The organism is Bacteroides sp. HPS0048, assembly GCF_964240755.1.
Taxonomy (GTDB): domain Bacteria; phylum Bacteroidota; class Bacteroidia; order Bacteroidales; family Bacteroidaceae; genus Bacteroides; species Bacteroides nordii.
Genome location: NZ_CAXSVC010000002.1, coordinates 288,358 through 346,028 on the forward strand (window position 1 = coordinate 288,358; position 57,671 = coordinate 346,028).

Here is a 57,671-nt window from a genome sequence, read left to right on the forward strand (position 1 = left end):
CGATACTGTAGAAGTGGTAAATAGAATGGCTCAAAATGATCCTCGTATAAAATTAATAGCTCGTAAGAAAAGAGTGGGTATGAGAGATAATTTTGAGATGGCGCTGGATCTTATTAAACCTGGTTACGTAATTGCATTGGGTGGAGATGATGGACTAATTCCAGATGGTATTATGTCCATGTATAAAATAATGAAAGATACCAATACTGAATTATTAACTTGGTGTCCTCCAGTATATGAATATCCATCCGAACGTAATCCTAAAGGGCAATTTTCTATATACAGACATAAGGGAATACGAGTGGTTCAATCAAATACATTTTTAGATAGACAAACTAAAAAATTTAATTATGTAAATGATATTGAATGTCCAATGTTTTATGTAAAAGGAGTAGTTTCGACCCGACTGATCGATAGGGTTAAGTCTCGTTCTAGAGATGGACGTTTCTATTCATGTCCTACTCCGGATGGATATTCGGGTATCGTATTAGCTGGCGAAGTGGAGAATTACATCTTTTCTGGAGAGGCATTTTCTATCTACGGAGTCTCATCTTCATCGCAGGGACTTGTATATTTATCGAATGAAAAAGAAGCTAAAGCTAATTCTGATGAGTTTTTTAATTTTACAAAAGAAATTACAATGCACTCAGAATTAGCCAATCAACCTTATTCTCCACTTCTTTCATTAATGACGGTTGATTATTTATTGACAGCCCGTGATTTACCAGGTTGGCCAGGAAAATTTTCCAAAATAAATTATAGAAAAATGCTTGATAAGGCTATACGTGAATTATCATCCTGCAGATATGGAGAAGAACGTATTGAGAGAGAAATTCATATCCTTTATGAAATTGCCAAAAAACATGAACTCGAAGACTATTTTAAACAACAAATTAAACAGTCTAAAAGATACGGTTCTTCAATAATAAATATAGAATCAGCTATAAGTCCTAATATGCTATATATAAATCCCGAAGAATTCCAAATATGTAATATTTATGATGCTGCGTATGCATCAAAATATATATATAAAATGGTTCTAAGATTAAACACTAAATCGATTTTTAAAATATTAAAAAATTCATATAAGATATTTTCTGCAAAAAAGAAAATTATGGGTGATTTTCCTGATGTAAATCTTTAATATTTATATGCTTGTATATATATTTGTTCTATTTTCTTTGCTGTGTTTTAATGTTTTATATAATTACAAACCTCATCAATATTATGCATATTGGGGAGCGACCGTTATATTTATAATTGCTGCATTTCGTTCTGGAGAAGTTGGGAATGACTTAGAACGTTATATATCCATGTTTATGTCTGAAATAAACCGTGAAAGTGCTAAAGCGGACATGGAATGGGGATATAATTTTCTGAATGAGTTTTTACGTTTTTTTTCGAATGATGCCCAATGGTTCATTTTTTCAACATCACTTTTAATATTATTGCCGTTATTTATTTTGATCATAAAGAAATCATCTAATCCGGTCTTTTCAATGATGATCTTCTTTATTATTATCAATGGCTTTGGTTTTTTTTTAACGGCTATTAGACAGGCTTTGGCTGTTGTTATCTGTTTGTGGGCTTTCAATTTTGCTAATAATAAGAAAATCGCCTTACCAATATTATTAATAGTAATAGCTGCTGGTATTCATGCTAGTGCATTATTTTGTATCGTATTTTTGTTATTGGCGTATAAAGAATTCAACCAGAAAATATATTTAACTTTATTGTTTATAAGCGTACTTATAGGTTTCGGATTTAGAATAAACGTTTTTGATGTATTACCTCTTCTTGGTGCGCTTCCTATTTTTAGTGAGCATGTAGAGATATATAGTGGTTATTCTGACTATTTTACAGAAGCTTCTCCTAATTTTAATGGACTTTTTCTTACTATCGTTCCGACTTCAATTTTTGCTTATTATGCAATAAAAAAGAATAGTATATCGATCTATTCAAGATTGTTATGCGTAGGAACCATATTGACCAATATTTTTGCTTCAACTCCAATGATACCAAGATACTTTATGTATTGTACTATCTGCCAAGTAGTAATCATACCAGCTGTATACTCGACATTGACTAAATGTGGAAAAATAGTTATGTGTGGAACGATAATACTTCTGATGTTATATTTTCTTTTGTTTTCATTAAAAATAAATGGAATAGATAATTATAATTTTTACAATTAACAATATAAACTATGTCGATTTTTAAAGATAAAACCTTATTGATTACAGGTGGTACAGGGTCTTTTGGAAATGCTGTTTTAAAAAGATTCCTTGATTCTGATATTAAGGAAATTCGGATTTTTTCCAGAGATGAAAAAAAGCAAGATGATATGAGACATCAGTTGCAGAATCCTAAAGTGAAATTTTATATAGGAGATGTTAGGAATCGGCAATCAGTTGATGGAGTAATGTGCGGTGTAGACTACGTTTTTTCTGCAGCTGCATTAAAGCAAGTTCCTTCTTGTGAGTTTTTTCCAATGCAAGCAGTGCAGACTAATGTTGTAGGGACAGATAATGTGTTGGAATCAGCTATCAATTATGGTGTAAAAAATGTAGTTGTTTTATCTACGGATAAAGCTGCGTATCCTATTAATGCAATGGGAATAAGTAAAGCAATGATGGAAAAAGTCGCTATAGCTAAAGGACGTTCGTTGGGTAGAAATGCTACAACGACGATTTGTTGTACTCGCTATGGTAATGTCATGGCTTCGCGTGGTTCTGTCATACCATTGTGGGTTGATCAAATTAAAAATGATAAACCCATTACAATTACAGATCCCAATATGACACGTTTTATGATGACTTTAGATGATGCAGTTGATTTAGTAATATATGCTTGGCAACATGGGGAGAATGGCGATCTTTTTGTTCAAAAAGCTCCAGCGGCAACATTAGCTGTATTGGCGGAATCTCTTAGGCAATTGTATAATTCGAATGTTGAAATAAAAGTTATTGGCACTAGACATGGGGAAAAACTCTATGAAACGTTAGTTACAAGAGAAGAAATGGCAAAAGCTATTGACATGAATGATTACTATCGTATACCTTGTGATACTCGGGATCTAAATTATGATAAATATTTTATTGAAGGCAATGAGGCTGTTGCTAAGTATGAAGATTACGATTCTCATAATACCGCAAGATTGACAATAGATACAATGAAAAATTTATTGCTGAAGTTAGAGTTTATAAGGAACGATTTACAAATGACCGAATAACAATGAAAGTTTTGATTTTAGGTGCCACTGGGATGGCTGGACATCTCATTTCATTATATTTTTCTGGGAAAGGGTATGATGTCGTTGCATTTTCACGACGTCCTTTTTCATTTTGTCACAATATAAATGGTGATGTGACAGATTTTGATTTTTTGAAAAATACAATTGCGTCTGGCTCTTTTGATGTTATAATTAACTGTGTGGGGATTCTTAACAAAAATGCAGAGGAAAATAAAAGCTTGGCAGTTTGTTTGAATAGCTTATTGCCACATGTTATAGTTGACTGGACAAAAAAAACAAAAACAAAATTAATACATATGAGTACAGATTGTGTGTTTTCCGGAAACACAGGTCCATATTATGAAGATTCTAGTCCCAATGGTATTTCTTTTTATGATCGTTCCAAAGCTTTAGGGGAAATTAATGATAATAAAAATCTAACATTTAGGAATTCAATTATTGGTCCCGATATAAATTCAGAAGGTATAGGACTATTTAATTGGTTTATGAAGCAGTCTGGTACTATTTGGGGATACTCAAGTGCTATTTGGACTGGAGTTACTACATTAACTTTAGCACAAGCAATGGAGGAAGCAATAAAAGTTGACTTGACAGGAGTATATAATTTAGTAAATAATGAGTCTATTAATAAATACGAGTTGTTGGGCTTATTTAATAAATACTTCAGAAATGGTTCTATAGAGATTAAAGACTCAAATCAACTTCAATTGGATAAATCATTGAGAAATACACGGAGCGATTTTAATTTTAAAGTTCCATCGTATGAACAAATGATAGAAGAAATGAAAGTCTGGATTCAAAAACATGCAGATATATATCCTATTTATTATAGATAATTATGAAAACTAAATTGAAAGTAATGACAATTGTAGGCACTCGTCCAGAAATAATAAAATTGTCAGAAGTTATAAAGAAATGTGATATTTATTTTAATCATTTATTGGTACATACGGGACAAAATTATGCATATACCTTAAATGAAATATTTTTTAAAGATTTAGGCCTTCGTAATCCAGATATTTTTCTTGAAGTTGTTGGAGGTAATTTGGGTCAGACCATAGGTAATGTAATAGCTAAATCTTATGATTTGATGGTAAAAGAAAGGCCTGATGCTATTTTAATACTTGGAGATACTAATTCTGCTTTAGCTGCAATTAGTGCAAAGCGATTAAAAATACCTATTTTTCATATGGAGGCAGGAAATAGATGCTTTGATGAGAACCTTCCCGAAGAAATTAACCGTAGAATTGTAGATCATATATCTGACATTAATTTACCTTATTCAGAACATGCTAGGCGTTATTTGTTTTCAGAAGGTGTTCAAAAAGAGCATATTTATGTTACAGGCTCTCCTATGGCTGAGGTCATAAATACACATAAAGAAAAGATCAAAAAAAGTGATATTGTTTCAGCGTTAAACCTTAAAAAAGAACAATATATTCTGTTATCAGCCCATCGCGAAGAGAATATTGATAATCAGACTAATTTTATTGAATTAATGAATTCAATAAATGACCTAGCAGACAATTATAATATTCCTATAATATATAGTGTTCACCCCCGAAGTGCTAAATTTATCGAAGAACGTAATTTTAAATTTCATCCATTAGTTAAAACAATGAATCCTTTTGGATTTTCTGATTACATATGTTTACAACAACATGCATTATGTGTTGTTTCAGATAGCGGTACATTAGCTGAAGAATCGGCTATTTTACATTTCCCGGCTGTCTCTATTAGAACTTCGACAGAACGACCAGAAGCATTAGATAAAGGCTGTTTTGTCATTGGATCTATTTCATCTGATTCTATATTACAAGCAGTTCAAATGTCTATTTCGATGTTTGAAAATAATGAATTATTTCAAAATGTATCTGATTATTCTGATATGAACGTTTCAACTAAAATTGTTAAACTCATCCAAAGTTATGTTGATATTATTAATAAAAAAGTTTGGAATAAATTATAATGCAACCAATTTTATACATAAAAGGTAGTTCTTCTCGAGATGTGAGATTAAGAAAGTTTCTTTATTATTTTATTAATAATAATATGAAGGTTTCATTTTGGGGATGGGATAGGAACTGTGAAAACCAAATGATAGATGGAGTATCGACAAAATATATACATCATGGAGGAAGCCGATCGAAGAAACAGACAATGATAAATTATCTGATTTGGATGATTAAACTTTTTTTTAAGTTATTATTTACAAAAAACTTGAAGAAGTATAATATAATCGCTATTAATTTCGATTCATGTTTTCCTATTTATGTTATTTCTAAGATTAGAAAAATAAAGTTCTTTTATGAAGTATATGATGAATTTGCTTTGAGTTATAATTTTTCTTCAAGAATAAAAAATGTAATTCGTAAATTGGATCATAAAATTATGGATCAGGCTACTAAAGTAATTCATGTCGATTCAAATCGATGTTTATATGACAAGAAATATATCATCATAGAAAATACTCCATACGATTTCTTAAATGGTGTCGAAAGAGATTACTCACAATTGGAACGAACCTTTGCAATTATTGGATATTTTTCTCCAACACGAGGTTTAGATCAAATTTATAAATTTGCTAAAAATAATCCTCAACTGAATTTCTTACTTGTTGGTGTATTTGCAAATAATGAGGAGTATAAGGAGAAATTTAGTAATTTAAATAATGTCATAAGGCATGATTTTATGCCTCAAGAAAAGCTATTTGAATTAATGCTTTCATGTTGCGCTATTTTTTCTTTGTATAATCCAGCAATTGAAATCAATAAGTTAGCTGCGTCTAATAAAGTATATGATGCGATGATGTTGGGTATTCCAGTTATTACAAACAAAGAAGTTATCAATTCCAAGTTTATTTTAGAAAATAAAATAGGTTTTGTCATTAACTATGAATGTGATGCTACATGGGATATATTGATTAATGATAATTTTTTGGACATGTGTAAAACATTGGGTAAAAATGGTAGAAAATTATATCTCAAAGATTATTTGTTTGGCAATTTAGTGAAAAATAGATTACTTCCAGAATTGAATTAACATTAAAAATATGAAAGCATGTTTTATGGGGTTAGGCTATATAGGCCTACCAACGGCTATTATTGCCGCAAAACACGGTATTGAAATTGTTGGAGTTGATATAAACTCTAAAGTTGTAGAGAAAACTAATCGTGGTGAATTACATATAATTGAACCAGGAATGCAAAAGTTATTGCAAGAGGTTGTAAACAACGGTCAGTTGAAGGCTTCAACAACTCCAGAAATTGCAGATGCTTATTTTATAGTAGTTCCTACACCTTTCAAAGAAGATCATCAACCAGATATATCCTACGTTGAAGCAGCAACAAAAGCTATAATTCCTCTACTAAAAGAGGGAGATCTATATGTAATTGAATCTACATCTCCTGTAGGAACAACTGATATTATGACTAAATTAATCTTTTTGGAACGTCCGGAATTGATTGGTAAAATATATATGGCTTATTGTCCTGAACGTGTATTACCAGGAAATGTAATTTATGAATTAGTTCACAATGATCGAGTTATTGGAGGTATGGATGAAGCGTCAACTGAGCAAGCAATTAAATTTTATAGTCAATTCGTGAAAGGTAATTTACATAAAACTAATAGCAAAACTGCGGAAATGTGTAAGTTGACAGAGAATTCATCTCGTGATGTGCAAATTGCATTTGCGAATGAATTATCTTTTATTTGCGATAAAGCAGGTGTTAATGTTTGGGAATTAATTAGTTTAGCTAATAAACATCCACGAGTCAATATACTTCAACCGGGATGTGGGGTTGGAGGGCATTGTATTGCTGTTGATCCTTATTTTATTACCGCGGATTTTCCGATGGAATCTCGTCTGATTGCACAGGCGCGCATGACAAATAATTACAAATCTTTTTGGTGTGCAGAGAAAGTTGAGAATGCAATGCTTAAGTTTGAATTGGAGTATAAAAGAAAACCTAAAGTTGCTATGATGGGACTTTCATTTAAACCAGATATTGATGATTTAAGAGAGTCACCAGCCAAACATATTGTTGCTAAGATAATGCAAGGATGTAATAATGCGGAAATAATGGTAGTTGAACCTAATGTAAAATGTCACAATATTTACAAGCTTACTGATTATAAAACAGCTTATGAAAATGCTGATATTATAGTCTTCTTAGTTGCCCATTCTGTATTTAAAGAACTACCTAAAGTAGAAGATAAGATTGTTTTAGATTTTTGTGGTATTTACAAATAATTATTTAACTATAAATTGACGTGATGAAAAAAATTATGTTAGTTTTTGGGACACGTCCTGAAGCTATTAAAATGGCTCCTCTTGTAAAAGAGTTTGAAAAGTATTCTGATAAGTTGCAAACAATAGTCTGTGTAACCGGACAGCATCGTGAGATGCTTGATCAAGTTTTGGAACTATTTGAAATAAAGCCTGATTATGATCTTAATATAATGAAGCAAGGTCAGGATTTATATGATGTAACAGCGCGTGTTTTGACAGGTATGCGTGATATTTTGAAAGAAGTTCAACCAGATGTTGTTTTAGTTCATGGAGACACAACGACTTCTACAGCGTCAGCTTTAGCTGCATTTTATCAACAGGTACCTGTCGGACATGTAGAAGCTGGCCTACGTACACATAACATTTATAGCCCTTGGCCAGAAGAGATGAACCGTCTGATTACAGGGCGAATAGCCACATATCATTTTTCACCAACTCCATTAAGCAAGAATAATCTTTTATCTGAAAATGTTAGTGAATCTCAAATAGCAGTAACAGGTAATACTGTAATTGATGCTTTATATATGGTTGTTGATAAAATCAAAAATAATAAAGATTTAGCAACTAAACTGGATGAAATTCTAAAAAATGCAGGATTTGATATTGAATGTTTGTCAAAAGGACGGAAATTAGTTTTGATAACAGGACATCGACGTGAAAATTTTGGTGATGGTTTTATAAACATATGTAATGCTATCAAAACATTAACGATGAAATATCCAGAAGTTGATTTTGTTTATCCAATGCATTTAAATCCGAATGTTAGAAAACCGATTCACGAGGTATTTGGCGACGATTTATCTAATCTTGGTAATATGTTTTTTATAGAACCATTAGAGTACTTATCATTTGTTTATTTAATGGAAAAATCAACAATAGTGTTAACTGATAGTGGGGGTATTCAGGAAGAGGCGCCAGGTTTAGGAAAACCAGTGTTAGTAATGCGGAATACAACAGAACGTCCGGAAGCATTAGATGCAGGAACAGTTAAACTTGTGGGTACAGACTATGATATGATTGTAGATGAGGTATCAAAATTGCTAGATAACCAAGAGTATTATGAAAATATGAGTAAAGCTGTTAATCCATATGGAGACGGTTTTGCTTGTAGCAGAATATGTAAAATATTAAGGTAGAATGATTTTTTGTGGAGATATTGCATTACCTTTTATTAATAGTATAAATTTAGATATTCCAGAATATTTGAGAAATAAAAGGTGGATAGTTAATCTTGAGGGAAGTTTAGTTGATTCTAGTGAAGAAAATCTACAAAAAAGTGTAGTATTTAATGATTTTAATGCAATAAAGCAGCTAACATCATCATTAAAAATATCAGGTTTTAGTATTGCAAATAATCATACATTTGATATTGGTGATTTAAATAGGTCTAATTTTTATTTTCATCAAATAGGTATACCATATTTCGGTAGTGGTTTGACTATAGCTGACGCAAAAAAAGAATTCGTTTGTGAAGATGAGAATAGTATTGAATATGAAATATTATCTTTTGGTTGGTCAGCCATAGAGTGTAAATATGCGACTGCAACAGAAAGTGGAGTTAATCCATATACAAAAGAAAATGTACTTCATGTAGTCAAGAAGGCTATAGCTGGAAATACTTTAAAAAGAATCATTTGCTTCTTCCACTGGAATTATGAATTAGAATTATATCCTCAACCATTAGATAGAGAACTTGCAAAAAAAATTATAGATTTAGGAGTGTATGCAGTCATTGGTTGTCATGCTCATAGAGTACAAGGGTATGAAATATATAATGGAAGACCTATTATTTATGGATTGGGTAATTTTTTATTTCCACAAGGAATTTATATGAATAAAAGATTGGCATTTCCTGCGTTTTCTTCTAAAGAAATTGCTGTTGAAATTACATCAATGGGACAATTTCTGATTCATTGGTTTCAATATGATAGTGATAGAAATATAGTTTCTTACATTAAAACGGAAGAATTAGAAAAATCAAAGGAATTAGAATTATTGTCACCATTTGCTAATCTTTCTAACAAACAATATAAAAAATGGTTGAAGCAAAATAGATTTCATAAAAATAAATTACTTCCATTATTCTACTACAGTGACTCTTTATTGTCGTCTCAACTTAAGATTAAATATATTAAGATTAGACATCAATTAATTCTTCAGTTAAAAGGATTAAAATGAGATTATTATTAAAGTCTATAGTTGAAAATATACCCTATTCAATAGGGCATATTGTGAAATACATTCCGTTCAGATATCGTTTGGGAAAAGAATATTCCTCTTTTATGTCGTTACAACAGGAAAGTCATACATGGGATAATGTTCAAAAAGAGAGATATGCTGTTACAAACTTCTCTCAAATATTTGAATATTCAAAAGTGAATTTTCCTTTTTATCAAAACTTATATAAAAAGGCGGGTGTATTTGACTTAAAAATAAAACGTTTATCAGATATAAATAGAATACCGGTAATATCAAAAGCTGATATAAGGAATCATATCTCAGAATTTTCTGGAAACATGTTATTAAATACGGGTGGGACAAGTGGTGAACCGTTCCAATTTTATGTAGATAAAAATGCTTTTGCTAGAGAATGGGCACATATGCATTCTATTTGGTTTAAAAAGGGATATACACCGACAGATTTGAAGATTACTTTAAGAGGTAAAAATTTAAGAAATAAATCATATGTTTATAATCCTGTACATAATGAATTTGTAGTAAATAGTTATATGCGGGTGAGTGATTATAAAAAAGACCTTCTAAATCTGTTTAATAAACATAAGATTCAATATATTCATGGCTATCCATCTGCAATTTATGGTTTTTTAAAAGAGATAGATGAATGCACTAATCGACAAGAAAAATCAATAATAGCACAAAATCTTAAGGTTTGTTTTTTAAGTTCTGAATTTCCAGCTACTTATATGATGGAATATATTAAGAATAATTGGAATTTAGATTATATTTCTTGGTATGGACATAGTGAGATGTGTATACTGGCGTATGATGAAAATAAAAATAATAATTATTTTCCGTTTATCACTTATGGGTTTGCGGAAAATGTACAAGGACATTTAATCGGGACATCATTTCATAATTTTGATATGCCACTTATTAGATATGATACAGGAGATTTGATTACTTCTAATAATAGAGAAAATGAATTGATGACATCTTTTCAGATAACTCAAGGACGTGAAGCGGATTATATTATTGATAAAAAAGGAAAACAAATACCTCTGACAGCATTGATTTTTGGAAGACATCATAAAATCTTTGGTATGGTTGACTATGTTCAGGTTAGTCAGAAAAACAGAAGTGGTATTGTGACTTTTTATGTGACAACTAGTAAGCGATATTCGACACAAGAGATGAGGAATGCGATGGATCTCACTAATATTGAAGCCGATTTTGATTTTAAAATTATTAATCTACCTATTAGAACAAAGGCAGGAAAGATAAAACTTAAGATATAACTTATGAAGCAAATCATTCAAGACCTACAATCTGGTCAAACCATATTAGAGGAAGTACCTGTACCTCAGGTCAAGTCAGGTTCTGTATTAATCCAAACAACAAGAACATTAGTGTCATTAGGAACTGAAAGAATGCTTGTTGAGTTTGGTAAGGCCAATTTGATAGATAAAGCTAGACAACAACCAGATAAAGTAAAACAAGTACTTGATAAAATTAAAACGGATGGTCTACAGCCGACACTTGAAGCTGTTTTTAATAAATTGGGGCAACCATTACCATTGGGTTATTGTAATGTTGGAAAAGTTGTAGCAATAGGTAAAGGTGTTACAGACTTCGTAATCGGTGATAGAGTCGCCTCAAATGGTAATCATGCAGAATTTGTATGTGTACCTAAGAATTTAGTAGCAAAGATCCCGGATAATGTAAGTGATGACGAAGCCACATTTACCGTGATTGGTTCTATTGGTTTACAAGGAATTCGTTTACTCAATCCACAATTGGGTGAAACAATTGTAGTGATAGGACTGGGTTTGATAGGGTTGGTTTCTGCTGAAATATTGAAAGCTAATGGATGTCGAGTGATAGGAGTTGACTTTGATCAACAAAAAGTAGATATTGCAAGACAAAAAGGTATAATAGCTATTAATCCTTCAAAAGGACTTGATATAGTAAAGTATGTTACAGAACTTACAGAATCGGTTGGTGCTGATGGTGTGTTAATTACAGCTTCAGCTAAAAGTAATGATGTGATTCATCAGGCATGTGAAATGTCTCGTAAACGAGGACGAATAGTACTCGTTGGAGTTATAGGATTGGATATGCGGCGTGATGATTTTTATAAAAAGGAATTATCTTTCCAAGTTTCATGTTCGTATGGTCCAGGACGGTATGATGAGAATTATGAATATAAAGGCCAAGATTATCCTCTACCTTATGTTCGTTGGACCGAAAAACGAAATTTTGAAACAATTCTCCAGATTATTTCATCCGGTGCTTTGGATGTTAAATCATTGATTACAGAAAAGGTGTCACTGGAGCATTATCTATATATCTATGGGGATATGCGTAAACAAGGTTCCATTGCTTCTATTATTCAGTTTCCCACTGATACTAAGATAGAAACAGTTATTTCTATAAACACGAGAGATTTTGTAAATACAAAGGGGAAAATGGGCATTATTGGTGCGGGAAACTTTACGTCGGCAACTGTTTTACCTTCGTTAGCAAAAGCGAAGGCGAATATAAAATATATAGCGAGTGCCCAAGGACTTTCTGCAAAAGTTCTAGCTAAGAAAGTAAATGCAACATATGCAACATCTGATTATAGAGAAATATTAAAAGATAATGATGTCGATTTAGTTATTATAACTACTCGTCATAATTTGCATGCTTCAATGGTTCTTGAAACTTTACAAGCTGGAAAAAGTGTATTTGTAGAGAAACCTCTTTGTTTGAATGAGCAACAATTAAATGAAATAATAAGAGCATATCAAAATTCTTCTGAAAAAATAACATTGACTGTCGGATTTAATCGAAGGTTTTCTCCTTTTGCCATGAAGATGAAGCAATTGATGGGAAATGCTCCAAAGAATATTGTAGCAACTATGAATGCTGGTTTCATACCAGTGGATGTTTGGGTACATGATCTTGAAATAGGAGGTGGACGTATCATAGGGGAAGCTTGCCACTTTATAGATTTATGTTCATATTTGGCTGATAGTAAAGTCATTTCAGTTTGTATGAATGCGTTGGGGAAGAATCCTCAGGAAAATACTGATAACGTTAGTATTTTATTAAGATATGAGAATGGTTCGAATGCTGTTATAAACTATTTTGCAAACGGTTCAAAATCGTATGCAAAAGAACGTGTGGAAGTCTTTTCACAAGAACGTATCCTTATATTGGACAACTGGAGAAAGTTGACAGGATATGGTATAAAAGGCTTTTCATCTATTAGCTCAAGAATGGACAAAGGACATAAAACTCAGTTTAAGTTGCTGAATGAGCGTATTAAAAAGGGTGGGGAAGCATTGATTCCTTTTGAAAGTATAGTTAATACTACCAAAGCATCTTTTGCTTGTATTGAAAGTTTGAAAGGAAACAAATGGGTGGAAGTAAAATAATCACATTATACAATACACTTAAGCATTTAAAGCCCATTCAGTTATTTTATAGGGGAAAACAGATCTTTAGATCATTTTTCCCTATAGGACCGAATTGGGACAACATACAACCTGTTAAGGTTTCAGCCTTGACATTCGAAAACACTTTTTCTTTCAATTCAACTTATATCTCGAAAAATAAAAACTTTTCTTTCCTGAATTTATCTCACTCTTTTGGTGATCGAATAAATTGGAACTGGTTAGGGTATGGGAGACTGTGGACATATAATCTCAATTATTTTGAATATTTAAATCAGAAAGATATATCGAAAGAAGAAGGTATCATTCTTATAGATGATTTTATAGACCAATTACCCCATTGTATTGTCGGATTAGAAGCTTATCCCCTTTCATTAAGATGTACTAATTGGATTCATTTTTTAGTTAAGTACAAAATAAACAATGATTTATACAATGGGATTCTATTCCAGCAGTTAGTTTTGCTTACACATAAACTGGAATATCATTTATTAGGGAATCATCTGTTAGAGAATGGATTTGCATTACTTTTCGGTGCTTATTATTTTAATAACCAGAAATTCTATAAACAAGCTAAGGCTATTTTAATTCCTGAACTGAAAGAGCAAACCTTAAATGATGGCGGAAACTTTGAATTAAGTCCTATGTACCATTGTATAATACTGCTGCGGGTGTTGGACTGTTATAATTTTGTGAAGAATAATTCTTCCTTTAATAAAGAATTGCTTCCTTTTCTTGAGAAAGAGGCTATTATAATGTTAGAATGGTTATCGGCGATAACTTTTAATAACGGTGATATCCCATTATTCAACGATGCGGCTTTTGGCGTAGCACCGACTCCAACTGATTTATTTACCTATGCAAAGCGTCTAGGATTGGATTTTACCAAGTCTAAGTTATCGGACTCCGGATATCGAAAATTAGAATCAGATAAAATGGAGTGTTTTTTAGACGTAGCTAAGGTCGGTCCCGATTACCAGCCGGGGCATGCACATGCCGATACATTTAGTTTTGAACTACACATCAATGACCGTCCGGTTATTGTACACACAGGTACTTCCACTTATGATGTAAATGAAACCCGCTTTTATGAGCGATCAACGATGGCTCATAATACAGTAGTGATTGGTAATGGTAATTCAAGTCAGGTTTGGGCAGGTCATAGAGTGGGAAAACGGGCTTATGTCACAATATTGGAAGATACAAAGGCTCGCATCGTTGCTAAGCATTCGGGTTATCAATCTAAAAAAAGAATACATTCCCGTTCCTTCAAAATTCACAACGATACTTTAACCATTCAAGATACGACAAATGGTGAGGCTATTGCATATTTACATTTTCATCCGGATGAGAAAATAGAACTGATTCATGATGAAATAAAAGGAATGGATTATTCTATTTCAATCATAGGTGCTTCACGAATTGAATCATTTGATTCTTACTATGCTCCTGAATTCAATAAGAGAATTCCCTCAAAGGGTATTTGCATCGCTTTTAAAAACAAACTGGAAACTATATTCAAATGAGACTGTTATTTTTGTCTTTCTATTTTGAACCGGACCTTTGTGCGGGTTCATTTAGAAACACGCCTTTATTCGAAGAAATCAGAGGAAGATCGGATGAGAATGATTTTATTCATGTCATCACTACACTGCCTAATCGTTATAGAACTTTTCAGGTTGCTGCACAGAGGGAAGAAAAAGGAGATAATTATGTAATTAATAGGATTGCTATACCTGAACATAAGAATGGTATGTTGGACCAGGCTAAATCATTTTCTGTGTTTTATCGTGAAGCCATGAAACTGGTAAAAGGGCAGGAATATGATTTAGTCTATGCTTCATCTTCTCGTTTATTCACTGCTTTTTTAGGACGTAGGATTGCTGCAGGAAAACATATTCCTTTGTATCTGGATATTCGTGATATCTTTGTTGATACGATGAAAGATGTTTTAGGACGCAAAAAACTGATTCAGGTTCCTGTTGTGTTGTTTGCTAAATTGATTGAGCGGTATACGTTTTCTCGTGCGGACCATATTAATTTAGTATCAGAAGGATTTAAGGACTATTTTAGTAAATTCCAGCATCCAACTTATTCTTTTTTTACCAATGGGATTGATGATGTTTTTTTATCTATCGATACAAAAGGTACCAGATCAGAACAGAATCCAATGATCATTACATATGCAGGCAATATGGGCAGTGGTCAAGGTTTAGAAAAAATAATTCCACAGGCTGCCAAACAATTGGGTAATAAATATCTATTTCGTCTGATCGGCGATGGTGGGACAAAATCTCTTTTACAACAAAAATTGGACGAATTACAGGTACATAATGTGGAATTGATTGACCCTATATCCAGAAAAGAATTATTGGAATATTATCGTCAATCTACCTTCTTATTTTTGCACCTGAATGATCTGGAAGCTTTTAAAAAGGTCCTTCCTTCCAAACTATTCGAATATGGGGTTTTTGATAAACCGGTAATTGCCGGAGTGAGTGGTTATGCTGCTAAATTTGTAGCAGAAAACTTACCAAATCATATTTTATTCAGTCCTACTAATGTCGGAGAATTTGTGGATAAACTAAGAAATTATACTTTATCTTTTGTGGAAAGGAGTGAGTTTCGAAAAAAGTTTTCAAGGAAAAAGATTATGCACGAAATGGCTCATGATATTTTAAAATTTAAATAAAGTTCTATGAATATTCTTGTTTCTGGCATTCATGGCTTTGTGGGTTCCAATCTAGTGAAAGCTTTAAGAAAAGAACATGTACTTTATGGCCTTGATATTATCTGTCCTGAGAAAGAGGGGGTAGTGAAAACTTTTTTTTGGAAAGATATAGAGATGTCTTCTTTTCCTATGCGCAATCTGCCTCATTTTGATGCTATTATCCATCTTGCTGGTAAGGCTCATGATACAAAAAATCAATCTGCTACACAGGTTTATTTTGATATCAATACCGGCTTGACTCAAAAGATCTTTGATTTTTTTCTTCAATCTTCTGCTAAGAAATTCATTTTTTTCAGTTCTGTTAAAGCTGCTGCCGATAGCGTAGTAGGGGATATACTCACCGAGGATGTTATTCCAACTCCTGTTGGTCCTTATGGAGAAAGTAAGATTAAGGCGGAAGAGTACATTATTAATAAATTGACAGTGGACAGTGGACAATGGACAGTTGCTATGCAGCATGATAGCGCAGCTAACTGTCAATTGTCCACTGTCCACTGTCAATTAAACAAGCAGGTTTATATTCTAAGACCATGTATGATACATGGGCCGGGGAATAAAGGGAACCTGAATTTACTTTATAATGTGGTGAAGAAAGGCATTCCATGGCCTTTGGGAGCTTTTGAGAATCGTCGTTCGTTTACTTCGATAGATAATCTTTGCTACGTAGTAGAAGGGTTATTGACGAGGGACGTTCCGGGTGGTATCTATCATATGGGAGACGACGAAGCGTTGTCTACTAATGAATTGATTGCTATCATGTGTGAAACTATGGGAAAACAACCACATATCTGGAGGGTGAATATAAGTTTAATGGAAGGTTGTGCAAGGTTGGGTACCTTGTTTCACTTACCTTTAAATACAGAACGTCTTCGGAAGTTGACGGAGAATTACGTAGTAAGTAACGTAAAGATAAAAGCAGCTTTGGGGATAGATAAGCTACCTGTTACAGCAAAAGAAGGATTAGTAAAAACGATTCGTTCATTTGAAGAAATTTAATAACTCATGTATTATTTTTTTATATTAGTTCTGCTTTTCTTAGCGGAACTTTTTTATTTCCGTATTGCCGATAAATACAACATCATCGACAAACCCAATGAACGCAGTTCACACACCCGGATCACTTTGAGGGGTGGGGGAATCATCTTCTATTTCGGCGTATTAGCTTATTTCCTTACGAACCATTTTGAATATCCTTGGTTCATGCTTGCCCTGACACTGATCACTTTTATCAGCTTTATAGATGATATCCGCTCTACCTCTCAGGTATTGCGATTAGTGTTTCATTTCTCTGCTATGGCTTTGATGTTCTATCAGTGGGGATTATTCTCTCTTCCCTGGTGGACGTTTATTATTGCTCTGATTGTCTGTACAGGTATTATCAATGCTTATAACTTCATGGATGGTATTAATGGGATCACCGGAGGTTATTCATTAGTCGTTTTAGGAGCATTGGCATATATCAATACAAAAATAGTTTCTTTCGTAGAGGCAGATTTTATTTATACATCGCTTTGTGCTGTACTGGTTTTCAATTTCTTTAATTTCCGAAAGCGTGCGAAGTGTTTTGCCGGTGATGTAGGGTCGGTCAGTATTGCATTTATCATCCTGTTTCTTATCGGTAAGCTGATCATCAAGACAGGGGATTTTAGTTGGATTATTCTGCTTGTGGTATATGGTGTAGATAGTGTTTTGACTATCATTCATCGCCTGATGCTTCATGAGAACATTGGTTTACCACATCGAAAACACTTGTATCAGATCATGGCAAATGAATTGAAGATACCGCATGTAGCAGTTTCCTCAATTTATATGATGGTACAAGCAGCTGTTATAGTTGGCTATTTGGTGTTCGCAGAGTGGGGATATTTTTATTTGTTGGGAATAGTTGTGTTGTTGAGTATTATTTATGTGTTATTCATGAAAAGGTATTTTTGTTTGTGTTGAAACAGATTACAGTGTTTTGTCTTTGACACAAGAGATATGAAACATTGAAAAACAGAGTCTGTATAGGGCTTAGTTTTTATATTTATAAATAGCCTCCGGAGTAACCTTGCTTTGGAGGTTTTCTTTTTTTATATCTTTCCATCGCTTGGCGAACCTTCCCGTGCGGGAAGTACGTTTCGTTTTTTTTTGATTCTTTAGACTATTGGGGCTAATCATTCTGTGTTAAACGTTGTTCTATGAGCAACATCTAAACCAATAGTAATATGAAAGATTTAGTAGCTGACATCAAGTATGATGCCTCAAAAGTGATTAATCAGGCCGTGGGGCCAAGTAAAGAATTTTGCATGGGATATATGAATCCCGGTGCTGGTGAGGGATACATCTCTACCATGAAGCTCTCCGTCGGTACAGTCGATGTGAAAGACCTCGATACAGTAACCGAGAACATTGTTTCTTATGACCGTTGCGAGAAGAATGATGCTTATATTGGTCAGATCAACATGCTTACTGTCTCTTCTTTTTGTGGACTGAATGGTGCGGTCTGGGGTTTTGACCTTGCTAAACATGACGACATTGCAAGTGGAGCGGAAAAGCCGATGTACATGCAATCTCAACCTGATGGACCTGATATTCCTGTTTACAATGTTCGTCCGCTACTCGAAGCTACCGAGCGCTTGTTCGGTAAAGAGCAACAACGTCGTTTTCCGCCTATGCCCGGTTCACACATTATCTGTGCTAATAAGGATGTCACTGCCCGTGGTCCGCTATGGGTATGGTCTGCCATAGGTATTGCTATTCTGAAAAACCGTAGTAAAGGTTCTTCTCTTTTCATAGAAGATGCCAATACCTACGGAAATGATTCTACTACAGAGTCTGAGATGATTGGCTATCTTGAAGGTACTCTTCGCAAAGTGACCAATAGTATTGCCTTGTGCGGACAAGATCAGGGAGTGGAATACGAACGTATCTATGTAGGTTACAAATACACATTCGTAGAACCTCATCAGGTAGGTTGCGCTCTTACCTGTGCCCCTTATATTAACCTCGCTCAGAATGCAATTCCTGAGGGTATGCAAGCTTCCGACCTGCGTCAACTCACTATCAGCGAGTGGGAAAAGAAATTGAAACTTGAAGAGTTGACTATCTGGTAATGAAGCCTTCCCTTTTATACATTCATTGGTTTCTTATTACAGGATTATAGAAAGAGAAAATACAGGTTGCGAGGGCACACGGGTTTATTGATACTTTTGAGAGAGGAACGGAGTGTTCGTTTCATTCATAAGTTGTTCGTTTGTAGTTTGTAAGTGCTTCGTAACCTGTATCTCTTTTTTAATTGTTTTTTATCCACCAATCGATCATTTTACGTGCCAGGCTGAGTTTACGTGGCAGTTCCGGTAGGTTCTCACGTGTGTAGAAAGCTCCTGAACTCAACTCTTCGTCTTGTAAACTGATTTCTCCGCCGGCATAATCGGCAATGAATCCTACCATTAGCCCGCTGGGATAGGGCCACGGCTCGTTACCAAAATAAGTGATGTTTTTAATATCAAGTCCTGTTTCCTCTTTTACTTCGCGCATTACACATTCTTCCAGTGTTTCTCCGGTTTCCAGAAAACCTGCTACCAGGCTATAGAAAGTTCCTTTAAAATTTCGTGCATGTACCAATAGTAACGAATCTTCTTTACGTACCAACACCAGTATGGCTGCCGAAATAGAAGGATACATTTCGTTTCCGCATGTCGGGCACTTCTTCATGATAGCATCTTTCATTTCCGTTTTTGTGCCACATACCGGGCAGAAACGGCTATGCTGATCCCAATGTAGTATTTCAAAAGCTTTTCCGGCTGTATGGTATTGTTTCAATGGGATAAAATCATAAGAAGCACGTAGCCCGGTCATACAATATTCGTCGGATTCTTCTATGGGATGGCTGACTACGAAGGCTTTGCAGGGCTGTCCCTCCAGAATACATATTTCGTGTATATGGGTATCTGCCGGGATAGGTATAGGAGGTTGTTCGTTACAAGGGATTGTCAATTTATTATTCTGCTTTTTAAGTAGTAGCTGGTCTTTGTAGAATACAATCCACCAGGTAGTAGTTAATTTGCTCATTTCTTTAATAACTTTTTTATATCCGATTCATTGATCCATTGCTGTTTTGACGGGCGTCCGCATCCAATAGTGGTTCCCGTTTCCGGCATTCTCACCTGTCTCATTTGTGCCTTTTCGCAGGCTGTTTGCATGGCTTGCATGGGATCTTTCCGGCGGGGTTTGATACTGGAATATTCTTTGGGAAAATCGAGTCCCAATTCTTCCATTAATAATTTTAACTGCCGGCGTGGTTCTTTAGCATTCGGGTGTTCTTTGATGAGGTACATCAGCTTCCGACGCTTGTCAAAAGGTTCCTGATATTCCCGCAGCATTTCTTTGTTTACAAAAGTGATGTAAGTGACCGTTCCGTTTCCGGCGTGGTCTATTACACTTAGTCCTTCGTTGTGTGCCAGGTATTTTGTATTGCGATGCCCACACATGACGGTATCTTTCAGAAGAGACAGGTAGATGAATCTGATTATGTCATGTTCGTCATTATACCGGATACCTTTTGGCTTCAGATACCGGCTGTTGAGCCTCTTCATATAGTGGGGCGTCACCCGGCTACACCTGTATTCGTCGATGAGGTAGATGCCTCTTTCACCATATTCGTTGGTATAGAAGGTATAAAAGGCGTAATGAATGACCTTTGGATCTTCAAGCATGATCATAATGTTCCATACTATTCCTGTGCGGGGAGAGGTGACACTTACATGACTCTCTACCGGAAACGACAGGGAATACTTCATTCCCCGTCCGGTTCTTGCCAGTAGTTCGATATATTCTTCGGATAAAAAATCCCACTCTTTATTCAGTTCTCCTTCTATCTGTATAGGTAGTAGCTTGTTGCTTAGTTCTTTCATTCTCTTTATGCTCTCATCAGGAATACCTCTGATTTAATAGAGTTACAAAGATATGAATTTTAAAGGATGATTTTCCTTTCCACTCCTATTTCATTTATAAAATATTTATCATGTGATACTACCAGCACTGTGCCTGTATAATCTCTGATAGTCGATGTGATGATTTCTATACTTTGAATATCCAGGTTGTTGGTCGGTTCATCCAGAATAAACATATCGGGTGTATTGTTACTGATCATCAGACAACAGAAGGCAAGCCGCATCTTTTCTCCGCCACTGAGTTTTTTACAAGGTTTATCCCATACTGTGGAGGGGAACAGATAGCGGTTGAGCCTGATTTTTACCTCATGTTCGGGCAGGTTGCGAATGTTGAAAGCTTCCGCTTGCTGAAGAACACTCCGTTCATTCTGAATGATAGAGTACTCTTGATTGAGGTAGACATATTTGAAATCGGCACGGATTAATGTTCCTTCCTTGGGCGTGATATCTCCGGTGATGAGTTTGAGCAAAGTGGTTTTACCGCATCCATTTGAACCTTCAATGCAAAGACGGTCACCACTTTTCAATTGAAAGCTGAGTGGAGCTTTCCATAACAGCTCGTCTTCATAGCCAAAATTAATATCGGTTGCCGTAATCAGAATTTTCCCGGTGCGTAATCCTGAAGTATCAAAATCAGTTTTTAATACTGCCGCATCAGATAGGGAACTTCTGATTTGAGCCATCTCACCGATTAACTTTTCCGCTTTCTCAGCATGTATATCATTAAGTTTGGTGGTACTCTTTTCTGCCCTGTCTTTCAGTACATTCATCATAATGCGAGGAGTGCCTTTTCTGGCACTTGCTTTCTCGCCACGCACATTCTGTTTTTCTTTTCGTTCGGCCACTTCGCGGGCTATCTTTCTGGCTAATCGTAGTTCTTTCTCTTTTTCTTCGAGTTGTTGTTGTAGGGCATTTAGCATGATCCCTTTTTGTTCTTTATAAAACTCATAGTTGCCTCCATAAGTGGTGATGTTGTTTTTTGTAAGTTCACAGGTGGTGTTCAGCAGATTGAGCAGTGTCCGGTCATGGCTGACAACAATAAGTGTGGAAGCTGCTTTCTTTACGAAATCATAAAGCCGTTTTCTCCCTTGAATATCCAGATGGTTGGTCGGCTCATCCAGCAGAATTACGGAGGGAGAATGTATTTCCATACCAGCCAGGAATACCCGGGTTTTCTCTCCGCCACTGAGTTGGCACAGGGGGAGTAAGGCTGGTTTATCTCCTAATCCCCAGGACTCTAAAGCTGCTTGTATTCTTTCTTCAATATTCCAATCTTCATCAAGAGTATTAAAGTTTTCTACAGACACATCACCGTTCAGTATGGCGTGTAGCGCTTCTATTTTTTTGTCTACTCGTAAGGCTTGTGCAATGGTCTGTCCGTCATATTGCCCGAAATGTTGGGGAATATAATAGATATCGTCCGGCCGGACCACCGTTCCTGATGAAGGCGGCAGCCATCCGGCTATAATCTGTAGCAGGGTCGATTTGCCCGAACCATTATTTCCGATTAATGCAATCTTTTGTCCCTTGTTTACAGAGAGGTTAAGGTCTTTAAACAGAATTTCTTTATCTGCATGTATATACGTGATTTGTTGAATGGATATACTCATACTAACTACTGGGTTTGAATGTTAAATACTTGGGATAATTAAAAAAAAGGAGGGGAGGGACAAACACAATAGTGGCTAAACATACACGTTTGTGATGCTTAGCGTCAATAGAAAGATAGCATATAAAAAGTGATGTTTACCGAAATGTGTTGTCTTACTTGGATATTCTCATCGGGGTAGTTTAAATTGATTCGGCGGCAAAGATAGATTAAAAAATGGAATAGACAAAATAAAGATTCATTTGATAAATGTGTAGTTGTCAAAAAAGCAATTATAAAAATCCTTTAAGAGAGAATATAAGGTAGAATATAAATACTCACTCTGATGTAATCTGCTGATTGATAATGAATATAAAACTTCTGTTTAAAGATAGGCAAGAGTGTACAATTATGCGAGTGTTAATTGTACATCTTTGTGATACTAAAATGTACACATTTGATATGCTAAAATGTACATTCTTATAAAGCAAAATCAGGGGTGTTAAAAAATGAATTAACATTATTAACGAACTACGCATTTGTAGGATGAATCAAAATAAAAGCCCCCGTAGAAGGACGAGGGCAACCTAAATGTTTTCACAACGGAATAATCCTTATTGTGACTTGCTTTCAAATTAGTGTGGCAAATATAATAAAAAAATTAATATAAAACTCTTTTTACAATAAATAATTATATATTTGTATATATTTAAATTTAATGCAGTATGAAAAAGATATTAGGACTGGACTTAGGAACAAATAGTATAGGGTGGGCTGTAATAAATAGTGTAGCAGATGAATCAGTTGAAAAGAGAAATATTGAATTGGCCGGGAGTAGGATTATTCCTATGGATGCTGCTGTATTAGGAAATTTTGATAACGGAGTTACAAAATCTCAGACAGCGGAGCGGACTTCTTATCGAAGTATTCGTCGGTTACGTGAGCGTCAATTACTGCGTCGTGAACGGTTGCATAAAGTATTACAGATATTAGGCTTTCTTCCCGAACATTATGTCAATGATATAGATTTTGAAAATCATCCTGGTAAAATTAAGAAAAATACAGAGCCGAAGTTACCTTGGAGGAAAAACTCTATGGGACAATTTGAATTCATATTTCAGGCTTCGTTTGAAGCCATGTTAACTGATTTTGCTACTCATCAGCCTGTATTTGTTTCCGAAGGTAAAAAGGTGCCCTATGACTGGACTCTCTATTATCTTCGCAAAAAAGCATTGACAGAAGGGATATCTAAAGAAGAGCTTGCATGGATTATTTTAAATTTTAATCAAAAGCGTGGATACTATCAGTTACGTGGAGAAGAAGAGGAAGAGCAATCCAATAAGCTTGTGGAGTTTTATGCTTTGAGGGTTGTTAAAGTGGAGGCTACTGATGACAAGAAAGGAAAAGACACCTGGTATAATGTTCATTTGGAGAACGGGTGGATTTATCGTAGAACCAGTAACATCCCTTTGGATTGGGAAGGGAAAGTGAAAGAATTCATCGTGACAACAGATCTTAATGAAGATGGAACGCCCAAACTGGATAAATATGGAGGGGTGAAACGTTCTTTCCGTGCACCGAAAGAAGATGACGGGACGTTGATAAAGAAAAAGACGGAGTCTGATATTGCAAATAGCCATAAAACGTTGGGATGTTATATCTATGATGCCTTGTTACAAAATCCGAATCAAAAAATAAAAGGTAGACTGGTGCGGACGGTCGAACGTAAATTTTATAAGGAAGAGTTGCGTTTGATTTTAGAAAAGCAGCTATCCTTCCATCCGGAGTTACAGGACCGGGATTTATACAGAGCATGTATCGACGCCTTATATGTCAGTAATGAGGCACATAAGAATAATATCTCCGGTAGAGATTTTGTTTATTTATTCATAGATGATATTATCTTTTATCAACGTCCTCTGAAAACTAAAAAGTCATTGATAGATAATTGTCCTTATGAGGAGAATCAGTATATGGATCGGGAAACAGGAGAGGTAAAGCAAGCACCCATTAAATGTATTGCAAAATCCCATCCTCTTTTTCAGGAGTTTCGTTTGTGGCAGTTTATCTCTAATATACGGATTTATCAGAGAGAAAGGGTTATGGATGATGGTAAGTTGGAAACGGATGTGGATGTGACGCCTGATTTTCTTAAAACAGAAGATGATTATACTACTTTATTTGAATGGCTTAATGATCGGAAAGAGGTAGACCAGAAAGCTTTTCTGAAAAATTCGCAATTCGGTTTGAAAAAGACTTTTACTGAATATCGCTGGAATTACGTAGAAGATAAATCATATCCATGCAATGAAACAAGAAATGCTATATTGAATGGTTTGCAAAAAGCGGGTGTTTCTGCTGATTTCTTATCCCGGGAGGTGGAAGAAGCTTTGTGGCATATACTCTATTCGGTAGAAGATAAAATTGAGATTGAAAGTGCTTTACGAAAGTTTGCTTCTAAACATGATTTGGATGATCGTTTTGCGGATGTATTTAAGAAACTGCCTCCTTTCAGAAAAGAATATGGTGCATACTCTGCTAAAGCAATCAAGAAGCTTTTGCCACTGATGAGGATGGGGAAGTATTGGGAACTATCGAATATTGATGATAAAACGAAAGAACGGATTGATAAGATTATTACAGGTGAATGGGATGAGAATATCCATAACAGAGTGAGGGAAAAAGCTATAAAGCTGTCGGATATAACAGACTTTAAGGGACTTCCGTTGTGGTTGTCTTGTTATGTTGTGTATAACAGGCATTCTGAAGCCAGGGCTATTGCTAAATGGGAGAGTCCTGAGGATATTGACTCATATCTCCGGTTGTTCAGGCAACATTCATTGCGAAACCCTATTGTAGAGCAGGTTATTACAGAAACATTGCGTACTGTCCGTGATATTTGGAAACGTATAGGGCAGATTGATGAAATACATGTTGAACTGGGGCGTGAAATAAAGAATCCGGCTGATAAGCGGGCAAAGATGACTGCTCAAATAGTAGAAAATGAAAACACCAATTTACGTATTAAAGCTTTGTTAGCGGAGTTTATCAACTCTGAGTACGAAATAGAGAACGTACGTCCATATTCGCCGGGTCAGCAGGAGATACTTAGAATCTATGAGGATACGGTGCTCAATAGTGTTGAAGAAATTCCGGAGGATATTAGTGCTGTTTTAAAGAAGTTTAGAGAGAGTGATTTAAAGAAACGTCCTACGAAATCGGAGTTTCTGCGTTATAAATTATGGCTGGAACAGAAATATCGTTCTCCTTATACTGGTGACATTATTCCATTAGGGAAGCTCTTTACGTCGGCCTATGAGATAGAGCATATAATCCCCCAATCCCGTTATTTTGATGATTCTTTTAGTAACAAGGTTATTTGCGAGGCTGAAGTGAATAAGCTGAAGAGTAATGAGCTTGGATATGAGTTTATTAAGAATCATCATGGGCAATATGTAGAAATAGGTTTTGGCAAAGTAGTTCAGATTTTTTCTATAGAAGCTTATGAAAAGTTTGTGAAGGCCAATTATTCTGGTATAGGCAGTAAAATGAAGAGATTATTAATGGATGATATACCAGAGACGTTTATAGAACGCCAACTGAATGATAGCCGTTACATTAGTAAGGTCGTGAAAAGCTTGTTATCAAATATTGTACGTGAGAAGGACTCGAACGGAGAGTATGAGCCGGAAGCTATTTCTAAGAATGTAATAGTATGTACAGGTGGTGTTACAGATCGGCTGAAGAGAGATTGGGGAGTAAATGATGTTTGGAATTCGATTATCTATCCCCGGTTTGAACGACTAAATGAATTAACCGGAAGTCAACAATTCGGGTGTTGGGAAAATAAGGAAGGAAAGCGTGTTTTTCAAACGGCAGTACCTCTTGAAATGCAGAAAGGGTTCAGCAAAAAGCGTATTGATCATCGGCATCATGCAATGGATGCAATTGTAATTGCGTGTGCTACACGGAATCATATTAACTATTTGAGTAATGAGTCTGCAAGTAAAAAAGCAAAAATATCTCGTATTGATTTGCAACGTTTGCTGTGTACCAAATGTCGGACTGATGATAATGGTAATTATAAGTGGATTGTAAAAAAGCCCTGGCCGGCATTTACTCAGGATATACGAAAAGCATTGGAGAATATCACTGTAAGTTTTAAGCAGAATTTGAGAGTGATAAATAAAACTACTAATTATTATGTACATTTTGATGAAAGTGGGAAGAAAGTATTGGAGAAACAGATAAATGGCGATAGTTGGGCTATACGAAAACCGATGCATAAAGATACGGTCTTTGGCAAAGTGAATCTTCAGAAGGTGAAAGAAGTCAGGCTTAGCCTTGCTTTGGATACTCCGAAAATGATTGTTGATAAAAAATTAAAGGAAAAAGTACTTCAGTTGTATTCATATAAATATGATAAGAAAAGAATAGATAAGTATTTTAAGGAAAACGCATCTCTTTGGAAGGATTTGAACTTGTCAAAAGTGGCTGTTTATTATTTTACGAATGATTCTACTGAACCTTTAGTAGCGGTTCGCAAACCATTGGATACAAGTTTTAATGCGAAGAAGATAAAGGAGTCTGTTACGGATACGGGTATACAAAAGATACTGCTTAATCATTTGAGTAACAATCAGGATAATCCTAACCTGGCATTTTCGCCCGATGGTATAGATGAGATGAACAGGAATCTTACTACTTTAAATGATGGTAAATATCATCAACCTATATATAAGGTACGCGTATGTGAGCCACAAGGAAACAAATTTAGTGTTGGGACATCAGGAAATAAGACTTCTAAATATGTTGAAGCTGCCAAAGGGACAAACTTGTTCTTTGCTGTTTATCAAACAGAAGATGGCAAACGGAACTATGAGACTATCCCGTTGAATGTTGTTATTGAAAGAGAGAAGTTGGGGTGGACTCCTGTTCCCGAAAATAATAATAACGGTGATAAGCTATTGTTTTGGTTGTCACCTAATGACTTGGTTTATGTGCCTACTGCAGATGAATTGAATAATGGTATGAGGTTGGATAATATGGATAAGGGTAGAATCTATAAGATGATTTCCTGTTCCGGACCCCAGTGTTTCTTCATTCCTCAGAATGTGTCTAATCCTATAATTCCTGTTATTGAGCTGGGAGTAAATAATAAGGCGGAGAAATCATGGAATAATGAGATGATTAAGGTTGTTTGTGTGCCGATTAGGGTTGATAGGTTGGGTTGTATAACACAAATAAACAATCAAAAATAAGAAAGGTTATTGTATTATGTAGTTTTCTATTTATGTACGTCATTGTGCCAGTAGCGAAAATGCGGATGCTCACATAAAAAGGGTTAAGTCTTTTCTTCCGGAACATGGTCAAGTAGGAATATTATGTATAACCGATAAACAATTTGGAAATATAGAACTGTTTTATGGAAAGAAGATACAGGGAGTTAATACTCCCGGGCAGCAGTTGGAGCTGTTTTAAAATAAAAAAATCCTATAGAAATATGTGATTTCCTTTTGGAAACAATCTCTTTTTATTTTCTATAATTAGATATAACTGGTTGATAATCAGATGTTAGTTGAGCGTACTATTTCCAATGGTTCAAAGATGTTAATTTGAAAGCCAATCACAACTATTATATTCACGACATAGTAATTTGTGTTTTTAAACATAACTACTATTCTTTGAAGTATAGATAAAAGAACTAAATTTAATAAAAGGGGATCGAAACTTTTCATTCGTTAATAATATCTTAGAAACTCCATGCATGGAGTTTCTAAGATATTAAGAAGCTATATTAAGGGATGTATACTTTTTCTCTTGTGATAATGCCATTTTCTAATTGAGATTCAATTACATAAAATCCTGATGGCAGATTTACTGCATTAATATCAAATAGACTAATCAGGTTTTTATCAGAGTAAATCAGCTCATATGAGAGGTTGTATATTGCAACGGATTTCGTACCAATCTGACGGGAATTCTGACCTGAGACTCTACGTTTAGGAGTAAAACTGAGCCATTCGGCGTAAGAACCGCACCTGTTGTATCCGGTAACAACAATGATAACTTTGTTGGTATCGTAAGGTAGCAAATCTGCTATGTTATTATTGGGCCATATTCCACATCTACCTTGCTTCAACTCCCAAGTATAAGAGGTCGCACCTTCCATTATTACTTCAGCATACGTTAATTCCATCTCCGTGGCTTCATCACCACCTATTATATCATAAGTTTCAGGAACACCTGCATGAGCCTGCTCTTCTAACTTAACAACTCTATTACCATAGTAGATAGATGCCACGAAAGGTAGTGCATATCCGGGAGCTTCAAGTATACGCACTTCTACAGAAGTAGTACCATTACCAGATATAATTTCTTTATCAAAATAAAGGTTCCAAACGATAGAATCACACCTATCGGTAGGACCTGATATGGAAAAAGTATGAGTTTCACATTCACATAGCAGATCCGGAACTATCATAGTAAATGGTTTACTGGCTAAAATAGCTTCGTATGCAGAGACTAAGCCGTAGCCAGTTTCATTATTCCATCTATTGGGAGACGGGTATTGATATCCAGGGAGTTTAGTACAGGAGGAATATATAGCTGATGCTACATCCTTCTGAGATAAATTCGGCTTAAGAGATAATATCAAAGCGGCTACACTGGCTACGTGTGGGCAAGCAGCAGAAGTATCTCCAAAGGTACCATAGCTCCCAGAGGGGTACGTTGTATAAGTTCCAGCGCCGGGTGCCATCACTTTTAGATTCGAACCATAGTTAGAACTGAACCGACGGTTACCTGTGATTTCGAGATTACCTACAGAAATAACATTAGGCAGGTTACAATAAGGACTAACGGTACTACTGCCATCATTACCTGTTGAAAACACTACAACAGAACCACGTCCATTCCTACCATTTGTAGTAAGAGTATTTATTGCATCTGATACCGAAGCGGCTACATTCGTGCTACTAAATGAACAACTTACCACATCTGCTCCACGCCGATATGCTTCTCCAAAACCACGAGCTATTGTGGCAGAGCTGGTACGCCACTTTTTTTCATCGTTTTCATAGTAGCCTATTGCGATCCTTATTGGTATCACCTTACTTTGTGGAGCAATACCGGTCATTCCAATATTATTTTCTAATGCTGCAATGATACCAGCACACGCAGTTCCATGTGAATCACCTGGAGCTGCCGCACCATTTATACCAGGACCGTCACCCAAAGTTGCATCATAGCCTGGTAATAAATTATCCTTTAAATCCGGATGGGTGAGTTCTACACCTTCATCTAGAACAGCAACTTTAATATCTTTTCCTTTTGATAGCTTCCATGCCGCTAATACATCCATAGTAAACCCGTACGGATTTACTATAGACCATTGATTCGTTGAATAAAGATCGGTTGTTGCATTAGTAGATGTTGGCCCGTCTATAAATTGTATAAAATTAGGTTCTGCGTATACTAAGTCTGGTGAAGAGACAAGCAGATTGACAACATCTAACGTATTGTCCGAAGTTGGCAGCTGGACAATGGAGACATCGGATAACTCTTCTATTTCCGATATCATAAGGTATGGTATTCTCAAATTATCCAATACTGAAGATACTTGTTTTCCTGGATTTACCTTAACCAAGATTTCATTCGTAAGAACTACTAACTCCTTTCCTGTTGGAAAACGCAAAACTTTATATACGGACTCTATATTACCATCGTTCTTTAACTGTGTGATTTCACTTGGGGAGTCAATTCGTATTAATTCAGATTGTTGCTCTTGCCGAATAGTTACAACCTTATTACTTAATTTCACTTTGCGTTGATGTATTGGTACATCTTTTCTAAAGCAGATGTAGGAAAGCGTATCGACTGTTTCCAATTTAATCACCTTTTTATTCTTTGTATTGTAAGACATTTGTCTTTGTGAAGACAAATTCAAACAAAATAGCAAAGTTAATAATAGTACTGTGTGTTTTCTCATACTTTTTTATTTAAGGGTTATTGAATGAACAGTAAAGAGAACATCGTAACAGCTTTGGTTAGATCTTGTATCGGGTTTTGTTTGACACTCTTCTGCAGCAAATTTACCTGTTACAAGAACTTTTACTGTTGCTGGTGGAGTGATTCCCCAAGATTTTATCTTTGCTGATAAACCATAAGTATCATAAAGACGACCTTCGAACCAAAAGTTAGAAAGGATGTTGCTATTTACCCCCTCTGGGTAATCATAATAGATAATACAATCAGCAGGTAGTGGTTTTGGTTCTGGACCATCTCCAGCTATTATGTACATAGGCATCTCGTAGTTTAACAGCTCTTTACCAGCTGGATACGGATATGCTTCATCATCTTTACATGAAACTAATAATAAACACAGAATACTAAGAGCTAAGCATACATAATTAATTTTTAAATTTTCCATATTCATATTTTTTAGGTTAAACATTTTACAAATATAGCATTGTTCGTATCGGTTGATATATATTTACGTATGTTTAGAAACACATAAGTACTATTTTTTTTACTTTGGCAAAAACTAAACAGTATCTTAATAAAGTATCTTCTTAAAAGTTGTGCTATCAATCAGCGTGTTGAGTATTTTGAAACTAAAACCGATAATCATGATCGATAACTGGAAGAGTTAGCAAAAAAGTGGATTTCTTAATTCGGACTTCACTACCCCGATGCTATATATTATGAGGAGTATGGATAGCACAAATAGTGCAGTTAACATCTTGTAAATCAATGCTTATAAAAGTACGTACTTTTAGGGTATAAGAGTACGTATTTAAGTCACTATTAATTACGTATTTAACTCATATTTAAATACGTACTTTTGCGAGGTAAGGATTATAAGAGCTTTTCGTATGCCATCCTAACTCCCCTGCCATATATTATTTCCCCACAATATACAAAGCCAAGCCGTTCTAACATCTTATGCATGTAGAAATTATCAAAATTGGTATCTACCTTGAAACTATGGATTCCTTTCCCGCGACTAAATTCTTCTACTTTTTACATGAACAGAGTAGCTATGCCCTTTTGCTTCATTTCATCGGCTACAGCCAGGCGATGAACTACTACATAAGGCTGTTCACTTAACCATTTACCTTCGATGGCTTCATAGGCCGGTTCGCCATCAAAAGAGACTGCACCATAGGCTATTATGACACCCTCGTTACATAATACGCAGGCATAACCGTTCCGAATGTCACTGGTTATATTTTCGGGTAGGGGATAGGTCTCGTCCCATTGTTGCTTTTGTTGCCGAAGCATTTGTTCTTTGGCTTGCAGGATGATTTCCCATATTCTGGCTGCATCATCGGTGGTGGCTTTTCGAAAAGTAAATGGCATAATCTTTGATTGATAAGTTTGATTTTCTTTCATTTTGAGTTTTACTCTTTATGGGCAATGTTGTTACAAAAGTAAGAAAAATATAGATAAAAATCAGAACTATCTATTTCAATCAAATGTGAATAACTGGTTTAATACTTCACTCATACTTGGGTGTGTGAAAATAAAGTCCCGTAAGAAGCTGTAATGCTGTCCGGTTTTCATTGCTATATTGACAATGTTTATAATTTCTGATGCTTCGGCACAGAACAGGGTACATCCCATGATTCTTCCGGTATGTGTATCAATGATAGCCTTCAGCATGCCGTCTGTTTGTTGCAAAGTACGGGCACGTGCTACAGCTGTGGCCGGTAAACGGGATACTTTGAAAGAATATCCTCTCTTGATTGCTTCATCTTCCGTCAAACCGACATGGGCAAGTGGCGGGTCAATAAATACGGAGTAAGCTATCGGATCACGGTCTTCGGTGGTGCGCTCTTTATCACCAAACAGTTTATTGCGGATAATTCTGAAATCATCCAGAGATACATAAGTAAACTGCGGTCCTCCCTTTACATCGCCCATTGCCCAGATGTGTGGAGTAGTGGTGTGCAGGTGTACATCCGTAATAATAGCACCGTGTGCATCTACTTTTATGCCTGCTGCTTGTAAGTTCAGGCCCTCTATCATTGGTTTTCGGCCTGTAGCCAGTAGGATAGCATCGCCTTCAACAAAGCAAGGGATGTCATCAGCGGTGTTTGTATATGTCAGAGTCACCCCATCTGCTGTATCATGTATGGACTGTGCACGGGCATTCAGACGAATTTCTATTCCCTTCTTTTCAAGTACCTTACGTACACTGTCTGCTATATCACGGTCTTCACGCGGAATGAACGCACTTCCTCCTTCAAGTATGGTTACCTTACTTCCGAATTCTGCATACATGGAAGCAAATTCCAGTCCGATGTATCCGCCGCCTACAATAATAAGGTGGCGTGGGAGTATGTCCAGATCCAGCAGATTGGTACTGGTGTACACGTGCTTACTTTCTTTAACTCCATCGATGGCAGGGATAATACTTGTAGCTCCGGTGTTAATAAAAATTTCTTTACCCTGAAGTTCTATCTCTTCGTCGGGAAGAACAACTTTCACCGTGTTGGGTGAAGTGAATGAAGCCATTCCCGTATAGATCGTAACATTGGGCCGACCATCCAGATCGCTGAAGTTCTTTTCTCGGAGAAAAGAGGTCAGTTCATTTTTACGGGCAATAGCCTGTTTATAAAAGTCACTTTGTTGCTTATAGTCTTCCTTGTACATCAGTCCGGATATCCCGGCCTCATGTACCAATGCTTTGGTAGGGATACAGGCTATGTTGATACATGTACCTCCATACATTTTATCAGACCGTTCGATGAGGGCGACTTTCCAGCCACGATTGGATAATTCGGCAGCCAATGTTTTTCCACCTTTGCCGAAACCTATGATAATAGCATCATATTGTTTCATATCTATATTCTTTTAAAGGGTTATTCTGTAGGTTTATAACATCCGAAGCGGGAGATTTGTTTCAGTTACCGGGTAGTAGCTGTCAAAGATTTCAATACCCGTTGCGAGGAGTCGGAAAGTAATACTACTGCGCCTGCCAGGATTACGATGTCTTTAATAACCAGTCTTCCGGCACCCGAGAGCAAGGGGAACCCATATTCGCCACTTCCCAAGTTGGGTACCCATACTTCGGGGGTAGTGACAAGAAAAGATAATGTGCCGAGTGTCATGATAATGGCGAGTGCATCTCCTATAATACCAACTTTAGGAAAGAAGATACCGAGAAAAACCAGGATACCGATACTCATAATGAGCGCACCCAGTCCGTAAGAGAATGTGTATGTATTATTGGCTTCGTGCCATTCGCGATTTTCTGGGACATATGCACCTTCGGCATTTTTATGTTCCTTGTATTCCGGAGCTCCCTTAGCGTAGAAGAAACTCATAAACGGACTGTTTGCCACGAAAGGTACGATGCCGTCTGCCTCGTAGTGAAAATATTTCAATCCGCCAATCCAGACGAATACAACCAGAATGGCTACACGGATAAATTTGATACCGAAACTTTTAAGACCGGAGGTGAAGGTCAGAAGAGTGATTAATTTTTCTTTCATTGCTATAACTTTTTATGGGTTTAACTTATAGACGCAAAGGTCGGGGTTTTCCCATTTGCCGGAAATAGCAATTTAGCTTTATCGCTTGTCAATTTTTCCCTTCGGATGAATTTCGGAATTGTACAGTACTTTGTCCGGTCATGTTCTTGAAGAAACGGCTGAAAGAGGACTGGTCTTCAAATCCCAACAGGTCGGCTATTTCTTTAGAACTTTTATTGCTGTATAGCAATAATCGCTTGGCTTCGGCTTCCACACGCTCATGAATGACGCGCAATGGGGAAGGGAGTTTGCAGGCTGAAAAAATATTTGATAATGTTTTAGGAGATTTATGCAGCATATCGGCATAGTCCTGTACTTGTTTTTTCTCCCGGTAATGTGTATCTACCAGAATAAAGAACTGACGAATAATTTCAAAACTGTATTCCTTTTCCTGTGTGATGTTCAGGCGCCGGCGTGCGATACGGGTAGACTGGATTATGAAGCGTTTGAGCTGAATGCGGAGCATCTCTTCCTGTAAATTGTCCGATACGGAGAATTCTTTGCTGAGTGTATCGGCAATGTCGTTCAGCAGTTTCTGTTCGGCATCATCCAATACGAACCGGATCACATGTGATGAACCGTTGAAGAGGAAACCGCTGCACGATACTTCGTGGTCGTTGCCATAAATACAATAGAAATTACTATTGAACAGTAGTGTCAGGTAGTCTCCGTCAATGGATTTGAATTCCAGATGTTGCAGGTTGGACAGAGAGATAATTTCATTCGGCACAAGTATTACCTCCTGATGATCTATTTCCAGCGTAATACTGCCATTTCGTACCCAGATAAATTTATAAAGGCTCTTTTCCTTTTGCAAGGCTTTGTCTGTATGGTAAGAATCGGTAAGGACGAGCTTTCCTTTTAGTTTGGTATTATATTGTTGTATCATTATTCTTTCATGGCTGAGGCGTCAAATGAGAGCGGTAACAGATCGCAAATACTTTTCACCTCATAAATTTCTTTCTTTCCGTAGAGCAGAATGCGGATGGGCTGTTTGTAGCGTTTCTCCGTTTCGAGTATTACCTGGCGGCAAGCACCGCAAGGGGGGATAGGGAGGTCGATGAAGTCCTTTTCCGTACGGGCAGCGATGGCAAGGGTCAGCACCGGTTGATCGGGATACTGAGAGTTGGCATAGAACAAGGTAGTGCGTTCTGCACATAAACCAGACGGATAAGCGGCATTTTCCTGATTGGTTCCGGTTACCACAATTCCGTTGGCAAGCAAGGCGGCAGCTCCTACTGAGAATTTCGAATAGGGAGCGTAACTACGTGTAGTTGCCTCCATTGCACTTGTCATCAGATCCTGTTCCGTTTTATTAAGTTCATCAAATGTGTATACTTTGATAATGCTGGTAATCGTCAGGTCTTTCATCTTTATCAAGGGTTTTTGTTCTACAATTAATGTTACAAAGTTAGGAAAGAGATTGATAATCCCAATTATTTTTATGATTTTTGTGGCATTTAACTCACATTTGGACAATAATGAATCAAACTCACCACAGAGTACCACTGAGTCTCACAGAGCTTTCTTTATCAGATGAAACGCGGATAAACGCAGATAAACGCAGATTAAAATACTGTTGTTCTTTATCTTATCCTTGTTTTTCTTTGCGAAAATCTGCGTTCATCTGCGTTTCAATTAATCATCTCTTGGTGCACCTCCCTGTGCGGGAAACACTTAGACTTGTCGTAATAACCCTTGCACTTATGCTTTCTGTGGGTACACAGGCTCAGCGTAAAAATTCCCGTTATGTAGATTATATTGATAAGTATAAAGATCTTGCCATAGAGCAGATGAAAGAGCATAAGATTCCCGCCAGTATTACGCTGGCACAAGGATTGCTTGAAAGTGGTGCCGGAATGAGTGAACTGGCACGTAAGAGTAACAATCATTTTGGTATCAAGTGCGGGGGAAGCTGGAAGGGGCGTACGGTGCGGCATGATGATGATGCCCGCCAGGAGTGTTTCCGGGCTTATAAAAATCCAAGAGACTCTTATGAGGATCATTCTACGTTTCTGACTCGTGGGGCACGCTATGCTTTTCTGTTCAAGCTCAATATTACCGATTATAAAGGATGGGCACGCGGTTTGAAAAAGGCAGGGTATGCCACAGATCCTTCCTATGCCAACCGTTTGATTACTATTATAGAGGATTATGATTTGTATAAGTACGATTCCAAAGGTATTTATTCGGAACGTAAGTTGCGTAAACATCCGTGGTTGTTGAACCCGCATCCGGTGTATATAGCCAATGACATTGCTTATGTGGTTGCCCGTAACGGAGATACTTTCAAAGAGCTGGGTGATGAGTTCGATATCAGTTGGAAGAAGTTGGTGAAGTATAATGACCTGCAACGCGACTATACTCTGACGCAGGGTGACATCATCTATCTGAAAGCAAAGAAGAAGAAAGCTCCCAAACAATATAACGTGTATATTGTGAAAGATGGTGATTCTATGCATACCATTTCTCAGAAATACGGTATCCGACTGAAGAATCTTTATAAGATGAACCGTAAAGACGGTGATTATATCCCGGAAGTGGGAGATCGTTTACGGTTGAGATAACCTGAGTGTTTGTAACATTTCATTTGCTAAATTCGTACAGGGTGTTCGTTTTCGGACACCCTTCTTTTTTGTCTTGTTCCTTGTTTTCAGTACTTTAGTACTTTGGCACAGATTTAGTATCTCCAATCGTAAATCGCTAAATCGTAAATAGAAATAAGATGGACAGAGAAATTCCGAAAGAAGTACGTAACAAAGAACGTAATAAAAAGATTATTCGCTATTCAGCCATTGGGGTTACGGCCGTTGTGGTTATCAGTGTACTTGTTTCCCTGATGCGTACAGGGGTTCAGAAAAAGGATCTTGTACTTTCTACTGTTGACAAAGGTACAATTGAGGTCAGCGTCAGTGCATCGGGAAAGGTGGCACCGGCTTTTGAAGAAATTATAACTTCTCCTATCAATAGTCGCATTGTAGAGGTTTATCGCCGGGGGGGAGACAGTGTGGATGTCGGTACTCCTATTTTGAAACTGGACCTTCAAAGTACTGAGACGGAATACAAGAAATTGCTCGACGAAGAACAAATGCGCCGTTACAAACTGGATCAGCTTCGTGTGAACAACCAGACCAAACTTTCTGACATGGCCATGCAGATAAAGGTGTCGGCTATGAAGCTGAACCGTATGAAGGTGGAACTTCGCAACGAACATTACCTGGATAGCCTTGGTGCAGGTACTACCGATAAAGTACGCCAGGCGGAACTGAGCTATAATGTTGCCCAGTTAGAGTATGAACAACTCAAACAACAGTATAATAATGAGAAACAGGTTGCTGCTGCCGAACTACAGGTACAGGAGCTTGATTTCAACATTTTCCGTAAGAACCTTGCCGAGATGAAGCGTACATTGGACGATGCACAGATTCGTTCTCCGCGCAAGGCTATTCTTACTTATATTAATAATCAGGTGGGTGCGCAGGTACCGCAAGGCGGGCAATTGGCCATTATTTCCGATTTGAGTCACTTCAAAGTGGAAGGTGAAATTGCCGATACTTACGGTGACCGTGTGGCTGCCGGCGGAAAAGCAATTGTGAAGATTGGTACGGAAAAGCTGGAAGGAGTGGTTAGCAGTGTGACACCGCTGTCAAAGAACGGGGTTATCTCTTTCTCCGTACAATTGGTGGATGATAACAACCGTCGTTTGCGTTCAGGTCTGAAAACAGATGTGTATGTGATGAACGCTGTGAAAGAAGATGTGATGCGGATTGCCAATGCTTCTTATTATGTGGGTCGTGGCGAGTATGAATTATTTGTAATGACTGCAGAGGATGAGATTGTGAAACGGAAAGTACAGTTGGGCGATTCCAATTTTGAATATGCAGAAGTGGTAAGTGGTTTGCAACCGGGTGACAGGGTAGTGGTGAGCGATATGAGCCAATATAAGAACAAAACAAAACTAAAACTAAAATAGTGCTTCCCGCACGGGGAAGTACGGCAGGCGATGTTCGCTATTTTTAGATAGTATTGAATTATTAGCCTTTTACAGAACGGGCTGTAGAATTATTCCACAAATATGTGGACCAATTCTACAGCCCTTTTTTCATTTCTTAGCTTTCCTTGAATAATTAATGTTTTTATTTACTGCTGTTTAGAATTAATTTGTTTCTTCAACGCTTTTAAGGTACGATTATTGGGGTATACAAGTACAAATAGGTATTTGTAGATTTAAAATAATTAACCAATGAGAAACTTTAAAGTAGTATTGTTTGTACTGGGTTGCCTGTGTGGTATACATATTCAGGCACAACAATTGGAAATAAAAGGTGTAGTGACATCATCGGACGACAAACAGCCACTTATCGGAGCTACCGTTTCTGTAAAAGGAGCACCAGGCCGGGGAGTGGTGACAGATATGGATGGCCGTTATTCCTTGCACGTGGAGGCATCGGATAAATTTCTGGTTGTTTCCTATGTCGGGATGAAAACGGTTGAGGTGAAAGTGCCGAAGAACGGTGTTTTAAATGTGATGTTGCGCCCCGAATCATTGAGCTTGGATGAGGTAGTGGTGACCGGATACGGGAACTTTTCAAAGTCATCCTTTACCGGATCGGCCAACACGCTTCGGGCCGATATGCTGAAAAACGTGCCGGTACTCTCTGTTGAACAGAAGTTGCAGGGTATGACAACGGGGGTGAACATCACTTCCGCTTCCGGCCAGCCGGGAGCCAACCAGAGTATCCGTATCCGTGGTATGGGTTCGTTCAATGCATCCAATGAACCTCTTTTTGTCATTGATGGCGTACCGGTTACTTCCGGTAGTATGGGAGCCGGTACAGGTGCCGACGCTGCCTATATGAACAATGCCAAAACCAATGTGATGAGTACGCTTAATCCTGCTGATATTGAGAATATCACAGTGATAAAAGATGCTGCCGCCGCTTCTCTTTATGGTTCGCGTGCTGCCAATGGAGTGATCCTGATTACTACCAAGAAAGGAGCAGTAGGACGTACTAAAGTTACTTTGAGTGCCAGCGGAGGTTTTTCGAATGCAGCTGTCAACTTCCGTCCTACATTGAACGGGGATCAGCGCCGCGAAATGATTTACGAAGGTCTGTACAACTCTGCTGTAGACGAAGGGCTGGAATCTCCCGGGGAGTATGCCAACGCCAATATTGATTCGTATGCAGGGATACCGGAACTGGGATATACCGACTGGCGGAAAGAACTGATGCGTACCGCTCATAATCAGAATTATGAAGTATCTGCTTCGGGAGGTAACGAGCGTACTACTTTCTACGCTTCCCTCGGTTTCAACCGTCAGGAAGGATTGGTAGAGAACTCCAGCCTGGACCGCTATTCTGCCCGTCTGAACATGACACAGAAAATAGGTAGCCGTGCCGAAATAGGGGGGAATATGATGTTCACCCAGATGAGTCAGGAGATGAATGAAGAACGTGGTTCTAACATTAACCCATTTTTTTGTGTGGCTGTGTCTGCCACACCTTCTATGCCGGTACGCGATGCTTCGGGCAATTATGTGGGCTCTTATGCCGGTACTAATGTGAACCCGCTTCGCGACATCCGTACCGATTATAACCGTAGCCGTATGACGCGTATGTTCTCTACCGGATATGCTTCCGTGGATATTATCAAGGGATTGAAGCTGAAAGAGACGCTGAGTTATGATTATACCGTGCAGAAAGATTCACGTTATCTGAATCCTCTTAGCGGGGCAGGCCCCAAGAGTGGAAACGATGCCCAGACTTCAAAGGGATTTACCGAATATGGTAAGCTACTGTCATCTACTTCACTCAACTATGCCCGTACATTTGCCGCCAAGCACCATCTTGATGTATTGGCAGCTTATGAACTGGAAAGCTACCAGAGCGATAAAGCGATGGGAGAGAAAGCCAAGCTCCCTTCGGATGTGTTGCTCGAACCGGATAATGCGGCTGTGCTGAAAAGTTTTGCTTCTTCTACGCAGGCATACAGGATGATTTCTTACCTCTCCCGTCTGAATTATGATTATGACGACCGTTACTACATTGCGGGCAGTTACCGTCGTGACGGTAGTTCCCGTCTTGCTCCCGAAAGCCGGTGGGGTGATTTCTGGTCTGTTTCCGGTATGTGGCATCTGAGCAACGAGTCTTTTATGGACGCTGTGAAGCCGGTATTGAATGATGTGAAAATCCGTGCTTCCTATGGTGTCAACGGTAATCAGCCGGGAGCTTTTTACGGATATATGGGGTTGTACAGTTACGGACAGAACTATATGGGAGCCGCAGGTTCGTATGAATCTGCCCAGGCCAATCCCGGTTTGAAGTGGGAAAAGAATTACAATCTCAATATCGGTCTCGACTTGGCTTTTATCAACCGTATCTTTGTGAGCCTCGAATATTACAACCGCGATACCAAAGATCTGCTTTACAATCGACCTATCAGTGCTACCACCGGTTTCCTGAATTACCTGGCGAATATCGGCCGGCTCAACAACAAGGGAGTGGAATTTGAACTGCGTACCATCAACTTTGCCAGTCCGGACTTTAACTGGACGTCGGTGTTGAACCTGACGCACAACCGTAATAAGATTGTGACGCTGGACGGAGATATGACGCAGTCTATCGAAGGTTCCTGGTTTATCCATAAGATTGGTCTTCCTTACAATAGTTTCTACGTGAAAGAGTTTGCCGGAGTAGATCCGATGACCGGAAAAGCCCTTTACTATCTCAATACGCAGGATGAACAGGGGATTTACAGTAAAGAAAAGACCGACGATGCTTCTAAGGCACAAGCCATTCCGTATAAATCTGCCGATCCGAAGATTTCGGGAGGTTTTACTAACATCATCTCTTACAAATGGTTCGACCTGGGGCTTACCTTTACCTATTCATTAGGTGGTTATTCCTTTGACAAAGCAGGTACGATGATAGAGACTGACGGTAGCAAAGAAAAGTCATACAATCTGCCTGTATATGCCTTGGATCGCTGGCAGAAACCGGGAGATGTAACCGATGTACCCCGTTTTGTATTGGAACAAGATGCCGGTCCGCAAAACTCTTCCCGCTATATTCATAGCACTGATCATATCCGCCTCAAGAACCTGACAGTCGGTTTCACACTACCGGGACAGTGGACGCAGAAAGCGCTGATAGAGAATGCCCGTATCTACTTCTCGGGCAGTAACCTGCTGACGTGGGCCAAATGGAAACAATATGACCCGGAAGTGCCGGTCAACGGTGAGGTGTTCTGCGAAGCTCCCGCCATGCGTACCTTTAACTTTGGGGTTGAGATAACTTTCTGATTTTACTCATTTATATTATAATACTCAGATATATGAAACGTACATTGATATATATATTTGCTGCCACATCGCTTCTTTGTTCTTCCTGTTCCGGCGACTGGCTGAACCTGAATCCGTCTACTTCTGTGACTACTCCGGTGGCTATCCGTACACTCGAAGAGGCGCAAATAGCCCTGAACGGTATCTATCGTATTGCTGCTTCGCACAGTTACTATGGCGATAATTACCTCTATTATGCCGATTGTCGTGGCGAAGATGTTCAGGCACGTATCAGCAAAGGAGCCGGAAAGCGTGTATCGCCTTACTATGAATTTAACGTTACGGCAGATGATGCCTTGAACATCACGCGGGTATGGAATCAGCCTTACAGTGTGATTCACCAGGCAAATAGTCTGTTGGAAAGAATCGAATCCGGTGTAGTGGCGACGGATGATGTCACTGCCCTCAACTGTATCAAAGCCGAGGCGCTTGCCTTGCGCGGACTGGCTTTGTTCGATCTTACCCGCCTGTTTGCTATGCCCTATACATTGGACAACGGTGCTTCTCTGGGAGTACCTATCGAGATTAAAACGACACTGCCTACTCATCAGCCTGCCCGCAACACCGTAGCCGAGTGCTATCAGCAGGTGATAGACGATATGACGGGGGCGCTGGATCTTTCGGCCCTCTCTACTGACAAGAAGGATGGTTATCTCAATGTATGGAGTGTCAAAGCATTGCTTTCGCGCGTGTATCTTTATATGAATAATAATGAGCAAGCACTCGCACTGGCCAAAGAAGTGATGGATAACGGAGGGCTTTATAAACTGTTCACACACGAAGAATACCCCACCGTATGGGGAAAAGACTTCAGTTCTGAGTCGCTGTTTGAGTTTTACTATACCCTTTCCGAACCGGATGGCGGAACGGGAGGTGAGGGTGCTCCGATGGTGTATGCCGATAATGTGAAGGATTGGAATAATCTTGTACTCACCAAAGCCTTCCTCGATCTGTTGGGAGAAGACCCGGATGATGTGCGCCACGTGTTGAACCGTTTGCCCGAAAATCCGGCGGAAGATATACTGCCCGAAGGTTCTGTCGGCTATCCTAAGTATCTGAATAAGTATCCCGGCAAGACGGGGGATAATCCGCAGGACAATGACATCTGCATTATCCGTCTCTCCGAAGTGTATCTGAATGCTGCCGAAGCTGCCTTTAAGCTGGGTGGGGCAGAAAACCTGAAATTCTCTCTAGATTGCCTCAATGCCATTGTGAGCCGTGCCAATCCCGTGAAGTCGGTGGGAGAATCAGAATTGAGCCTGGAACGTATCCTGAAGGAGCGTCGCAAGGAATTGGTAGGAGAGGGGCATGCTTTCTTTGATGCCATGCGAAATGGTTTGCCGGTGAGTCGTACCGGTGGCTGGCATTTACCTTCCGTATCCGGGGCTGCGGTTATTACTCCGTCTGATCTGCGGGTAGCATTGCCTATTCCGCAAGCAGAGATAGATGCCAATCCGAATATGGTACAGAATCCACGTTAAGTGTTTTCCGTACAGGGGGGAAGATGGTTATGGAGTTAGATGGTTATAGAGTTGTAAGGCTATAAAGTGGTAGGGGAGAAGATTATCTGGTGGAAGTAAAAAGAGTAAGATAGAGATGGAGACTTTTTGGAAGCAAAAAGATAGGAATATCTGAAATCGGCTAACTAAACTTTTTGTTGAAGCCCTCCATCTGAGAATACTTTACATGAAAACACTGCATGAATATGCAGATAAATGGGCTTTTCTGGTAGAATATACGTATATTCTTACCGGAAAAGTTTGTTTTTATTGATGAGAGATGACCTGTCCGGCACCGGGGAGCAGTGTGCCCGGCTCCGGGGAGCAACATGTTCGGCTCCGGGGAGTGATTTGTCCGGCTCCGGGGAGGGCTTCGGATGCTCCTTTGATGTGCTTATTTGACTTATTAGGCAACTGGAAATGACCGTGGAGAAAATAGCATAATGAACTGTTCTTTATCTGCTTTTGATCATAAGGGTCATTACAGAGAAAAATAGTGTTTGGCGCTGATACAAAAAACAGTCAAATGCAAACTCTTTGCATTTGACTGATGCGTTTGTGATGCCTTAAATTCTATCAACCGGGGTTGGTTCCGCTATTGCGCCATAAAAAGGGTATAGAAAATACAATTTGTCAATCTGTCAGAATCTTCTTTACGCTTGTAGTATGAGCAGTTGCTACCCGGACAATGTAATTTCCCGAAGGCAGACTGAATGACGTATCCGCAGTATTTACCGCTATTTGACGGATCTTTACACCGTTATACGTATACACTTCTATACTGCTCTTTCCTGAAAGCCCGTTCACAATTACAGTATTGCCCGATGCATATACTGTAATTGTATCTTCGGACTCCTTTCCGATACCGGTTCCACTTCCATCAGCGTTTTGCTTCTCTGTGATATCGGCTACAAGGCTGTTGAGGTATACCTCCAGATTGGTGTATCCTTCCTGACTCAAAGTCGTTGCTTTTCCGTCGGTGGCATTGTTCGGGTTGAGACCATTGGCTATCTCCCATACATCGGGGATACCGTCACCATCCGTATCTTTCAGTTGGTCGGCAGTAACTCCTCCCTTACTTAAATCCGGCCAGGGACTGGAAGCTCCGGCGGGCATTACGTCGGTGGGCAGATCGATAAGGCCGGGCTTTTTGGCGGCGTCATTAGATACGCTACCTTTGTAAGTCGCCGTTCCGGTTTCTGTCTCTTTCACGATGCGCTCATCTATAATATCTCTTTCTTTGGAGCAACCGGCATAGAGCAACACTTGTTTGAATGCCTGTTCGGCGGTATGGGTAGTGATGACATCGGTTTCAAGCGGAGCATCCAGTTTCATTTCGGCTTTTACCTGATCATTGAAGGTGTTGTCGCACTCTTTATTATTGATCTGTTCATAGATACCTTTTGTCCAGTTGTCGGCAGTGACGGCTGCATTGCCCTCTATCACATTGCCGTCTACGTAGAACTGTCCCCATACATGTTCCATTGGCTTCCATACATTAGGAGTGCCGTCGGCATTGGTACAATATGCCGTAGTTCTTACGCCGATCTTGGCGATACGGTAACGTACTGCACTCTGAGGGGTTGCGGGACCTGGTTTGTAGTAGTTGTTTACGATGTTTACTTTCATACCTTCACCACCATAACATCCATTGCCTGCCCAGTTGTAGAATACATTGTTGCGCAGGTCCATATACTCCCGTTCCTGTGTTCCCGGACGCGGGCCAAGGCGGGGTACACGGCTTTCGTGGTGAGCCATCAGGTTATGATGATAAGATGCATGGGCACCTCCCCAGTTACCGCCATACCCGTGTTTCCCTTTGCTGTGTCCGGAAGTGCGCAGGCTTTCGGAGATAAGACACCATTGTACCGTTGTGTTTTCAGAACCATATACGGACAGGCATTCGTCAATAGACCAGCTGACCGAACAGTGGTCTACAATGATATTCTTTTTATCCATACCTCCCAGGCCATCCGGTTCTCCACCTGTAGCTATGCTTGCTGTTCCTACCCGGAAGCGCAGGTAACGGAGAATGACGTCATTGGCCGAGATGATAACCGGATAATCCGCCAGGCAGATTCCTTGTCCCGGGGCACTCTGTCCGGCAATGGTAATATTGTCATTAGAGATTTTCAGATCACTCTTCAGGTAGATGGTTCCAGCTACATCGAAGACAATGGTACGTGCTCCTTTCTGCTTTACAGCATAGCGCAAGGTACCTTTTGCCTCACTGTCCTCAAGAGTTGTTACGTGATAGACGTTTCCTCCCCGTCCGCCTGTTGTGTAGCGGCCATGTCCTTCGGCACCGGGAAAAGCAGGAAGCTGTTGTGCAACCAGCCGGGTAGAGACTGGCAGGCATATTAGCAGCATCAGAAGATAGATTACTTTACATGTTTTCATTTTAATATCTATTGAGTAAGTAAGAGTCTGTTTCAACTTTAGTCTATGATAAAGTTGAAACAGGCTTTTAGGCGTTAGTTTGTAACTATGATTTTCTCGTTTTCTTTGTTTCCGTCGGCCAGGATATAAGTGATAATGTATACACCTGGTTGTAATGCTGGCAGATTGATTTCATTTTTCTTGGCCTGTGGATGTGAAGAGTATACCTGTGCACCCGTTAGGCTGGTGATATACAGTGCAGTCACTTCACTGTTGGTTGCGTAAGGACGTTCGATAGAAGTACCGCCACCTCCTGCCAGGTTGTTCAGGTAGTTTTCCAGATTGGAGTAGCCATTCGCACTGATTGCGCCTCCGTCTGCGGGATTGTTCTTATCCAGCCCGTTGGCATCTTCCCAACTGTCGGGGATACCGTCGCCATCTGTATCTATAGGGGCAGATTCACCGTTCTTTGGAGTAAGATCAGGCCAGGGAGTCCAGTTTTCATCAGCATCGGCAGGTTTCAGATCGTCCTGAGAGTTGATCATACCAACAAATTTTACGGTGGGAGATGCCGGTTCTGTCTTGTTCCATTTGATAGCACCTCTGTCTACGGGTACCGATTCTCCTGCTGCTTCGGCCAGAATACGTGTGTCTACTGCGTCGAGTTTCGGCAGTTGTGCTCCGGCTTGCCTGATGACTTTATAGTAGGCTTCTTCTGCCGTTTCTATATGGAGGTCGCTGCTTGCCGAGGGGGTAGTCAGCTTTATATCGTTGATAAGGTTTGTACCCGCACGCAGATTGACTGCTTTCTTTGAGTTGCTTCCGTCTGCATAGATCCAGTTGTCGGCGTTCACCTGCGAGTGATCTCCTTTGTTCTTATCGTTTTTGTATTCATTGGTCTCAAATAAGTTTCCGTCAATAAACCATTCTCCTAACCCGGTAGCGCTGGAGGCGTCGTGAGAGCAATCGGCAAACCAGCGTTCCTGGAATGTATTGGTGGCAGGCCCCGGCTTATAGTAATTGTTGATGAGATTGGTGCGTGAATAAGCTCCTTCGATAATTGAATGCAGTTGCCCACCGTATAAAGCGCCTTTGTTTCCCCAGTTGAAGTGTACGTTGTTGATAATCTCCGTATCTACAAAAGCATCGTGTCCGCTGGCAGCTTTGTCACGGGCACCATTCACCAGCGGAGTACGGCCTACACAGTGTGCAAACAGGTTGTGATGAAACGTAGAGTGTTCGCCCCCCCATTGTGCACCGTAACCGCGTGCGCCCTTATCATGTTTGGATACATAGAGCGGTTCGCTCAGGATACACCATTGCATGGTGGTGTACTTGTTATCGTACATCGTCACGTTTTCTTCCATTGACCAGCTAAAGGAACAGTGGTCGATGATAACGTTCTCCGTATTCTCAATTCCTAATGAGGAGTAGTTTTTACCCGACAAATCACCGGCACGGAAGCGTATGTAGCGTACAATAAAGTTTTTGCTGTGAATGTAGATATTGGCTCCCGAGATACAGATACCACCACCCGGAGCAGATTGCCCCGCAATGGTTACATTGGGTTTGGGGCATTTCAACCGCTCTTTCAGGATGATTGTGCCACCTACTTTGAAAAGAATGGTTCGCGGGGTATCGTCTCCTGTACTCAGTGCCCAGCGGAGGGTTCCTTCGATGGGCTCTTCGGTTGATAGATAGTCCTCTAAGCTTGTCACATAATACACCTTGCTGCCTATGGCAGGATCTGTAGCCCGTCCGCCGGTTGCGAAGCGCCCCCAGCCTTCGGCACCCGGAAAAGCAATTTGTTGTGCACTTGCCTGTAAGCATACAGACGAAAGAGGAAGTAGCATAAGACATCCGAGTAGGGCATGCTGCCGGAGGGTTTTCCTGAGAATAATGTTCTTCATTCTATATTTGGATTAATGATTTAATATTGGCTTTCAATGATAGCGCACATTCCTCTAATCAGTGGATGTTTGCGCTAATATGCGTTTCAATTATTGCTTATCCGAATTTCTTTGCAATATTACGTGCTTTATAATGAACGCGTGTGTAATATCTGTTGTAAGTAGAGAATGACCAATATTTTCCATTCATGATCAATTATTCCACATCCCTTTGTTTGCATATTTATCGGAATCCGAAAACGTTGGTTACATTCTCTGTGTTTCGAAAGATGGAAATCTTGAAAATACAGTCTGCTACAACAAGTACCATGAAACAATCGGTCTGTTTATGTTCGCTTTTGTATCTCCTGATAGTTCGTCTTTGGGCAAAGTGTTCATTTTCGGACAATTGAATTTTTATTTAATTATCAGGAAATAAGTGATTTACTTCTTTGGCATACGATTTGACTATATTCCACTGATAAAATGCGAAATAATTAATACCATTAAATACTTAAGTTATGATAACATTGACTTCTCTTTCCAAAATCTATCGTACGAATGAGATTGAAACGGTAGCCCTTGAAAACGTGAATCTGACCGTGGCCCGTGGTGAGTTTCTTAGCATTATGGGACCTTCCGGATGTGGAAAATCTACACTACTGAACATTATGGGGTTACTTGATACGCCTTCTACCGGTACGATTGAAATTAACGGTACTCATACAGAAGGGATGAAGGATAAAGAACTGGCGGCATTTCGTAACAAGACCCTTGGGTTTGTTTTTCAGTCTTTCCATTTGATAAACTCGTTGAATGTACTGGATAATGTGGAGCTTCCGTTGCTTTATCGCCGCGTCAACAGTAGCGAGCGTAAACGTTTGGCAAAGGAAGTGCTCGAGAAAGTGGGGCTGAGTCATCGTATGAACCATTTTCCTACGCAACTTTCCGGTGGTCAGTGTCAGCGGGTAGCTGTAGCCCGTGCTATAATCGGCAATCCTGAGATTATCCTTGCGGATGAGCCTACCGGTAACCTGGACTCAAAGATGGGAGCTGAAGTCATGGAGCTTCTTCATCGTCTCAACAAAGAAGATGGACGCACCATCGTGATGGTTACTCATAATGAAGAACAAGCTAAACAGACTTCCCGTACGGTTCGCTTCTTTGATGGCAGACAAGTGCAATAGACATTATAATGATATTGAGACTTAACTAAATATTCTGCATTCTCACTTTTTATAACTTAAAGAAATCATATACGACAATGAAAACAAGTCTATCCATATTTACTATCGCACTCATGCTGGGGATTCTTTTTTCTCCTTTACGGGCACAGTCTAATAAAAAAGTGATCCGCAATGAAGCGGTTACCGACTTCTCTTCCATCCGCCTGCAGGCAGTGGGCGATATCTTTTTTACCCAGTCAGATGATTACTCTCTACGTGTTGAAGGCCCGGAGGAGTATGTGAAGAAAGTTACTGTTACAGTAAAGGATGGTAAGCTCGTCCTCAGTTATAAGCAAAAAAACAATGATTCAAAGAAGCTAAAATATTATATCTCTGCTCCGGACTTGTCTCGCGTTGACGTTGAGGGTGTTGGATCTTTCCGCTGCGAGAAGAAACTAAAACTGAAGAATCTGGAGTTGAATATGACTGGTGTTGGTTCTATAAATATAGCTGATCTGGAATGCAAAACCCTTCGTACCCGTCTTGAAGGAGTAGGAAAGGTGAATGTGCATGTAAACTGTGTTAACCTCATAGCCAATGCTGATGGTGTAGGGCATATGATTTTGTCCGGATATGCCAAAACTACTAAAATTACGAAAGACGGTATTGGTGGGGTAAATACCCGGAATCTGGAAACAGGAGAATAAGAGATAAGGAGATTTACGATTGGACGATTGACGATTTACGATTGAAGAGTTACTAAGTAAATGGTCGACTGTCTGATTAATAAAAGTAATTTCAATCGTAAATCGTCAATCGTCCAATCGTAAATCTTTTAATTTGTCTAATCGTAAATATCTTCAAGATGATTAAACTATATTTCAAACAAGCGTTGGCACAATTGCGCCAGCAACCTATTATAAGTCTGGTCAGTGTACTGGGTACGGCGCTTGCTATTTTCCTCATAATGCTGGTGGTGATGATTCAGCAGGTGAAGGTAGCCCCTTTTTCTCCGGAAAGCAACAGGGATCGTTTCCTGCACTTTGCCTTTATGAGTATCAGTAACAAGGAGTGGGGAGACGGTACCAGCAACGGGCCTATGAGCGAACAAACTGCAAAAGCTTGTTTTAAGTCACTTACCACTCCTGAGGCAGTTACTGTTTATTGTTGTGCGGCAATAACTACTCCCGCTTCTGTGCCGGGTAGTCCTGCCGTTAGTATTGACTTACGACAGACTGACAATACTTTCTGGCAGGTGTTCGATTTTGCATTTGTTGCCGGTAAGCCTTATGACCAGGCTACTTTTGATTCCGGCCGGCCTGTGGCTGTGTTGACAGAGAGTGTTTCCCGTGCTCTGTTTGGGACAACTGAGTCCGTTGGATATGAATTTCTTTTAAATCATGCTCCCTATAAAGTAGTGGGGATAGTGAAAGATGTTTCTACTTTGGCAAGTTCTTCATACGGACAAGTGTGGATCCCTTATACTTCGACAGATTTGGCCAAAGATACATGGAGTGATAGTCATATGGGAATGATGAGTGTAACGATTCTGGCACAAAGCCGGGATGACTTTGAGCGCATTCGTGAAGAGGTTAAGAAAATGCAGCAGCAGTATAATCATTTGTTGGCCGAAAGTGGTTATGAGTTAATTTATCGCAATCGTCCGTACGATCAGGAGAAGCAGGCTATAGCTTTTGCTGCCAACTGGGAGCCTGATGTAAAGGCTGCCCGCCGACAGCGAATTATTATTTTCGTTATCCTGCTGTTGGTGCCTGCCATTAACCTAAGTAGTATGACTCAAAGCCGTTTGCGTCAGCGTGTTTCTGAAATAGGTGTACGTCGTGCTTTTGGAAGTACACGTACGGAGATGATGGGGCAGATTGTAATGGAGAACCTGATAGTAACTCTGTTTGCCGGTTTGGTAGGTTTACTTTTCAGTGTATTGTTTGCCTATCTGGGAAACAGTTTACTATTTGCCCAAGCTTATAGTACTACGCTCAATCCACCCGAAGTAAATGCCTCTATCCTGCTACAACCTTCTACATTTATGTATGCTTTGCTTTTCTGTTTTATACTTAACTTCCTGAGTACCGGCCTGCCGGCATGGAAAGCGTCACGTACCAGTATTGTAAATGCTTTGGGAGGTAGAAATCATTAAACCGAATGAACGATGAATAAAAAACTATTTACACAGATAAAAAATGAGTGGCATTCCAATCTTTGGATAGCTACAGAGTTACTATTGGTAAGTGTGGTGATGTGGTATGTTGTGGATTATATCTATGTTCAGTATCGTGTGTACAACGAGCCACATGGGTTCGACATCTCTCATTGTTATCTCGTAAGCATGGGCGGACTTACAGATAAAAGTCCTGACTTTATTCCGAATGATACATTGATTGCCGATGAAATAGAAGAGTTGGTGAATCGTATCGCCCGTCGTCCGGAGGTAGAAGCTGTAAGTTTGTCCCAGAATTCTTATCCTTATAATGGAAGCAATAGCGGCATTTATGTAAGGTATGATACACTTCAATCCTACGGATACGTAGTGCGCCGTCTGGTAACTCCGGATTTCCTACGGGTATTCCGCTATGAGGGGACACGCGGAGAAACACCGGAGCAATTGGCAGAAATGCTGACTAAAGAGAACTTTCTGGCATCTGATAATCTATATGAGAGAAAATATAATATTAAATTAACCTCATTGGTAGGTAAACAGTTTTATTTGTGGGGTGATACTACGAAAACTTACAATCTGGCTGCTTCTTTGAAACCGATACGCTACTCGGATCACGATCAGGCTTTATTCTCCTACTGTATGCTTTATCAGTTATCGAGGAGTTGGTATGATACTCATTTAGAAGTATGTATACGTGTAAAGGAAAATCAGGATGTAGACTTTATCAATCGTCTTAAAGCTGACAGTGAGAAGCAGTTGCGTGTGGGAAATGTTTTCATAGCCGATATTCGTTCTTTTGCAGACATTCGCCGCAATTTTGAACAGAGCTCTATGAGTGAGTTGCGTAATTATGTTTCTGGTATGGTTTTTCTGCTACTGAATATCTTTCTGGGATTGTTGGGTACCTTCTGGTTCCGTACGCAACAACGCCGGAGTGAGATTGCTTTGCACAAGGCATTGGGAGGAACAAACCGTACCATCTTTAATCGTCTGCTGACAGAAGGATTGCTGCTGCTTGTGATAGCTACTGTACCTGCCATTGTTATCGACTGGAATTTGGCGCATGCCGAACTGAACTCATGGATGAATGGTACTACCCTTGAAACCGGACGTTTCATAATTACCACAGTTCTTACATTTGTTCTCATTACCTTAATGATTGTGACCGGTATTGGTATTCCGGCGCGTAAAGCGATGAAGATACAGCCGGCAGAGGCACTGAGGGAAGAATAAAGGGATTTACGATTGGACGATTGACAATTTACGATTAAAGTTACTGAATAAATTGTTTAATCGTCTGATTCCCCTTCCTATAACTGAAAGTAATCCCAATTGTAAAATCGTCAATCGTCTAATCGTCAATTATTTCATGTTTAAACAACATTTCAAACAAGCCTTTCATTTGCTGCTGGAGAATAAGCTGCTCTCTGCAATCAGTATTGCCGGTACGGCACTCGCTATTTCAGTGGTGATGGTGATTATCATTTTGTTGCACGCTAAGACAACAAATTATGAACCGGAAACAAACCGTGATCGTACGTTGTATGTGAAATGGTCCAGTGTTTATGAAAAAGAGAATAAAGATGCACGTAATTATAGCCGGGTATCTCTCTATGATATACAACAACTATTTTATCCGCTGACAACTGCAGAAGCAGTAACAGCTATTTGTGAATATGGACGTATGTTGGCTGCTGTTCCGGGTGGAGGAGAGGAGATTAATTGTCAGTCACTTTATACCGATGCTGCCTTCTGGCGTGTATTTGAATTTGGGTTTCTTGCCGGAAAACCCTATGATGAGGCTGCTTTTAAGTCCGGATTGAAACAAACCGTCATATGTGAAAGTGTAGCCCGCCGTTTGTTTGGTGGAGTAGAAGAAGCTGTGGGACGTCGTCTGGAACTAAACTTTGTAGAGTTCACTATTTGCGGGGTAGTACGCGATGTGAGCAAGTTTGCTGAGCAGAGCTACTCTGAAATATGGGTACCTTATACTACTAATAGTGATATTAGCCGCATTGATCTTTCGGGATGGACAAAGGGGCATACAGGCGGTTTTCAGTGTTTTATTCTGGCACATTCCTCTGCCGATTTTCCTGAGATACTCAAAGAAGTAGACGTGAACTTGGCTAAGCTGAATAGTAATGATCAGGAGATGCAACTGGATTTATTGGGACAGCCCGATACTTTTTTCGTTCAGATGCTTCATAAGTATGCAAATGGTGGTGTTCCGGGGCAGGAGGTCATAATCCGCTATATTATTATTGTGATTGTCATTCTGCTTGTTCCCGCCATTAATTTGTCAGGACTGACACAGAGCCGGATGCGTAAACGTCTTTCGGAGATTGGAGTACGAAAAGCTTTCGGGGCTACCCGTTCGGGATTGCTCTGGCAAGTTCTTACCGAGAATTTGCTACTTACGCTGATCGGGGGATTAGTAGGATTGTTGTTCTCTTATTTTGCTCTTTGGCTACTGGCAGACTGGTTGTTGGCATCTGAGTTGTCGGATGGTGGAACGGCAACAATGAATGCTTCTATGATAAGTCCGTGGATATTCTTTGTGGCACTTCTTTTCTGTCTGGTTCTCAACTTACTTTCTGCAGGGATTCCGGCAGAGCGGGTGGCTCGTACAACCATTGTCAATGCATTAAATGAAAGGTAATCAATATGTTCAAGCACATCTTTACAATAATATGGAACAATCGGCGGCATAATGGATGGTTGATAGCCGGGTTGTTTGTTATTTCCACTTGCATGTGGTATGCGGTAGATTACGTTTATGTTATTACCGTTAATCAAACCCGTCCTTTGGGATTTAACTGGCACAATGTATATGCTCTCAATATTGGTGTACTCACTCCCGAAAGTGCAAAATTTCTTTCGGACAGTCGTCATACAAAGAATGCTACGGATGATTTCTATGCATTCATAGATCGTTTGGAACACCATCCGGCGGTGGAATCTGTTTGCTATACAAACATGCATAAACACTATGTCTGGATGAACCAAACAGCTTCACTTGTGCATGATACAATTACCTGCAATAGTTACATGCGTGGCGTTAGTTCGGATTATTTCCGGGTATTCGGAGTGAAAGGAGCAGATGGGAGTTCTCCGGAACAATTGTCTGGAAAAGCAAATTTTACGGATATTATTATAACGGATAATCTGGCCCGGAGACTTTTCCCGGATCGTCCTGCTGTGGGCGAATGGGTAAAGAATAATTTGAACGGAGACAGCGTACGTATAGCGGCTGTTTGTGAAAACCAAAAATACAATGAGTTTACCGCTCATCAGTCGGCTACTTATATTCCGTTGATTTACACGAAAAAATATCCTTTCTATTATCTGGATGCTCCTTATTTAGGTGTTTATATCCGGGTACGTCCTGATTCCGACGGAGAAGATTTTATTCGTAAGTTTCGTAAAGAGATGCGCGAACAATTGATGATAGGAAATTTCTATCTTGGAGATATGCGCCCGATGAGCGATTATAGAAATATACAGTTGAAGGAGCCTCGCAATGATTTGTATACCTATCTTTCAGTGGCTGTATTCTTTTTAATGAATGCTTTTCTTGCTGTGCTGGGCACTTTTTGGTTCCGTACCCAACAACGCCGTTCGGAACTGGGGTTACGTGTAGCATTAGGCAGTACCAGGGTAAGTCTGCGTAAACTCCTTTTAGGTGAAGGGTTGATTTTATTGACTTTAGCGTTTATTCCGGCAATAATCGTGGGAGCTAATTTAGGTTTTGCGGAAATTGTTTCCGATTATCCTGTAGAGTTTACGTTACTTCGCTTTCTGGCAGGTATGTCCGTTACCTATATCTTGTTGGCTATTACCGTATTTATAGCTGTCTGGCTCCCTGCCCGGCAGGCAATGGGTATCCAACCGGCGGAAGCTTTGCATGAAGAGTGAAAATTAAATTATATATCTGCGTTGCTTTCAAGATAATAGCGTATATTTGTGCGCACAATCGTGAAACAACGCAGTATTTAATTCTATGACTCAACGATTTTATAACACACTTTTATTCCTGTTATTTACAGTATTTCTACCGATAGCTGCTGCCGGACAGAATTATAATGTCCTTTTTATACAATCTTATACTAATCAGACTCCCTGGCATAGTGAACTGACCCGTGGACTTCGTGATGGTTTTGGTGAAGAAAAGCTGAAGGTTAATATTGTTACCGAGTATCTGGATGCTGATTATTGGGCGTATCGTTCCGAGAAACTTATTATGAGCCGTATCTGTGAACGGGCAAGAAAACGCGGAGTAGACTTGATTGTAACGTCAAGTGATGAGGCTTTTCATACACTGTTTGCTTGTGGTGATTCTTTGCCACGTCAGATTCCGGTTGTTTTTTATGGCATTAAATATCCGGATGAAGCCTTGATGACTACTTTACCTAATATTTGCGGTTTCACTTCTAATCCCGATTTTTTTCTTTTACTGGAACAGGCCAATAAGGTATTTCCTGAACGTAAGGAGGTTGTTTGTGTGAATGATAACAGCTTTTTAAGTTTGAAAGGGAAAGAAGATTTTATGAATGAATGGGGACAGTTTGTAAAGCGCCACCCTGATTATAAATTACAGACCTACAATGTGCAAACCGGAACTACCAATAGCATTATATCTTCTGTATGTTATCCACGCAATAGTCATGGACGTATTGTGGTAGTACCTAAGTGGTCTCCTTTTATGGCATTTATTGGCAAGAATTCTAAAGCACCTTTCTTTTCCTGTCAGAGTTTGGCATTGACTAACGGAGTTTTTTGTGCTTATGATGCTGATCCGTATGCTTCTTCGCGAATGGCGGGTGTAAGGGCAGCTAAGGTGTTGAAAGGAACTTCTCCTGCTGATTTGGGGATTACTGAAAGTCCGATTGATTTCTACTATGATTATAAGCAGCTCGATTTTTTTCATGTGGCAAAAGATCGGGTGAAACCGGGGATTATACTTAATGAGCCTCATTGGGAGAAGTATAAATTCTTTTTCATCTTGCTTTATGCTTCTATACTTGGGCTATTGGTGTTTATTGTTGTTTGGCTGATACGTGCTAACCGTCGGGAGGCACGTCGAAGAATGCATGCACAGACCCGTCTTTTGGTGCAGAACCGTTTGGTGGCCCAACGTGATGAGTTTGATAATATTTTCCATTCTATTCGCGAAGGAGTAATAACGTATGATGCTGATTTTCGTATTCATTTCACTAATCTTTCTTTACTACGTATGTTACATCTTCCGGTGGATGTTACTGTCCGGCCTTACGAAGGATTACCTGCCGGTTCTATCTTCAAAATATATTCTAATGGTAAGAATGTATTGCACGAGATGCTGAAAGAGGTAATTAAAGAAGGTAAAAGCTGCATAATTCCTTCCAACTCTTTTATGCAGGAAGTACATAGTGGCAATTACTTTCCGATTTCCGGAGAGATGGTTCCTATTCATTCACGTGGAGAGATTACCGGCGTTGCCCTTTCCTGCCACAATGTGTCTGATGAAGAGATGCGGAAACGTTTTTTTGACCTGGCAATAGAGGATAGTTCTATCTATCCGTGGCAATTCAATATTCGTACCAATATTTTTACTTTTCCCCAGGGGGTCCTTCAGCAGTTTGGCTTTGATGAATCGGTGACGACCATTACGCGTGAGGGTATGGAGGAAATGGTACATCCGGAAGAGCTGGGACACATACGTTCTTTATTTGATGCCGCTCTTACAGGAAGGAATCAGAATACCCGGATGAGCTTCCGTCAGCGTAATGCAGATGGACATTATGAGTGGTGGGAATATCGTACTTCCGTACTTAGTGGATTGACATCAGATGAGCCTTATAGTATTCTTGGTGTTTGTCAGAGTATTCAGCGTTATAAAAGTACAGAGGAAGAGTTGACCATAGCCCGCGATAAGGCATTACAGGCTGATAAGCTCAAATCGGCCTTCCTTGCCAATATGAGTCACGAAATTCGTACGCCTTTGAATGCTATTGTCGGTTTCTCCGACTTGCTGAGTGATACGAGTGCTTTCACAGAAGAAGAGGTTTCACAGTTTATTGCTACAATCAATAAGAACTGTAGTCTGTTGTTGGCATTAATCAATGATATTCTTGACTTGTCCCGTATTGAGTCGGGGACGATGGACTTCCAGTTTGCCCGTCATAGTCTTCCTTTACTGTTGAAGAATGTGCATGACTCCCAGCAATTGAACATGCCACCGGGAGTAGAACTTAAGCTTGAAATCCCGGCAGGTAGTAAGAAGTATATGGTGACAGATAATGTACGCTTGCAACAAGTAGTGAATAATCTTATAAACAATGCTGCTAAGTTTACAATAAGCGGATCGATTACTGTGGGATATGCTGAAGATGAACCCGGCTATACTTCTTTATTTGTGGAAGACACCGGTAAAGGAATTTCTCAGGACGGGTTGGACCATATTTTCGAACGTTTCTATAAAGTGGATAATTTCACGCAGGGAGCCGGATTAGGGCTTAGTATTTGTCAGACAATCGTGATGCGGCTTAATGGAACGATCCGTGTTACATCTGAGGTAGGAAAGGGTACACGTTTTACTGTGCGTATTCCGGACGTTTGTGAATAATAAGGTGTTAAAAGGCGTTCATTTGTGTACAAAGTGTTCGTTTTCGGACACTTGTCGAATGAATTAATTGTCGGAGAATTAGTAACTTATCTTTTTGGCACGTCGTTTGACTTCTTAAATCGTAGAAAATAATACTTTTATGAGAAAGAAGAATATACTGCTTGTTTTAGCGACTTTTGCCTTTTCGCAAATACTTACGGCACAGAATGAACGGGAAATAACTCTTAATGAGGCTATTGCTTTGGCACGTACTCAATCCGTAGATGCGGCGGTGGCCTTGAATGAACTGAAAACAGCCTATTGGGAATATCGTACTTTTCGTGCCGATCTCCTGCCGGAAGTGAATCTGACAGGAACATTGCCCAACTATAAAAAATCCTACAGCTCTTATCAAAATTCGGATGGCACTTACGGGTTTGTCCGTAACAATTATCTGGAGTTATCCGGTGACTTGTCCATTGACCAGAATATATGGCTGACAGGTGGTAAACTCTCTCTTTCAACTTCATTGGATTATATCAGGCAGTTCGGGGGAAATGGGAAAGAACAATTCATGTCCGTACCGATCAACCTGGAACTGACCCAGCCTATTTTTGGCGTGAATAAGCTGAAGTGGAACCGTCGTATAGAACCCGTACGCTATGAAGAGGCAAAA

The 57,671-nt window shown here is 39.1% G+C and carries 40 protein-coding genes and 2 pseudogenes (2 of these 42 only partly in view); 30 read left to right on the forward strand and 12 right to left on the reverse strand.

The features are described from left to right. From ACESQI_RS02660 to ACESQI_RS02735, 16 genes are all read left to right on the forward strand, one after another. Positions 1–1,144: the 3' portion of a glycosyltransferase family 2 protein gene (locus tag ACESQI_RS02660; RefSeq protein WP_007486530.1), read on the forward strand. 137 nt of this gene lie to the left of the window's left edge; only the last 1,144 of its 1,281 coding nucleotides appear in the window; its start codon lies beyond the left edge, outside the window; it ends in the stop codon at positions 1,142–1,144. 7 nt (positions 1,145–1,151) lie between these two features. Beyond that, positions 1,152–2,195: an EpsG family protein gene (locus ACESQI_RS02665; protein WP_007486533.1), complete on the forward strand. Its 1,044-nt coding sequence runs from the start codon at positions 1,152–1,154 to the stop codon at positions 2,193–2,195. Between the two features lie 11 nt (positions 2,196–2,206). Then, positions 2,207–3,232, forward strand: coding sequence for a polysaccharide biosynthesis protein (locus ACESQI_RS02670; protein ID WP_007486536.1), 1,026 nt, complete (start codon positions 2,207–2,209; stop codon positions 3,230–3,232). Positions 3,233–3,234: 2 nt separating this feature from the next. Then, positions 3,235–4,089, forward strand: a complete 855-nt coding sequence (locus ACESQI_RS02675) for an SDR family oxidoreductase (RefSeq protein WP_007486539.1) — start codon at positions 3,235–3,237, stop codon at positions 4,087–4,089. A 2-nt stretch (positions 4,090–4,091) separates the two neighbouring features. After that, a complete protein-coding gene (gene wecB / locus ACESQI_RS02680; RefSeq protein WP_044166621.1) occupies positions 4,092–5,222 on the forward strand; it encodes a non-hydrolyzing UDP-N-acetylglucosamine 2-epimerase in 1,131 nt (376 codons plus the stop codon). Beyond that, positions 5,222–6,295, forward strand: coding sequence for a glycosyltransferase (locus tag ACESQI_RS02685; RefSeq protein WP_007486543.1), 1,074 nt, complete (start codon positions 5,222–5,224; stop codon positions 6,293–6,295). The genes wecB (ACESQI_RS02680) and ACESQI_RS02685 overlap by 1 nt, the downstream gene beginning before the upstream one ends. A 10-nt stretch (positions 6,296–6,305) precedes the next feature. Next, entirely contained in the window at positions 6,306–7,508 is a 1,203-nt protein-coding gene (wecC, locus tag ACESQI_RS02690) for a UDP-N-acetyl-D-mannosamine dehydrogenase (protein ID WP_373125397.1), read from the forward strand. Between the two features lie 23 nt (positions 7,509–7,531). Further along, a complete protein-coding gene (wecB, locus tag ACESQI_RS02695; protein ID WP_007486545.1) occupies positions 7,532–8,683 on the forward strand; it encodes a non-hydrolyzing UDP-N-acetylglucosamine 2-epimerase in 1,152 nt (383 codons plus the stop codon). Between the two features lies 1 nt (position 8,684). Continuing rightward, the gene (locus ACESQI_RS02700) at positions 8,685–9,725 is read left to right on the forward strand and encodes a CapA family protein (protein WP_007486546.1); all 1,041 of its coding nucleotides are present in this window, start codon (positions 8,685–8,687) and stop codon (positions 9,723–9,725) included. Continuing rightward, positions 9,722–11,023: a hypothetical protein gene (locus tag ACESQI_RS02705; protein WP_007486547.1), complete on the forward strand. Its 1,302-nt coding sequence runs from the start codon at positions 9,722–9,724 to the stop codon at positions 11,021–11,023. Before ACESQI_RS02700 ends, ACESQI_RS02705 begins: the two co-directional genes overlap by 4 nt. A 3-nt stretch (positions 11,024–11,026) precedes the next feature. After that, complete coding sequence (locus ACESQI_RS02710) at positions 11,027–13,147, forward strand: bi-domain-containing oxidoreductase (RefSeq protein ID WP_007486548.1); 2,121 nt, start codon at positions 11,027–11,029, stop codon at positions 13,145–13,147. Next, entirely contained in the window at positions 13,129–14,691 is a 1,563-nt protein-coding gene (locus ACESQI_RS02715; protein WP_373125398.1) for a heparinase II/III family protein, read from the forward strand. The genes ACESQI_RS02710 and ACESQI_RS02715 overlap by 19 nt, the downstream gene beginning before the upstream one ends. Next, positions 14,688–15,857, forward strand: coding sequence for a glycosyltransferase family 4 protein (locus ACESQI_RS02720; protein WP_007486550.1), 1,170 nt, complete (start codon positions 14,688–14,690; stop codon positions 15,855–15,857). The genes ACESQI_RS02715 and ACESQI_RS02720 overlap by 4 nt, the downstream gene beginning before the upstream one ends. Positions 15,858–15,863: 6 nt before the next feature. Next, entirely contained in the window at positions 15,864–16,892 is a 1,029-nt protein-coding gene (locus tag ACESQI_RS02725) for an NAD-dependent epimerase/dehydratase family protein (protein ID WP_373125399.1), read from the forward strand. Between the two features lie 6 nt (positions 16,893–16,898). Continuing rightward, positions 16,899–17,840 (forward strand): glycosyltransferase family 4 protein, encoded by a 942-nt coding sequence (locus ACESQI_RS02730; protein ID WP_195660810.1) that lies wholly within the window; start codon positions 16,899–16,901, stop codon positions 17,838–17,840. A 263-nt stretch (positions 17,841–18,103) separates the two neighbouring features. After that, positions 18,104–18,991 carry a histidine decarboxylase, pyruvoyl type gene (locus ACESQI_RS02735; protein ID WP_195660809.1) on the forward strand — a complete coding sequence of 296 codons (888 nt, stop codon included), beginning with the start codon at positions 18,104–18,106 and terminating at the stop codon, positions 18,989–18,991. Between the two features lie 178 nt (positions 18,992–19,169). Here ACESQI_RS02735 and nudC read toward each other — a convergent pair whose 3' ends face one another. From nudC to abc-f, 3 genes are read right to left on the reverse strand one after another with little or no spacing between them, the layout of a single operon-like run. Further along, on the reverse strand, positions 19,170–19,949 hold the full coding sequence (gene nudC, locus ACESQI_RS02740; RefSeq protein ID WP_278508553.1) for an NAD(+) diphosphatase: 780 nt from the start codon (positions 19,947–19,949) through the stop codon (positions 19,170–19,172). Continuing rightward, positions 19,946–20,791 carry a hypothetical protein gene (locus ACESQI_RS02745; protein WP_373125400.1) on the reverse strand — a complete coding sequence of 282 codons (846 nt, stop codon included), beginning with the start codon at positions 20,789–20,791 and terminating at the stop codon, positions 19,946–19,948. The genes nudC and ACESQI_RS02745 overlap by 4 nt, the downstream gene beginning before the upstream one ends. 59 nt (positions 20,792–20,850) lie before the next feature. Next, positions 20,851–22,440: a ribosomal protection-like ABC-F family protein gene (gene abc-f, locus ACESQI_RS02750; protein ID WP_373125401.1), complete on the reverse strand. Its 1,590-nt coding sequence runs from the start codon at positions 22,438–22,440 to the stop codon at positions 20,851–20,853. A 703-nt stretch (positions 22,441–23,143) separates the two neighbouring features. Between abc-f and cas9 the strand changes: the two genes are divergently transcribed. Beyond that, positions 23,144–27,679, forward strand: coding sequence for a type II CRISPR RNA-guided endonuclease Cas9 (gene cas9, locus ACESQI_RS02755; protein WP_373125403.1), 4,536 nt, complete (start codon positions 23,144–23,146; stop codon positions 27,677–27,679). 22 nt (positions 27,680–27,701) lie between these two features. Then, positions 27,702–27,899: pseudogene (cas2, locus tag ACESQI_RS02760) on the forward strand (CRISPR-associated endonuclease Cas2); the annotation flags it as partial. A 316-nt stretch (positions 27,900–28,215) separates the two neighbouring features. On the opposite strand, the gene ACESQI_RS02765 reads toward cas2, so the two are convergent. The 7 genes and pseudogenes from ACESQI_RS02765 to cdd all read right to left on the reverse strand — a co-directional run bounded on the left by ACESQI_RS02765 (position 28,216) and on the right by cdd (position 35,329). Next, the gene (locus ACESQI_RS02765; protein ID WP_373125404.1) at positions 28,216–29,781 is read right to left on the reverse strand and encodes a S8 family serine peptidase; all 1,566 of its coding nucleotides are present in this window, start codon (positions 29,779–29,781) and stop codon (positions 28,216–28,218) included. 633 nt (positions 29,782–30,414) lie between these two features. After that, positions 30,415–30,849 carry a hypothetical protein gene (locus ACESQI_RS02770; protein WP_002561373.1) on the reverse strand — a complete coding sequence of 145 codons (435 nt, stop codon included), beginning with the start codon at positions 30,847–30,849 and terminating at the stop codon, positions 30,415–30,417. A 428-nt stretch (positions 30,850–31,277) separates the two neighbouring features. Further along, positions 31,278–31,814 (reverse strand): annotated as a pseudogene (locus ACESQI_RS02775) (N-acetyltransferase family protein). Positions 31,815–31,889: 75 nt separating this feature from the next. Beyond that, entirely contained in the window at positions 31,890–33,266 is a 1,377-nt protein-coding gene (locus ACESQI_RS02780; protein ID WP_007486565.1) for an FAD-dependent oxidoreductase, read from the reverse strand. Positions 33,267–33,331: 65 nt separating this feature from the next. Then, positions 33,332–33,919 (reverse strand): DUF417 family protein, encoded by a 588-nt coding sequence (locus ACESQI_RS02785; RefSeq protein ID WP_007486566.1) that lies wholly within the window; start codon positions 33,917–33,919, stop codon positions 33,332–33,334. A gap of 88 nt (positions 33,920–34,007) precedes the next feature. After that, positions 34,008–34,847: an AraC family transcriptional regulator gene (locus ACESQI_RS02790; protein WP_122200705.1), complete on the reverse strand. Its 840-nt coding sequence runs from the start codon at positions 34,845–34,847 to the stop codon at positions 34,008–34,010. Next, positions 34,847–35,329, reverse strand: a complete 483-nt coding sequence (gene cdd, locus ACESQI_RS02795; RefSeq protein ID WP_320969933.1) for a cytidine deaminase — start codon at positions 35,327–35,329, stop codon at positions 34,847–34,849. The genes ACESQI_RS02790 and cdd overlap by 1 nt, the downstream gene beginning before the upstream one ends. A gap of 335 nt (positions 35,330–35,664) precedes the next feature. Here cdd and ACESQI_RS02800 point away from each other — a divergent pair, with 335 nt between their 5' ends. The 4 genes from ACESQI_RS02800 (at position 35,665) to ACESQI_RS02815 (ending at position 42,781) form a co-directional block, all read left to right on the forward strand. Further along, positions 35,665–36,525 carry a glucosaminidase domain-containing protein gene (locus ACESQI_RS02800; protein ID WP_002561379.1) on the forward strand — a complete coding sequence of 287 codons (861 nt, stop codon included), beginning with the start codon at positions 35,665–35,667 and terminating at the stop codon, positions 36,523–36,525. Positions 36,526–36,683: 158 nt separating this feature from the next. Then, positions 36,684–37,931: an efflux RND transporter periplasmic adaptor subunit gene (locus ACESQI_RS02805; RefSeq protein ID WP_002561380.1), complete on the forward strand. Its 1,248-nt coding sequence runs from the start codon at positions 36,684–36,686 to the stop codon at positions 37,929–37,931. A gap of 270 nt (positions 37,932–38,201) precedes the next feature. Further along, positions 38,202–41,261: a SusC/RagA family TonB-linked outer membrane protein gene (locus tag ACESQI_RS02810; protein ID WP_373125405.1), complete on the forward strand. Its 3,060-nt coding sequence runs from the start codon at positions 38,202–38,204 to the stop codon at positions 41,259–41,261. 32 nt (positions 41,262–41,293) lie between these two features. After that, entirely contained in the window at positions 41,294–42,781 is a 1,488-nt protein-coding gene (locus tag ACESQI_RS02815; RefSeq protein ID WP_373125406.1) for a RagB/SusD family nutrient uptake outer membrane protein, read from the forward strand. 651 nt (positions 42,782–43,432) lie between these two features. On the opposite strand, the gene ACESQI_RS02820 is transcribed toward ACESQI_RS02815, so the two are convergent. Beyond that, entirely contained in the window at positions 43,433–45,169 is a 1,737-nt protein-coding gene (locus ACESQI_RS02820) for a T9SS type A sorting domain-containing protein (protein WP_195660844.1), read from the reverse strand. A gap of 104 nt (positions 45,170–45,273) precedes the next feature. Continuing rightward, entirely contained in the window at positions 45,274–47,088 is a 1,815-nt protein-coding gene (locus tag ACESQI_RS02825) for a T9SS type A sorting domain-containing protein (protein ID WP_195660799.1), read from the reverse strand. Between the two features lie 500 nt (positions 47,089–47,588). Between ACESQI_RS02825 and ACESQI_RS02830 the strand changes: the two genes are divergently transcribed. The 8 genes from ACESQI_RS02830 to ACESQI_RS02865 form a co-directional block, all read left to right on the forward strand. Next, complete coding sequence (locus ACESQI_RS02830; RefSeq protein WP_002561385.1) at positions 47,589–48,254, forward strand: ABC transporter ATP-binding protein; 666 nt, start codon at positions 47,589–47,591, stop codon at positions 48,252–48,254. 77 nt (positions 48,255–48,331) lie between these two features. Continuing rightward, positions 48,332–48,940, forward strand: coding sequence for a GIN domain-containing protein (locus ACESQI_RS02835; RefSeq protein WP_025867204.1), 609 nt, complete (start codon positions 48,332–48,334; stop codon positions 48,938–48,940). A gap of 158 nt (positions 48,941–49,098) precedes the next feature. Next, positions 49,099–50,391 carry an ABC transporter permease gene (locus ACESQI_RS02840; RefSeq protein ID WP_002561387.1) on the forward strand — a complete coding sequence of 431 codons (1,293 nt, stop codon included), beginning with the start codon at positions 49,099–49,101 and terminating at the stop codon, positions 50,389–50,391. Positions 50,392–50,403: 12 nt separating this feature from the next. Further along, a complete protein-coding gene (locus ACESQI_RS02845; RefSeq protein WP_002561388.1) occupies positions 50,404–51,645 on the forward strand; it encodes an ABC transporter permease in 1,242 nt (413 codons plus the stop codon). Between the two features lie 136 nt (positions 51,646–51,781). Further along, positions 51,782–53,071 (forward strand): ABC transporter permease, encoded by a 1,290-nt coding sequence (locus ACESQI_RS02850; protein WP_373125407.1) that lies wholly within the window; start codon positions 51,782–51,784, stop codon positions 53,069–53,071. Positions 53,072–53,076: 5 nt separating this feature from the next. Next, positions 53,077–54,327 (forward strand): ABC transporter permease, encoded by a 1,251-nt coding sequence (locus ACESQI_RS02855; RefSeq protein WP_007486579.1) that lies wholly within the window; start codon positions 53,077–53,079, stop codon positions 54,325–54,327. An 85-nt stretch (positions 54,328–54,412) separates the two neighbouring features. Beyond that, complete coding sequence (locus tag ACESQI_RS02860; protein WP_373125408.1) at positions 54,413–57,016, forward strand: ATP-binding protein; 2,604 nt, start codon at positions 54,413–54,415, stop codon at positions 57,014–57,016. 139 nt (positions 57,017–57,155) lie between these two features. Continuing rightward, on the forward strand, positions 57,156–57,671 hold the beginning of the coding sequence (locus tag ACESQI_RS02865) for a TolC family protein (RefSeq protein WP_002561392.1). 963 nt of this gene lie beyond the right edge of the window; the window shows 516 of its 1,479 coding nt (coding positions 1–516); the start codon lies at positions 57,156–57,158; its stop codon lies off the right edge, out of view.

Excerpts from the sequence above, each read along its gene's own strand:
- ACESQI_RS02665 (WP_007486533.1), top strand. The coding sequence starts at position 1,152 with ATGCTTGTATATATATTTGTTCTATTTTCTTTGCTGTGTTTTAATGTT.
- ACESQI_RS02670 (WP_007486536.1), top strand. The coding sequence starts at position 2,207 with ATGTCGATTTTTAAAGATAAAACCTTATTGATTACAGGTGGTACAGGG.
- ACESQI_RS02675 (WP_007486539.1), top strand. The coding sequence starts at position 3,235 with ATGAAAGTTTTGATTTTAGGTGCCACTGGGATGGCTGGACATCTCATT.
- wecB (WP_044166621.1), top strand. The coding sequence starts at position 4,092 with ATGAAAACTAAATTGAAAGTAATGACAATTGTAGGCACTCGTCCAGAA.
- ACESQI_RS02685 (WP_007486543.1), top strand. The coding sequence starts at position 5,222 with ATGCAACCAATTTTATACATAAAAGGTAGTTCTTCTCGAGATGTGAGA.
- wecC (WP_373125397.1), top strand. The coding sequence starts at position 6,306 with ATGAAAGCATGTTTTATGGGGTTAGGCTATATAGGCCTACCAACGGCT.
- wecB (WP_007486545.1), top strand. The coding sequence starts at position 7,532 with ATGAAAAAAATTATGTTAGTTTTTGGGACACGTCCTGAAGCTATTAAA.
- ACESQI_RS02700 (WP_007486546.1), top strand. The coding sequence starts at position 8,685 with ATGATTTTTTGTGGAGATATTGCATTACCTTTTATTAATAGTATAAAT.
- ACESQI_RS02705 (WP_007486547.1), top strand. The coding sequence starts at position 9,722 with ATGAGATTATTATTAAAGTCTATAGTTGAAAATATACCCTATTCAATA.
- ACESQI_RS02710 (WP_007486548.1), top strand. The coding sequence starts at position 11,027 with ATGAAGCAAATCATTCAAGACCTACAATCTGGTCAAACCATATTAGAG.
- ACESQI_RS02715 (WP_373125398.1), top strand. The coding sequence starts at position 13,129 with ATGGGTGGAAGTAAAATAATCACATTATACAATACACTTAAGCATTTA.
- ACESQI_RS02720 (WP_007486550.1), top strand. The coding sequence starts at position 14,688 with ATGAGACTGTTATTTTTGTCTTTCTATTTTGAACCGGACCTTTGTGCG.
- ACESQI_RS02725 (WP_373125399.1), top strand. The coding sequence starts at position 15,864 with ATGAATATTCTTGTTTCTGGCATTCATGGCTTTGTGGGTTCCAATCTA.
- ACESQI_RS02730 (WP_195660810.1), top strand. The coding sequence starts at position 16,899 with ATGTATTATTTTTTTATATTAGTTCTGCTTTTCTTAGCGGAACTTTTT.
- ACESQI_RS02735 (WP_195660809.1), top strand. The coding sequence starts at position 18,104 with ATGAAAGATTTAGTAGCTGACATCAAGTATGATGCCTCAAAAGTGATT.
- nudC (WP_278508553.1), bottom strand. The coding sequence starts at position 19,949 with ATGAGCAAATTAACTACTACCTGGTGGATTGTATTCTACAAAGACCAG.
- ACESQI_RS02745 (WP_373125400.1), bottom strand. The coding sequence starts at position 20,791 with ATGAAAGAACTAAGCAACAAGCTACTACCTATACAGATAGAAGGAGAA.
- abc-f (WP_373125401.1), bottom strand. The coding sequence starts at position 22,440 with ATGAGTATATCCATTCAACAAATCACGTATATACATGCAGATAAAGAA.
- cas9 (WP_373125403.1), top strand. The coding sequence starts at position 23,144 with ATGAAAAAGATATTAGGACTGGACTTAGGAACAAATAGTATAGGGTGG.
- ACESQI_RS02765 (WP_373125404.1), bottom strand. The coding sequence starts at position 29,781 with ATGGATGTATTAGCGGCATGGAAGCTATCAAAAGGAAAAGATATTAAA.
- ACESQI_RS02770 (WP_002561373.1), bottom strand. The coding sequence starts at position 30,849 with ATGGAAAATTTAAAAATTAATTATGTATGCTTAGCTCTTAGTATTCTG.
- ACESQI_RS02780 (WP_007486565.1), bottom strand. The coding sequence starts at position 33,266 with ATGAAACAATATGATGCTATTATCATAGGTTTCGGCAAAGGTGGAAAA.
- ACESQI_RS02785 (WP_007486566.1), bottom strand. The coding sequence starts at position 33,919 with ATGAAAGAAAAATTAATCACTCTTCTGACCTTCACCTCCGGTCTTAAA.
- ACESQI_RS02790 (WP_122200705.1), bottom strand. The coding sequence starts at position 34,847 with ATGATACAACAATATAATACCAAACTAAAAGGAAAGCTCGTCCTTACC.
- cdd (WP_320969933.1), bottom strand. The coding sequence starts at position 35,329 with ATGAAAGACCTGACGATTACCAGCATTATCAAAGTATACACATTTGAT.
- ACESQI_RS02800 (WP_002561379.1), top strand. The coding sequence starts at position 35,665 with ATGCTTTCTGTGGGTACACAGGCTCAGCGTAAAAATTCCCGTTATGTA.
- ACESQI_RS02805 (WP_002561380.1), top strand. The coding sequence starts at position 36,684 with ATGGACAGAGAAATTCCGAAAGAAGTACGTAACAAAGAACGTAATAAA.
- ACESQI_RS02810 (WP_373125405.1), top strand. The coding sequence starts at position 38,202 with ATGAGAAACTTTAAAGTAGTATTGTTTGTACTGGGTTGCCTGTGTGGT.
- ACESQI_RS02815 (WP_373125406.1), top strand. The coding sequence starts at position 41,294 with ATGAAACGTACATTGATATATATATTTGCTGCCACATCGCTTCTTTGT.
- ACESQI_RS02820 (WP_195660844.1), bottom strand. The coding sequence starts at position 45,169 with ATGCTGCTAATATGCCTGCCAGTCTCTACCCGGCTGGTTGCACAACAG.
- ACESQI_RS02825 (WP_195660799.1), bottom strand. The coding sequence starts at position 47,088 with ATGAAGAACATTATTCTCAGGAAAACCCTCCGGCAGCATGCCCTACTC.
- ACESQI_RS02830 (WP_002561385.1), top strand. The coding sequence starts at position 47,589 with ATGATAACATTGACTTCTCTTTCCAAAATCTATCGTACGAATGAGATT.
- ACESQI_RS02835 (WP_025867204.1), top strand. The coding sequence starts at position 48,332 with ATGAAAACAAGTCTATCCATATTTACTATCGCACTCATGCTGGGGATT.
- ACESQI_RS02840 (WP_002561387.1), top strand. The coding sequence starts at position 49,099 with ATGATTAAACTATATTTCAAACAAGCGTTGGCACAATTGCGCCAGCAA.
- ACESQI_RS02845 (WP_002561388.1), top strand. The coding sequence starts at position 50,404 with ATGAATAAAAAACTATTTACACAGATAAAAAATGAGTGGCATTCCAAT.
- ACESQI_RS02850 (WP_373125407.1), top strand. The coding sequence starts at position 51,782 with ATGTTTAAACAACATTTCAAACAAGCCTTTCATTTGCTGCTGGAGAAT.
- ACESQI_RS02855 (WP_007486579.1), top strand. The coding sequence starts at position 53,077 with ATGTTCAAGCACATCTTTACAATAATATGGAACAATCGGCGGCATAAT.
- ACESQI_RS02860 (WP_373125408.1), top strand. The coding sequence starts at position 54,413 with ATGACTCAACGATTTTATAACACACTTTTATTCCTGTTATTTACAGTA.